The organism is Pseudomaricurvus sp. HS19 (genome assembly GCF_009857815.1).
In the GTDB taxonomy this organism is placed as follows: domain Bacteria; phylum Pseudomonadota; class Gammaproteobacteria; order Pseudomonadales; family Cellvibrionaceae; genus Pseudomaricurvus.
The window spans coordinates 514,080-571,397 of record NZ_WVVW01000002.1 but is presented as its reverse complement, the minus strand read 5'-3'; the positions used below and the strand labels follow the sequence as shown (position 1 = coordinate 571,397).

General features: G+C 59.6%; 53 protein-coding genes (2 of these 53 running past the window's edge). 30 read left to right on the top strand and 23 right to left on the bottom strand.

Features of this window, described 5'->3' with window-relative positions; genetic code table 11:
- Nucleotides 1–95, top strand: partial view of an MBL fold metallo-hydrolase RNA specificity domain-containing protein gene (locus GSF27_RS10380; RefSeq protein ID WP_160968623.1) — the end only. The gene continues 1,303 nt to the left of window position 1, outside the view; the window shows 95 of its 1,398 coding nt (coding positions 1,304–1,398); its start codon lies beyond the left edge, outside the window; its stop codon occupies nt 93–95.
- 159 nt (nt 96–254) lie between these two features.
- The gene (locus GSF27_RS10375) at nt 255–1,115 is read left to right on the top strand and encodes an SDR family NAD(P)-dependent oxidoreductase (protein WP_160968621.1); all 861 of its coding nucleotides are present in this window, start codon (nt 255–257) and stop codon (nt 1,113–1,115) included.
- Nucleotides 1,116–1,178: 63 nt separating this feature from the next.
- On the opposite strand, the gene GSF27_RS10370 is transcribed toward GSF27_RS10375, so the two are convergent.
- Nucleotides 1,179–2,084 carry a response regulator transcription factor gene (locus GSF27_RS10370; protein WP_160968619.1) on the bottom strand — a complete coding sequence of 302 codons (906 nt, stop codon included), beginning with the start codon at nt 2,082–2,084 and terminating at the stop codon, nt 1,179–1,181.
- Nucleotides 2,081–5,440, bottom strand: a complete 3,360-nt coding sequence (locus GSF27_RS10365) for an ATP-binding protein (RefSeq protein WP_160968617.1) — start codon at nt 5,438–5,440, stop codon at nt 2,081–2,083. The genes GSF27_RS10370 and GSF27_RS10365 overlap by 4 nt, the downstream gene beginning before the upstream one ends.
- Before the next feature lie 563 nt (nt 5,441–6,003).
- On the opposite strand from GSF27_RS10365, the gene urtA reads away from it, so the two are divergent.
- From urtA to GSF27_RS10310, 11 genes are all read left to right on the top strand, one after another.
- Nucleotides 6,004–7,167 (top strand): urea ABC transporter substrate-binding protein, encoded by a 1,164-nt coding sequence (gene urtA / locus GSF27_RS10360; RefSeq protein WP_160968787.1) that lies wholly within the window; start codon nt 6,004–6,006, stop codon nt 7,165–7,167.
- Between the two features lie 132 nt (nt 7,168–7,299).
- The gene (urtB, locus tag GSF27_RS10355; RefSeq protein ID WP_160968615.1) at nt 7,300–8,223 is read left to right on the top strand and encodes an urea ABC transporter permease subunit UrtB; all 924 of its coding nucleotides are present in this window, start codon (nt 7,300–7,302) and stop codon (nt 8,221–8,223) included.
- A gap of 40 nt (nt 8,224–8,263) precedes the next feature.
- On the top strand, nt 8,264–9,415 hold the full coding sequence (gene urtC / locus GSF27_RS10350) for an urea ABC transporter permease subunit UrtC (protein ID WP_160968613.1): 1,152 nt from the start codon (nt 8,264–8,266) through the stop codon (nt 9,413–9,415).
- Between the two features lie 50 nt (nt 9,416–9,465).
- Nucleotides 9,466–10,212 (top strand): urea ABC transporter ATP-binding protein UrtD, encoded by a 747-nt coding sequence (urtD, locus tag GSF27_RS10345; protein ID WP_370462594.1) that lies wholly within the window; start codon nt 9,466–9,468, stop codon nt 10,210–10,212.
- 21 nt (nt 10,213–10,233) lie between these two features.
- The gene (urtE, locus tag GSF27_RS10340) at nt 10,234–10,923 is read left to right on the top strand and encodes an urea ABC transporter ATP-binding subunit UrtE (RefSeq protein WP_160968609.1); all 690 of its coding nucleotides are present in this window, start codon (nt 10,234–10,236) and stop codon (nt 10,921–10,923) included.
- Nucleotides 10,924–11,010: 87 nt separating this feature from the next.
- Nucleotides 11,011–12,051 carry an aliphatic amidase gene (locus GSF27_RS10335; protein ID WP_160968607.1) on the top strand — a complete coding sequence of 347 codons (1,041 nt, stop codon included), beginning with the start codon at nt 11,011–11,013 and terminating at the stop codon, nt 12,049–12,051.
- A 196-nt stretch (nt 12,052–12,247) separates the two neighbouring features.
- Entirely contained in the window at nt 12,248–13,198 is a 951-nt protein-coding gene (locus GSF27_RS10330) for an AAA family ATPase (protein WP_202410378.1), read from the top strand.
- 497 nt (nt 13,199–13,695) lie between these two features.
- Nucleotides 13,696–14,925 (top strand): formamidase, encoded by a 1,230-nt coding sequence (fmdA, locus tag GSF27_RS10325; protein ID WP_160968603.1) that lies wholly within the window; start codon nt 13,696–13,698, stop codon nt 14,923–14,925.
- A 95-nt stretch (nt 14,926–15,020) separates the two neighbouring features.
- Nucleotides 15,021–15,428 (top strand): FmdB family zinc ribbon protein, encoded by a 408-nt coding sequence (locus GSF27_RS10320; protein ID WP_160968601.1) that lies wholly within the window; start codon nt 15,021–15,023, stop codon nt 15,426–15,428.
- Between the two features lie 311 nt (nt 15,429–15,739).
- The gene (locus tag GSF27_RS10315; RefSeq protein ID WP_160968599.1) at nt 15,740–17,071 is read left to right on the top strand and encodes an HD-GYP domain-containing protein; all 1,332 of its coding nucleotides are present in this window, start codon (nt 15,740–15,742) and stop codon (nt 17,069–17,071) included.
- Between the two features lie 13 nt (nt 17,072–17,084).
- A complete protein-coding gene (locus GSF27_RS10310) occupies nt 17,085–17,471 on the top strand; it encodes a hypothetical protein (protein ID WP_160968597.1) in 387 nt (128 codons plus the stop codon).
- Between the two features lie 188 nt (nt 17,472–17,659).
- Here the strand turns inward: GSF27_RS10310 and GSF27_RS10305 are convergent, their stop codons facing one another.
- The 4 genes from GSF27_RS10305 to glyQ form a co-directional block, all read right to left on the bottom strand.
- A complete protein-coding gene (locus tag GSF27_RS10305; RefSeq protein ID WP_202410377.1) occupies nt 17,660–18,295 on the bottom strand; it encodes a MarC family protein in 636 nt (211 codons plus the stop codon).
- Between the two features lie 113 nt (nt 18,296–18,408).
- The gene (locus GSF27_RS10300; RefSeq protein WP_160968595.1) at nt 18,409–19,122 is read right to left on the bottom strand and encodes a 1-acyl-sn-glycerol-3-phosphate acyltransferase; all 714 of its coding nucleotides are present in this window, start codon (nt 19,120–19,122) and stop codon (nt 18,409–18,411) included.
- Between the two features lie 120 nt (nt 19,123–19,242).
- A complete protein-coding gene (glyS, locus tag GSF27_RS10295; RefSeq protein ID WP_160968593.1) occupies nt 19,243–21,324 on the bottom strand; it encodes a glycine--tRNA ligase subunit beta in 2,082 nt (693 codons plus the stop codon).
- Nucleotides 21,324–22,307, bottom strand: a complete 984-nt coding sequence (glyQ, locus tag GSF27_RS10290; protein ID WP_160968591.1) for a glycine--tRNA ligase subunit alpha — start codon at nt 22,305–22,307, stop codon at nt 21,324–21,326. Before glyQ ends, glyS begins: the two co-directional genes overlap by 1 nt.
- Before the next feature lie 218 nt (nt 22,308–22,525).
- On the opposite strand from glyQ, the gene GSF27_RS10285 reads away from it, so the two are divergent.
- Nucleotides 22,526–23,434, top strand: coding sequence for a lysophospholipid acyltransferase family protein (locus tag GSF27_RS10285; RefSeq protein WP_160968589.1), 909 nt, complete (start codon nt 22,526–22,528; stop codon nt 23,432–23,434).
- A 5-nt stretch (nt 23,435–23,439) separates the two neighbouring features.
- On the opposite strand, the gene GSF27_RS10280 is transcribed toward GSF27_RS10285, so the two are convergent.
- The 5 genes from GSF27_RS10280 to def form a co-directional block, all read right to left on the bottom strand.
- Nucleotides 23,440–24,885: a TrkH family potassium uptake protein gene (locus GSF27_RS10280; protein ID WP_160968587.1), complete on the bottom strand. Its 1,446-nt coding sequence runs from the start codon at nt 24,883–24,885 to the stop codon at nt 23,440–23,442.
- A gap of 48 nt (nt 24,886–24,933) precedes the next feature.
- Entirely contained in the window at nt 24,934–26,319 is a 1,386-nt protein-coding gene (gene trkA, locus GSF27_RS10275; protein WP_160968585.1) for a Trk system potassium transporter TrkA, read from the bottom strand.
- A gap of 52 nt (nt 26,320–26,371) precedes the next feature.
- Nucleotides 26,372–27,676, bottom strand: a complete 1,305-nt coding sequence (gene rsmB, locus GSF27_RS10270; protein WP_160968783.1) for a 16S rRNA (cytosine(967)-C(5))-methyltransferase RsmB — start codon at nt 27,674–27,676, stop codon at nt 26,372–26,374.
- A gap of 10 nt (nt 27,677–27,686) precedes the next feature.
- Nucleotides 27,687–28,631, bottom strand: a complete 945-nt coding sequence (fmt, locus tag GSF27_RS10265; RefSeq protein WP_160968583.1) for a methionyl-tRNA formyltransferase — start codon at nt 28,629–28,631, stop codon at nt 27,687–27,689.
- A gap of 70 nt (nt 28,632–28,701) precedes the next feature.
- Entirely contained in the window at nt 28,702–29,208 is a 507-nt protein-coding gene (gene def / locus GSF27_RS10260; RefSeq protein ID WP_237457475.1) for a peptide deformylase, read from the bottom strand.
- A 299-nt stretch (nt 29,209–29,507) separates the two neighbouring features.
- On the opposite strand from def, the gene GSF27_RS10255 reads away from it, so the two are divergent.
- The 7 genes from GSF27_RS10255 (at nt 29,508) to GSF27_RS10225 (ending at nt 35,347) form a co-directional block, all read left to right on the top strand.
- Nucleotides 29,508–30,533 carry a LysM peptidoglycan-binding domain-containing protein gene (locus GSF27_RS10255; RefSeq protein ID WP_160968579.1) on the top strand — a complete coding sequence of 342 codons (1,026 nt, stop codon included), beginning with the start codon at nt 29,508–29,510 and terminating at the stop codon, nt 30,531–30,533.
- A 71-nt stretch (nt 30,534–30,604) separates the two neighbouring features.
- The gene (dprA, locus tag GSF27_RS10250; protein ID WP_160968577.1) at nt 30,605–31,771 is read left to right on the top strand and encodes a DNA-processing protein DprA; all 1,167 of its coding nucleotides are present in this window, start codon (nt 30,605–30,607) and stop codon (nt 31,769–31,771) included.
- A 106-nt stretch (nt 31,772–31,877) separates the two neighbouring features.
- A complete protein-coding gene (locus GSF27_RS10245) occupies nt 31,878–32,447 on the top strand; it encodes an L-threonylcarbamoyladenylate synthase (RefSeq protein WP_160968781.1) in 570 nt (189 codons plus the stop codon).
- A 74-nt stretch (nt 32,448–32,521) separates the two neighbouring features.
- A complete protein-coding gene (hemF, locus tag GSF27_RS10240; protein WP_160968575.1) occupies nt 32,522–33,430 on the top strand; it encodes an oxygen-dependent coproporphyrinogen oxidase in 909 nt (302 codons plus the stop codon).
- Between the two features lie 3 nt (nt 33,431–33,433).
- Nucleotides 33,434–34,261 (top strand): shikimate dehydrogenase, encoded by an 828-nt coding sequence (gene aroE / locus GSF27_RS10235; protein ID WP_160968573.1) that lies wholly within the window; start codon nt 33,434–33,436, stop codon nt 34,259–34,261.
- 123 nt (nt 34,262–34,384) lie between these two features.
- The gene (locus GSF27_RS10230) at nt 34,385–34,837 is read left to right on the top strand and encodes a bacteriohemerythrin (RefSeq protein WP_160968572.1); all 453 of its coding nucleotides are present in this window, start codon (nt 34,385–34,387) and stop codon (nt 34,835–34,837) included.
- 48 nt (nt 34,838–34,885) lie between these two features.
- Nucleotides 34,886–35,347: a bacteriohemerythrin gene (locus GSF27_RS10225; protein ID WP_160968570.1), complete on the top strand. Its 462-nt coding sequence runs from the start codon at nt 34,886–34,888 to the stop codon at nt 35,345–35,347.
- A 225-nt stretch (nt 35,348–35,572) separates the two neighbouring features.
- Here the strand turns inward: GSF27_RS10225 and GSF27_RS10220 are convergent, their stop codons facing one another.
- Complete coding sequence (locus tag GSF27_RS10220) at nt 35,573–36,115, bottom strand: gamma carbonic anhydrase family protein (RefSeq protein ID WP_160968568.1); 543 nt, start codon at nt 36,113–36,115, stop codon at nt 35,573–35,575.
- 157 nt (nt 36,116–36,272) lie between these two features.
- Between GSF27_RS10220 and prlC the strand changes: the two genes are divergently transcribed.
- Together prlC and GSF27_RS10210 are read left to right on the top strand one after the other, a co-directional pair.
- A complete protein-coding gene (prlC, locus tag GSF27_RS10215; RefSeq protein ID WP_160968566.1) occupies nt 36,273–38,312 on the top strand; it encodes an oligopeptidase A in 2,040 nt (679 codons plus the stop codon).
- A gap of 17 nt (nt 38,313–38,329) precedes the next feature.
- Nucleotides 38,330–38,575 carry a YheV family putative zinc ribbon protein gene (locus GSF27_RS10210; RefSeq protein WP_202410376.1) on the top strand — a complete coding sequence of 82 codons (246 nt, stop codon included), beginning with the start codon at nt 38,330–38,332 and terminating at the stop codon, nt 38,573–38,575.
- A gap of 65 nt (nt 38,576–38,640) precedes the next feature.
- Here GSF27_RS10210 and GSF27_RS10205 read toward each other — a convergent pair whose 3' ends face one another.
- From GSF27_RS10205 to GSF27_RS10185, 5 genes are all read right to left on the bottom strand, one after another.
- On the bottom strand, nt 38,641–39,327 hold the full coding sequence (locus tag GSF27_RS10205) for a hypothetical protein (RefSeq protein WP_160968564.1): 687 nt from the start codon (nt 39,325–39,327) through the stop codon (nt 38,641–38,643).
- Nucleotides 39,328–39,535: 208 nt separating this feature from the next.
- Nucleotides 39,536–40,810: an MATE family efflux transporter gene (locus tag GSF27_RS10200; protein ID WP_160968562.1), complete on the bottom strand. Its 1,275-nt coding sequence runs from the start codon at nt 40,808–40,810 to the stop codon at nt 39,536–39,538.
- 73 nt (nt 40,811–40,883) lie between these two features.
- Complete coding sequence (znuB, locus tag GSF27_RS10195) at nt 40,884–41,669, bottom strand: zinc ABC transporter permease subunit ZnuB (protein WP_160968560.1); 786 nt, start codon at nt 41,667–41,669, stop codon at nt 40,884–40,886.
- Nucleotides 41,662–42,444: a zinc ABC transporter ATP-binding protein ZnuC gene (znuC, locus tag GSF27_RS10190; protein WP_160968558.1), complete on the bottom strand. Its 783-nt coding sequence runs from the start codon at nt 42,442–42,444 to the stop codon at nt 41,662–41,664. The genes znuB and znuC overlap by 8 nt, the downstream gene beginning before the upstream one ends.
- Nucleotides 42,434–42,877, bottom strand: a complete 444-nt coding sequence (locus GSF27_RS10185) for a Fur family transcriptional regulator (protein ID WP_160968777.1) — start codon at nt 42,875–42,877, stop codon at nt 42,434–42,436. Before GSF27_RS10185 ends, znuC begins: the two co-directional genes overlap by 11 nt.
- A gap of 147 nt (nt 42,878–43,024) precedes the next feature.
- Between GSF27_RS10185 and GSF27_RS10180 the strand changes: the two genes are divergently transcribed.
- Nucleotides 43,025–43,924: a metal ABC transporter solute-binding protein, Zn/Mn family gene (locus tag GSF27_RS10180; RefSeq protein ID WP_160968556.1), complete on the top strand. Its 900-nt coding sequence runs from the start codon at nt 43,025–43,027 to the stop codon at nt 43,922–43,924.
- A gap of 99 nt (nt 43,925–44,023) precedes the next feature.
- Here GSF27_RS10180 and GSF27_RS10175 read toward each other — a convergent pair whose 3' ends face one another.
- A complete protein-coding gene (locus GSF27_RS10175) occupies nt 44,024–44,284 on the bottom strand; it encodes a hypothetical protein (RefSeq protein ID WP_160968554.1) in 261 nt (86 codons plus the stop codon).
- Nucleotides 44,285–44,713: 429 nt separating this feature from the next.
- Here GSF27_RS10175 and polA point away from each other — a divergent pair, with 429 nt between their 5' ends.
- Nucleotides 44,714–47,458, top strand: coding sequence for a DNA polymerase I (gene polA, locus GSF27_RS10170; protein ID WP_160968552.1), 2,745 nt, complete (start codon nt 44,714–44,716; stop codon nt 47,456–47,458).
- A 422-nt stretch (nt 47,459–47,880) separates the two neighbouring features.
- Here polA and yihA read toward each other — a convergent pair whose 3' ends face one another.
- On the bottom strand, nt 47,881–48,528 hold the full coding sequence (gene yihA / locus GSF27_RS10165) for a ribosome biogenesis GTP-binding protein YihA/YsxC (RefSeq protein WP_160968550.1): 648 nt from the start codon (nt 48,526–48,528) through the stop codon (nt 47,881–47,883).
- Between the two features lie 172 nt (nt 48,529–48,700).
- Between yihA and GSF27_RS10160 the strand changes: the two genes are divergently transcribed.
- Both GSF27_RS10160 and GSF27_RS10155 read left to right on the top strand, forming a co-directional pair.
- A complete protein-coding gene (locus GSF27_RS10160) occupies nt 48,701–49,348 on the top strand; it encodes a cytochrome c (RefSeq protein WP_160968548.1) in 648 nt (215 codons plus the stop codon).
- A 226-nt stretch (nt 49,349–49,574) separates the two neighbouring features.
- Nucleotides 49,575–50,213, top strand: a complete 639-nt coding sequence (locus GSF27_RS10155; RefSeq protein WP_160968546.1) for a thiol:disulfide interchange protein DsbA/DsbL — start codon at nt 49,575–49,577, stop codon at nt 50,211–50,213.
- A 127-nt stretch (nt 50,214–50,340) separates the two neighbouring features.
- On the opposite strand, the gene slmA is transcribed toward GSF27_RS10155, so the two are convergent.
- From slmA to coaBC, 4 genes are all read right to left on the bottom strand, one after another.
- The gene (gene slmA, locus GSF27_RS10150) at nt 50,341–50,955 is read right to left on the bottom strand and encodes a nucleoid occlusion factor SlmA (RefSeq protein ID WP_160968544.1); all 615 of its coding nucleotides are present in this window, start codon (nt 50,953–50,955) and stop codon (nt 50,341–50,343) included.
- 331 nt (nt 50,956–51,286) lie between these two features.
- Nucleotides 51,287–52,186 (bottom strand): acetylglutamate kinase, encoded by a 900-nt coding sequence (gene argB / locus GSF27_RS10145; protein ID WP_160968542.1) that lies wholly within the window; start codon nt 52,184–52,186, stop codon nt 51,287–51,289.
- Between the two features lie 21 nt (nt 52,187–52,207).
- Nucleotides 52,208–54,625, bottom strand: coding sequence for a phosphomannomutase/phosphoglucomutase (locus GSF27_RS10140; RefSeq protein ID WP_160968540.1), 2,418 nt, complete (start codon nt 54,623–54,625; stop codon nt 52,208–52,210).
- Nucleotides 54,626–54,696: 71 nt separating this feature from the next.
- Entirely contained in the window at nt 54,697–55,893 is a 1,197-nt protein-coding gene (gene coaBC, locus GSF27_RS10135; protein WP_160968538.1) for a bifunctional phosphopantothenoylcysteine decarboxylase/phosphopantothenate--cysteine ligase CoaBC, read from the bottom strand.
- A gap of 138 nt (nt 55,894–56,031) precedes the next feature.
- Here coaBC and radC point away from each other — a divergent pair, with 138 nt between their 5' ends.
- The 3 genes from radC to rpmG form a co-directional block, all read left to right on the top strand.
- Entirely contained in the window at nt 56,032–56,706 is a 675-nt protein-coding gene (gene radC, locus GSF27_RS10130; protein WP_160968536.1) for a DNA repair protein RadC, read from the top strand.
- A gap of 272 nt (nt 56,707–56,978) precedes the next feature.
- Nucleotides 56,979–57,215, top strand: coding sequence for a 50S ribosomal protein L28 (gene rpmB, locus GSF27_RS10125; RefSeq protein WP_160968534.1), 237 nt, complete (start codon nt 56,979–56,981; stop codon nt 57,213–57,215).
- Nucleotides 57,216–57,226: 11 nt separating this feature from the next.
- On the top strand, nt 57,227–57,318 hold the 5' portion of the coding sequence (gene rpmG / locus GSF27_RS10120; RefSeq protein ID WP_160968532.1) for a 50S ribosomal protein L33. 76 nt of this gene lie beyond the right edge of the window; only the first 92 of its 168 coding nucleotides appear in the window; it begins with the start codon at nt 57,227–57,229; its stop codon lies off the right edge, out of view.

Sequence of the window (57,318 nt, the reverse complement as noted above, 5' to 3'; positions counted from 1 at the left end):
GCGAAGAGGAAGCCAAGCAGGCATTGCAGGAGAAGCTGCAGGAAGAGGGCTGGAAGCCACACATTGCCCGCCTGGGAGAATCCATGAGCTTCTGATTGTCATTAAGGATGTGCCGGCACCTTGTTTCGCCCCCCACCACACCTTTTCGCCCGACCCTGGGATTGCGTTACACTCCCCTGAGTGGCAGCGCCAGTGTTTGTCGGCGTAGTGATTTTCGCTGACTAAAAGAATAAGAAGTCACAGGAGAACTCCCCATGTCCCAGCCCCCGGTTGTGGTGGTCACCGGCGCCAGTCGCGGTGCCGGCCGCGGTATCGCCATCGCCCTTGGCAGTTACGGCTGCACCGTCTATGTCACCGGCCGTTCGCAGCAGCCGGGTGATTCGCCCTTGCCCGGCACTATCTTTGAGACTGCCGATGCCGTAACGGCAGCGGGAGGGACCGGCATTGCCGTGCGCGTAGACCACGGCAACGATGACGAAGTGAAAGCACTGTTTGAACAGGTTCAGAGTGAGCAGGGGCGACTGGATATTCTGGTGAATAACGCCTGTGCCATTCACGATGACCTCACCAAGCCCGGCAATTTCTGGGAAAAGGATCCGGGCATTGCGGACATGCTGGACGTGGGATTACGCAGCAGCTACATCGCCAGCTATTACGCTGCGCCGATTATGGTGAAGCAGCAACACGGCCTGATTATGTTCACCTCTGCGTCCGGTTCCGTGCACTACGTCTATGGTCCGGTGTACGGCGCTCATAAGGCGGGTATGGATAAGTTCGCCGCCGATATGGCTGAAGACCTGCGGCCGTTTAATGTGGCCGCTCTCTCGGTATGGATGGGGGCACTGAAGGCCGAGCGTTTGATGCTGTTGATGGAATCCAATCGGGAAAAGTACGGTTACCTGGAAGAGATCACCGAGACGCCGGAGTTTACCGGTCATGTTATCTGGCATCTCTACAACGACCCGGCGTTAATGTCCCTCAGTGGTAAAACGGTGATTGGTGCGGAGATGGCGATCCATTACGGTTTTACCGATGCCGGCGGACGTCAGCCACCTTCCTATCGTGACACCCACCAGATTGAACCCCGCGAACAGTATCCCTGTGTTATCCGTTAAGCACCGGCATGTGGCCAATTGATCACCACTACGGTGGTGATCAAACCTGAGCACTGACCGATCTCATTCGTTCAACAGTTTTACCGCCACAACAGCAGCCGCAGTGCGGTTATCAACATCCATCTTATTGAAAATCTGCTCCAGGTGTTTGTTCACTGTGCGCGGGCTCATGTTAAGGATAAAACCGATTTCGCGATTGGTTTTGCCGTGCGCAATCCACAGGGTGACGTGGGCTTCTTTCTCGGTTAACTCCAGGCCTGCCCGCAACAGCTCAACGTCTGTTGGCCGGTCTGTATCAATCAATTGCAGCAGAAACTCATTGCCACTGGTCTGGCTGATAAACTTTACATCGAGGGGTTTCACGTTGCCTTCCAGCAGCAGGCCGCTCTCCTTGTTGGAGGATTGCAGAAACTCCTGCAGAGCGCCGGGCAGTTCTGTGGCCAGCCACTCTTTGCTGAGCCCGGCGTCCTCAAACAGTTGATGGGCCTGGGGCGTTGCCCAGGCCAGGTGACCGTTGCGGGTGGCGGCAAACAGGTATTGGCCGGTGCTGTCGAGGGCGTGCTTGGTACTCTGGGTGACACGGGCGTTGGCCAGGTGCACCCGCATACGCGCTATCAGCTCGTCACCGTTGACCGGTTTGGTAATGTAGTCGACGCCGCCGGCCTCAAACCCTTTCACAATGCTGGCGGTGTCTGTCAGTCCGGTCATGAAAATAACCGGAATGTGTTCCAGTGACTTGATGCCTTTCAGTCGCTTGCAGGTTTCGAAGCCGTCGAGGTTGGGCATGATGGCGTCCATGAGAATCACATCGGGCGTGATGCTGGCGGCAATGGTCAGAGCCTGCTGGCCCTCCAGTGCTACCAATACCGTCACTCCCGCCCGGTCCAGGGTATCGTTGAGCATACCCAGGGTTTCCGGTGAATCGTCGACCACCAACACCACATCTTTTTTGGGCGTGGAAGCATTCATAGGGATTCCTCTAGTAATTTAATCAGGGCACTGAAGTTAAAGTGCCGTGCGTGTTCCTGTAAGCGGTCCAGCAACTGGGATGACTCCGGATGCTCTTCGCGCAAGCCGGCCAGGTAATCGCGGATACCGTTGGCGTAACCGATCTTTGCCAGCCGGATCAGGTCCTGTTTGTTGGACTCGGACAGCGGCAGGGGCTGGGTGCTGGCTGGCGCGGCGCTGGGCTCTTCCGGTTGGGCGTAACGCCAGACGATGGGCAGGTGCTGGCTGATGATCGGCAACAACTGGGAGATTTTCAGCGGCTTCACCAGGTAGGCGTCGTTGGGAGCAACCTGATCGGTCAGTTCCTCTTCCTGCGGTCGCTGGTAGGCGTCGGCCGAGATCATGAAGATCTTGCATCTGGGCCACTGGCGCCGAAGTATGCGCGCCAGCTCCCAACCACTCATGCCGGGCATGGTGATGTCCAGCAGGAACAGGTCCGGTGGTTGCTCGCTCAGGCGCAGCATCTCCAGGCATACGCCCGCATCCGGTGCCTGTACGATGTTAAAGCCCAGCGGCTCCAGCAGGTCCTGCAACAGGCTGCGATGGGTGGGTTCGTCGTCCACCACAAAAATGGTCTTGGTGTCGCCGTGGTAGCCCAGTACCTGACGATCCTGTGTGGCACTGACCGCAAGTTTGGTGGTACTGGACAGCATCAGTTTGACGTTGAAGCAGCTGCCTTTGCCCGGGGTGCTGGTTACGGACAGGTCGCCGCCCATAATATCGGTCAGCAGGCGGGTGATGGTCAGTCCCAGGCCGGTGCCGGTGACGTGTGGCTCGCCGGCTTTGCGTACCCGCTCGAACGGGCGGAAGATGCGCTCCATGTTCTCTTCGTCGATACCGACACCGGAATCCTCGATGGTGAACTCCGCCACCAGGCTGCGATAGCTGACCGAGAAGCGTACCTTGCCGGAGTGGGTATATTTCACGGCGTTGGAGAGCAGGTTGATCAGAATCTGGCGCAGGCGTTTTTCATCGGCGCGTACCGTTTGTGGCAGCGGCGTTAAGCGGTCAAATTCAAACTCGATGCCCTTGGCCTGGGCCTGCAGACGGAACATGCTCACCAGCTGTTCCAGCAGCGCGCCCAGATCCACTTCCGTCATGTTCAATTCCAGTCGTCCGGCCTCAATGCGGGAGATGTCCAACAGGCCTTCGATCAGGTCCGACAGGTACTCACTGCTGCGGCGGATAATGGCCAGTGCCTCGCGCCTTTTGGGCGCGATGTCAGTGTCTTTATCCAGCAGCTGCGCGTAGCCCATGATGGCGTTCAGGGGGGAGCGCAGTTCATGGCTGATGCCGGTGAGGTAACGGCTCTTGGCGGCGTTGGCGGCGTCGGCAATCTTCATCGACTTCTGCAGTTGCAGGTCAGTCTGTTTGTGCGCCTCAATCTCGTTCATCAGCAATTTGGTCTGGTGGCGGGTCTCCTCCTGCGAGAAGCGCCGGCTCTCGTGGCCGAGGGTGTACATCCAGGCCGCGACACCACAGACAATCAGCAAAATGTAATAGACATTGATCAGCGCCGTCATGATCGGCCCTGGTGCCATTTCTGAGTCGAGGGTGAGCTGGAAAAAAACCAGCGACAGCAGCGCTGCCATCACCACACTGATAAAGAAGAACAGGCCAAGGAAGTGTCCCACCCGGCTGTTCAGTCGTGCTACCCAGTTGGCGGGCATGATCTTGCCCAGTGCGCCGACAATCTGTTCGGAGAAGCGCGCGTCGGTCTTGCACATGTCGTGGCAGCGGCCATCCAGCGAACAGCACAGGGAGCAGATGGGGCCGGCGTAGGCGGGGCAGTGCGCCATATCCTCGTGTTCAAAATGGTGTTCGCAAATGCAGCAGCGGTGGGAGGGAGCATCGCTGATGATGACCGGCTCGCGGGCGATGTAGTACTGGCCGCGGGTCAGCCAGGCGATCAGTGGTGCTGCGATGAAACAGCACAGCAGGGTGGCGAAAGAGTAGAGTGCCTGCGCCGCCTCACCCAGCACCCCACTGAGCGACACAAAGCCCACCACCGAGGCGATCAGCATGGAGCCTACGCCCACCGGGTTGATGTCGTAGAGGTGCGCGCGCTTGAACTCCATCGCTGCCGGCCGCAGCTTCAGCGGCCGATTGATCACCAGGTCAGCAACCAGAGTACCCACCCAGGCCACTGCGACAATGGAGTAGACCGACAGGATCTCTTCCAGCACCCGGTAGATACCCAGCTCCATCAACATCAGCGCGATGGCGACATTGAACACCAGCCATACCACCCGCCCCGGGTGGTTGTGGGTAAGGCGGGAGAAGAAATTGGACCAGGCAATGGAACCGGCGTAGGCGTTGGTGACGTTAATCTTTAACTGCGACAACACCACAAAGGTACCGGTGAGGATCAGCATCAGCTCCGGCGAGGAGGTGACGTAGCCAAACGCCGTCAGGTACATGTAGTTGGGATCGGTGGCCTGGGTCATACCGACGCCGTGGCTCAGTGCCAGCACCGCCAGGAAAGAGCCAATCAGGATCTTGATGGTGCCACTGATGATCCAGCCAGGGCCTGCCATCAGCAGCGCGCCCCACCAGCGTGGTCCCGGCTTTTTATCCGCTGGCATAAAGCGCAGAAAATCCACCTGCTCACCCACCTGGGCGATCAGCGAAAACAGCACTGCCGCCGCCGCACCAAAGGCCATTAGGTTAAAGCCCGGCGCCTCCCCCGGCGGGGTGTAGTTGGCCCACAATGCCAGCGCGTCCTCCGACTGCAGGGCGATACAGATCAGCGGCAGCAGTTGCAGCACCAGCCACAGCGGCTGGGTCCACACCTGGAAGCGGCTGATCAGGGTAATACCGTGGGTCACCAGCGGAATTACAATCACGGCGCTGATGAAGTACCCGAGGTAGAGGGGGCAATCCAGCGTTAACTGCAGCGCCAGCGCCAGGATGGCGGCCTCAAGGGCAAAAAAGATAAAGGTAAAACTGGCGTAGATCAGCGAGGTGATGGTAGAGCCAATGTAGCCGAAGCCGGCGCCGCGGGTGAGCAGGTCGATATCCACGCCCTGTCTGGCGGCGTGGTAGCAGATGGGGATGGCAGTGAGGAAAATGATCAGGCCTACCGCCAGTGTGGCGGCGACCGCGTTGGTAAAACCGTGGGTAACGGTAATGGCGCCGCCTATGGCTTCCAGCGCGAGAAAAGAGATCGCCCCCAGGGCGGTATTGGAGATACGGGCCGCGGTCCAGCGGCGCGCCTTCTTGGCGGTGAAGCGCAGGGCGTAATCTTCGAGGGTCTCATTGGCGACCCAGCGGTTGTAGTTGCGGCGTACGCGGAAGACCTGTTGCCGGGCATTCAATGCAGGGTACCCCCGCCTTGCGCAATTGACGCTTTATTGAGCGGACGGCGATTGCCATGCCTCATGTTGGGGCCTCTGTAAGGTCGGATGCAGTGCACGGCCTGCTCCGGATCGACGAATTTTCCCTCCTCTGCTCTGGTAACTGTTCCCTGGTACATCACCGCCGCTACTGAATGCAGTAATGGGGCCAAGCCGGGGCATTATAGCGAGTTTTTTAATGGCAGTCGGGGCGCTGTTGCGGCGGGCAGGGAGAAAGAAGCCGGTTGTATGGGTCGTGACCGGTATTACCGGCTTGCGCTTACCCTGCACCAAGCCCGCACACATGGCCCACACAATACCGCCACCTGACTAACCCGGGTATACGTCATTTACCCCCACCTAAATGAACACATGCCGAATGGTCTGTTGTGATGCAAGTCGTGAAACTGTGCTGGCATTACTAACCTCCAGGAGAGAAGACCATGCAAGACCGTTCTCATAACCGAGGTGCAGCCGACAGCCCGAAGGGCTCCTGGGTGCGCCGATCCTTACGTGCCGCCATTGCCGCGCCGCTGGCCGGGCTGATGCTGGCCTCCCAGGCCACCTATGCGGGTGTCAACACCACCGGCCTGGCTGTCACTGACGACACAGTGACCGTCGGTATCCTGCACTCCCTCACCGGCACCATGGCCATCAGTGAGACAGGCGCCCAGGAAGCTGAAAAGCTGGCTATCAAACAGATTAACGAGAGTGGCGGTGTACTTGGTCGCCAGATCAAGATTATCCAGGAAGACGGTGCCAGTGACTGGCCAACCTTCGCCGAGAAGAGCCGCAAGCTGCTGGTGAACGACAAGGTGGCTGCCGTATTCGGTTGCTGGACCTCCGCCTCCCGTAAAGCCGCACTGCCGGTTTTCGAAAAAGAGAACGGCCTGCTCTACTACCCGACTTTCTATGAAGGTCTGGAACAATCCAAAAACGTGATCTACACCGGCCAGGAAGCTACCCAGCAGATTCTCGACGGTCTCAACTGGGTTGCCAAAGAGAAGGGTGCCAAGACCTTCTACCTGATCGGCTCCGACTACATCTGGCCACGTACCTCCATGAAGATCGCCCGCAAGCACATTGAAAACGTGCTCGGCGGTAAAGTGGTTGGTGAAGAGTACAAGCCACTGGGTGATACCCAGTTCGGTTCCGTTATTAACAAAATCCGTCTGAAAAAACCTGACGTTATCTACGCCGCTGTTGTGGGTGGTTCCAACGTTGCCTGGTTCAAGCAGCTGAAAGCCGCCGGTATCACCGGTGACAAGCAAACCCTGCTGACCATCTCCGTTACCGAAGACGAAGTTCTGGGTATTGGCGGTGAAAACCTGGAAGGCTTCTACTCCATCATGAAGTACTTCCAGAGCCAGGATAACCCCAACAACGAAGCCTTCGTTAAAGCCTTTAAAGAGATGTGGGGCGACGACAGCGTGATCGGTGACGTGACCCAGGCAGCTTACCTCGGCCCATGGCTGTGGAAAGCAGCGGTTGAACGCGCTGGTTCCTTCGACATCGACAAAGTGGTTGCCGAGTCCGAGAAGGGCGACATCGAGCTGACCACTGCGCCTGAAGGCTACGTGAAACTGCACAAGAACCACCACCTCTGGTCCAAGGCCCGCGTTGGCAAGTGGAAGAAGGATGGTCAGGTTGAAGTGGTATACGAGTCTGAGCTGATCGAGCCCGATCCGTTCCCAGCCGGTTACCAGTAAGTTTCCCGATCGACCTCAGCATCTACTACCCGCAAGGATCGCAGTACACCAGGCCGACACGGAGGTCGGCCTATCAAGATTTCGGACATTGAGTGCTTCACTCACTGTTGACAGCTTTTTGGAGACTTCATCATGGGCGGATATACCAGCAGCGAACTGATGGCCATCTTTGCCATGCAGGGTTTTGCCGGCATCAGTTTATTCAGCGTGCTGCTGCTGATGGCACTGGGCCTTGCCATTATTTTTGGCCAGATGGGGGTCATCAACATGGCCCACGGTGAATTCATGGCAGCGGGTGCCTACACCACCTATCTGCTCTCCACCGTCACAGAGACTTATTTCCCCGGCTTTATGCCGTACTACTTTTTAGTCGCCATTGTGGCTGCGTTCTTTGTCGCAGCGGCTTTGGGGTATCTCGCCGAATGGGCGTTGATACGACATTTGTACAAGCGTCCGCTGGATACCCTGCTGGCCACCTGGGGCCTGAGCCTGATCATGCAACAGGCCTATCGCTCCATCTTCGGTGCCCGCGAAGTGAGCCCGGCGCTGCCCGACTGGCTGATGGGTTCCTACCAGCCGACTGACATGATCGACATTCCCCTCAACGGTATGTTCGTGCTGGCCCTGACCCTGCTGATCACCGGTGGCGTCTTCTACCTGATGTTCAAATCCAGCTGGGGCCTCAAGGTGCGTGCCACCACCCAGAACCGGGTTATGAGTGGCGCGGTGGGTATCAACACCAAAAAAGTGGATCGTCTTACCTTCGCCCTCGGTTGCGGTATCGCCGGTGTTGCCGGTGCGGCCTTCACCACCATCGCCTCCACCGGTCCAACCACCGGCACCCTCTACATCGTGGATACCTTCATGGTGGTTGTGTTTGGTGGCGCTGCCAGCCTGCTCGGTACCATCGCCTCGGCCTTCTCCATTGCCCAGGCACAGTCGATCCTCGAGTTCTTCATCAGCGGTTCGATGGCCAAGGTGTTCACCCTGCTGACGCTGGTTGTGATTCTGATGTTCAAGCCAGAAGGTCTGTTTGCCAGCAAGGTCCGCCGTTGAGGCGGGCCTTCACCAACGGAATGTAATTTGGGAGATCCCTATGAGCTTTATGTATGAAAAACTGTTGGGTGGCAAAAACGGGACGGTCGGGTTTGTCCTGTTGGCGACGCTGATACTGGTGGTGTTCCCACTGGCACTGGATGGCTTCCGCCTCAACCTGGTGGCCAAGTACCTGACCTACGCCTTCCCCGCCATCAGCCTGGTGCTGCTGTGGGGCTACGGCGGCACCCTGAGCCTGGGCCAGGGCATCTTCTTCGGCCTCGGTGGTTACGGCATGGCCATGTTCCTGAAACTGGAAGCCTCCAGCCCGGAGAACACTGCGATTCAGTCTACCCCCGGTATTCCCGACTTTATGGACTGGAACCAGCTCACTGCGCTGCCGTGGTTCTGGGAACCCTTCAACAGCTTCACCTTTACCCTGTTGGCGATCCTGATTATCCCGTCGGTATTTGCCTACCTGATCGGTGTGGCCATGTTTAAGCGCCGCGTGGGTGGTGTGTACTTCGCCATCATTACCCAGGTGGTGTCACTGATCCTCACTGTCCTGATTGTGGGTCAGCAGGGTTACACCGGTGGCATTAACGGTATTACCGACCTGCGCACCCTGCATGGCTGGGATATCACCTCCGACTTCGCCAAGAACCTGTTCTACTTTATTACCTGTTTCCTGTTGCTGGCGGTGATCCTGATGTCCCGTTTCATCCTCACCAGCAAATTCGGTCGCCTGTTGCTGGCGATGCGTGACAAGGAAGACCGCGTGCGCTTCTCAGGTTACGACGTTGCCAACTTCAAGATCTTTATCTTCTGTTTCTCGGCCATGATCTCCGCCATTGGCGGCGCCATGTTCACCCTCTCCGTAGGTTTTATGTCGCCATCCTTTGTGGGCATTGTACCTTCCATCGAGATGGTGATCTTCGCCGCGGTGGGTGGACGCCTGTCGCTGATTGGTGCGGTATACGGTTGTCTGCTGATTAACTTTGGCAAGACGGCGTTCTCCGAGTCGTTCCCCGAGCTGTGGCTGTTCCTGATGGGTGGCCTGTTTATCGCAGTAGTGATGTTCTTCCCCAATGGCCTGGCTGGCCTGTGGGAAGACCATAGCCACCACATCAAAAAGCGCCTGGGCTTTATAACCTCCCTGTTTTCCAAAAATGACACGGCAGCGGTTGCTCCCAAGCTGGAGGGGTCGAACTGATCGACCCCAACCGGCAGAACAAGACTTAACGACAAACAGAGGTTGTTATGATGAGCGCAAACACAGATTTCACCCTGGCCGTAGAAGAGCTGACCGTATCCTTCGACGGTTTCAAGGCGGTGGACAATCTGAACTTCTATCTCGACAAGAACGAACTGCACGTGGTGATCGGTCCCAACGGCGCGGGTAAAACTACCGTGCTGGACCTGATCTGCGGCAAGACCAAGTCCACCTCCGGCAGTATCAAGTTCATGAACAAGGAGCTCACCAAACTCTCCGAGCATGAAATTGTGCGTGCCGGGGTAGGGCGCAAGTTCCAGACTCCCTCCATCTACGAAAACCTCACCGTGTTCGAAAACCTGGAAGTCTCCTACCCGCGCGGCCGTGGGGTGTTCGGTTCGCTGATGTTCAAGCGTGACGCGGAGGTGGAAAACAAGATTCTCGAAATCGCCAAAGAGATCATGCTTGACCATATGCTGGAGACCGAAGCCGCGCTGTTGAGCCACGGCCAGAAGCAGTGGCTGGAGATCGGCATGCTGCTGATCCAGGATCCGCAACTGCTGATGCTGGATGAGCCGGTAGCAGGTATGAGTGTGAAAGAGCGTGAGCAGACCGCCGAGCTGCTCAACAAAATCAGTGCAGGGCGTTCCGTGCTGGTGATCGAACACGATATGGAGTTCGTCGCCCAGATTGCCCACAAGGTAACGGTGTTACACCAGGGGAAAATTCTCGCCTCCGGCGACATGGACACGGTGCAGAAAGATCCCAAGGTTATCGAAGTTTATCTTGGTCACTAAAACCGGATTAGGAAAAGAATCATGCTGAATGTATCCAACCTGAAGGTTTGTTATGGCCAGAGTGAAGTAATTCACGGCCTCGACTTCGAAGTCCCGAAAAACGAAACACTGGCGATCATGGGTCGCAACGGGATGGGCAAGACCACACTGTTTAAATCCCTGATCGGTATCCTGCCCACCTCTGAAGGCAGCATCAGCGTCGATGGCGTGGATGTGACCGGCAAGGAGAGTTGCGACCGGGTAGAGAACGGCATCGCCTATGTTCCCCAGGGCCGTATGATTTTCCCGTCACTGACCGTGCAGGAAAATATTGAAACCGGTATGCAGGTCTCCGGACTGAAAAAAATTCCCGACGATATCTACAGCCTGTTCCCGGTTCTGTTTGATATGCGCAAGCGCAAGGGCGGCAACCTCTCTGGCGGCCAACAGCAGCAGCTCGCCATTGCCCGCGCCCTGGTGACCAATCCCAAGGTATTGCTGTTGGACGAGCCGACCGAAGGTATCCAGCCGTCGATCATCAAGGATATCGCCAACGTCCTCAACGAAATTAAAAAGATGCGTGACATCACCATCATTGTTTCCGAGCAGGTACTGAGTTTTACCATGGCCATTGCCGATCGCATCATCGTTATCGACAAGGGCAACTTTATTCACGAAAACAAGCGTGAAGAAGTGGATACCGACAAGATCAAGGCGTATCTGTCTGTTTAAGAGACCGGAACCTACCGGTCCGCCAAAACCCAAAGTGCAGAGACAACTTACTTTCAACGAAAGTAAATACAACGACGGGAGTCAACAATGAGACATGGTGATATTTCCAGCAGCCCGGATACCGTGGGTGTAGCGGTGGTGAACTACAAGATGCCACGGCTGCACACCAAAGCCGAAGTGCTGGAGAATGCTCACAAGATCGCAGAGATGATCAAGGGAATGAAAATCGGATTGCCGGGTATGGATCTGGTGGTGTTCCCCGAGTACAGCACCATGGGCATTATGTACGACCCGCAGGAGATGATGGATACCGCCGCCACCATCCCCGGTGAGGAGACCGCTATCTTCAGTGCTGCCTGTAAAGAGGCCAACACCTGGGGCATTTTTTCACTCACTGGCGAGCGTCACGAAGAGCACCCCAACAAGGCACCCTACAACACGCTGATCCTGATCAACAACGAAGGTGAGATCGTACAGAAATACCGCAAATGTATTCCCTGGTGTCCCATTGAAGGTTGGTACCCGGGCGATCGAACCTACGTCAGCGAAGGTCCGAAAGGCCTGAAGATCAGTCTGATTATCTGCGACGACGGCAACTACCCGGAAATCTGGCGCGACTGTGCCATGAAGGGCGCCGAGTTGATCGTACGCTGTCAGGGCTACATGTATCCCGCCAAAGAGCAGCAGATCATGATGGCCAAGACCATGGCCTGGGCCAACAACTGTTACGTGGCAGTGGCCAACGCCACCGGCTTTGACGGTGTCTACTCCTACTTCGGCCACTCCGCCATTGTCGGCTTTGACGGTCGTACCCTGGGTGAGTGTGGCGAAGAGGATATGGGTGTGCAGTACGCCCAGCTCTCCGTCAGCCAGATCCGTGATGCCCGCGCCAACGACCAGTCCCAGAACCACCTCTTCAAACTGCTCCACCGGGGCTACACCGGTATCCACAACTCCGGCGATGGCGACAAGGGCATCGCCGATTGCCCGTTTGATTTCTATCGCACCTGGGTGATGGATGCGCAGAAGGCACAGGAAGATGTGGAGAAGATGACACGCACCACCGTCGGTGTGGCCGACTGTCCGGTGGGCAACTTGCCGGTACCGGAGAAAGAAAAAACCGTGTGATCTTACCTGCGTTTCTGTTGTGAGTAAGCCATGGGTATGAGCGTCTACAATGCCATTTATTAACGATATGCTCGCCGCCCAACAAAAAGCGCCAGGGCAGGGGGATACGGTTCCTGAGTTGGTTGCCGGAAGTGCAGGGGCGGACACAAAATCCGCTCCTCTGCCCGGACACCGACAATCCCGATTCCGTTTTGACGTGGAAGCGATTACGGCCAGGTTGCAGGCACGCATCATCGGGCAGCCGCAAGCGTTACAGGCCATCCGCGACATCCTCTATCTGGTCAGTGCCGATATGGGCTTGCCACACCGGCCATTGGTGACGGTGATGATGGTGGGCTCCACCGGAGTGGGCAAAACCGAAACCGTGCGTCTGCTGGCAGAAGCCATTCACGGTGATATCAACCACTTCTGTCGTATCGACATGAACACCCTGGCCCAGTCCCATTACTCCGCCGCCCTCAGCGGGGCACCGCCCGGTTATGTCGGCAGCAAGGAGGGACACACCCTGTTGGACAGTGAACTGATCGCCGGCAGTTTCAGCCGGCCGGGGATTGTACTGTTCGACGAGATTGAAAAGGCCAGTGATGAAGTGCTGCGCAGCCTGCTCAACGTGATGGACAACGGCATGTTACAGCTCACGGCCGGCCAGAAGAAAATCGATTTCCGTAATACCATCATCTTTATGACCAGCAATGTGGGTGTGCAGGCTCTGCACCGCCACCAGCAGGCCTGTGGCAACGGCTTCAGGCGTTGGTTCATGCCCGCGTCGGTTAAACACAGAAGAGGGGAAGAGATTATTAACGAAGCACTGGAAGACCGTTTTGATCCCGAATTTCTCAACCGCCTCGACCGCGCAATCCACTACCAGTCGATCGAACACGATGCGGTCGGCCAGCTGCTGGAGCTGGAGCTGCAGCGTCTCAATGAGCGCCTGGCCAAAAAGCAGGCCAGCCTGAAGCTGGACAGCGCTGCCCGAAACCATCTTACCGGTCACTACGACAACCGCTACGGCGCCAGGGATGTGGCCCGCCATGTGCGCCGCGAACTGGAGCCACAGTTGGCACGGGCTTTGGTGCAACATCCGGAATGTGGTCGTTTTGTGGCGTTGATGTTTGATGAAAATCTGCGCGTGATACCTGAGCCCTGATTTAAATCTATCCAAAAGCTCGCGCGGGGGACCGCGCTCCTACAGGGAGTTCGACCCCATACCGTAGGAGCGCGGTGGCCCAGACCATCTTCTCTTCCTGCTGCGCAGGAATTCACCTTATCCCCCGCGGACCTCTGCCTCCCACTCTCTACGTATACGGCGCCTTTTATACCCAACAGTTGTAGTTTGCTTTGAGGCTTTCATCACAGTACTCATCCGCCTTCCTTTACTTCGAGATTGCCGCCCCTGGGCCATCAGCCAACAACTACGTCATTCGACGTAATCGATGCGCGCCGTTGACGAATAGGCGCTGTGGCAAAAATTCGCAATAGTTAGCCCACGCTGTATCCGTTGCTTCGGACACGGCTTTCAGGTGGGTCAGCGGTTTCACTTCACCCCCGGGAGCTTTCCGTAACAACTTCTATTTGCGTGCTTGTGGTGGCTGCTGTTCGTCCGCTGTAAGCACGATTTTTTTTCCGCGAACAGGAGAACTGAGCATGGCCGAAACCATCATCAAAGTGGATCTGAGTAAGTCCGCTTACGACAACGACATGATTCACAACCGCTGGCACCCGGACATCCCCATGGTCGCCACGGTAAAGCCCGGTGATGACTTTATTATTGAGTGTGTGGACTGGACCGGTGGCCAAATCAAGAACGACGACTGCGCGGACGACGTGCGCGATGTTGACCTGACCCAGGTACACTTCCTGTCCGGCCCCGTGGGTATCGAAGGTGCTGAGCCAGGCGACCTGCTGGTGGTGGATATTCTCGATATCGGTGCCTTCCCTGACAGCCAGTGGGGCTTTAACGGCTTCTTCTCCAAGCAGAACGGTGGCGGTTTCCTCACCGAGCACTTCCCCGAAGCACAGAAGTCCATCTGGGACTTCAACGGTATGTTCACCAGCTCCCGCCATGTACCGGGGGTTGAGTTCGCCGGTCTGATCCACCCCGGCCTGATCGGCTGCCTGCCTTCCAAAGAGATGCTGGAAGAGTGGAACACCCGTGAGAAAGCCCTCTACGACACCGAGCCTGATCGCATCCCGGCGCTGGCGACCCTGCCGTATGCTGATACTGCCCACATGGGCCGTATGCCTGCCGACGAGGCCAAGGTAGCGGCTGCTGAAGCGGCCCGCACCGTACCGCCCCGCGAGCACGGTGGTAACTGTGACATTAAAGACCTGTCGCGCGGTTCCAAGGTGTACTTCCCGGTTTATGTGAAAGGCGGCGGTTTGAGCGTGGGTGACCTGCACTTCAGCCAGGGCGACGGTGAGATTACCTTCTGTGGCGCCATCGAAATGGCGGGCTGGATTCACATGCGCGTCAACCTGATCAAGGGCGGCATGGAGAAGTACGCCATCAAGAACCCGATCTTCAAGCCCAGCCCCATCACGCCGAAGTACGACGACTACCTGATTTTCGAAGGTATCTCCGTGGACGAGGGTGGCAAGCAGCACTACCTGGATGTACACGTGGCCTACCGCCAGGCGTGTCTCAACGCCATCGAGTACCTGACCAAGTTTGGCTACAGCAAGGCGCAGGCCTACGCCATCCTCGGCTGTGCGCCGGTGCAGGGGCATATCAGCGGGGTGGTGGATATCCCCAACGCCTGTGCCACCCTGTGGCTGCCAACGAAGATCTTCGACTTCGACATCAACCCGGGAGCCGACGGCCCCAATAAGGAGTTGGATGGCAGTATCGACATTCCACTGTCAAAAGATAAATAAGCCACACGCAACAAAGGCCCGGTCGCCCGCAGGGGCGACCGCTGCCTGACACCAACCCTGCGTCCCTTGAAACTGCAATTTCCGGAATAGAGCAAATGCCAGTCTACGACTACAAATGCCCCGAGCACGGTGTGTTCAACGAGTTGGCCTCCATGGACCAGGCCTCTGCGCCGTCGCTATGTCCACAGTGCAAGTCCCTGAGCCCGCGTATCCTGATGATCCCGCCGGAAGTGCTGGCCATGTCGCCTGCGAAGCAGGAACAGCGCAAGGCCATGGACCACAACGAGCAGGCCAAACATGCGCCCATTATTTCCACCATTGATTCCCGCGCTGAAGCGGCGGATCGACTGGCGTTTCAGAAGAAGCAGCACAAGCACAACTCCCGCTGTGGCTGCTCCCATGAGACAGCGGGTGATCGCAGCAAGCTGAAACAGCAAGTGGTCCTGATGCCCGATGGCAGCAAAATCTTCCCCTCCCAGCGCCCGTGGATGATCAGCCACTAAAGATTTCTCTGGTTCTGCTGCGGTGGCGCGCACTGCGCGTTCATTTGCAGCAGCTTTTATTCATGGCTTCCCCTGATACTGCAGCCCCTGGCAACCAGCTATTCTGACAGGGTGCCAGGCTGTGGCATATGCTGTACCTGCGCCGCCGGCTCTCTGCCGTCAACAAGGTCCCGATGAGCTTCCGGGCTTGCTCATGCAGGTTTATATCCCCCGCGCCGTTGTGTTTTGTTACCAAAGCCCATTACACTTATTGGCACAGAAATTAAAGGCCAACGGTTCTACAGTTGCGGCATATGAGGGACCAGCTTGCTATGCCAACCGAATTAACCGAGATAAAAATACCGGTAGAAAAGCTGGAATTGGGGATGCACGTCATCCGTCTCGACAAGCCCTGGGAGGAAACTGACTTCCTGATTCAGGGTTTTGTAATCCAGGATCGGAAGACTCTTCAGGAGCTGACTGAGCAGTGCAGCCACGTCTACATTGAAGGTCGGGTCACTCACAACCTGGCGCCAGCACAACTGCGTACCCAAGAACCTCCGAAAGAGAAAAAAGGGCTCTTTTCCCGTTTTTCCCGTTCCAGGCCGACTCCTCCCGCCGACGCTAAATCGGGGAAAAGTCTCCAGGGGCCTCCCCCCGCCGAAAAACGCGTCCGCTACATCAACAAGATCCCCACAGAGCGCGAGCTGCCGGAAGCCAAGGGCACCTACGACTTCGCCAAAACCACGGTCGTCAATATCATGGATGGCATCCGCCTGGGCCGCACCATCGATATGAATCAGGCGCGGGCCACCGTTACCAGAATCGTCGACAGCGTGCTGCGCAACAAGGATGCCCTGGCCTGGCTCACCAGGATCAAAAACAAGGATGAATACACGGCCGAGCACTCACTCAATGTCAGTATTCTTGCGGCTACTTTTGCCCGTCACCTGGGCCATACGGAAGAAGAGATCGCAATCATCGCCTTGGGTGGGTTGCTGCACGATGTTGGCAAGGCCAAGATCCCCACCGAGATCCTCAATAAGGAGGGCAGGCTTACCAATGAGGAGTTTGCGCTCATGCGCCAGCATGCGGTGTTCGGCAGGAACCTGCTGATGTCAGCGGCCAGCAAGGATAAGATCACCATCGATATCGCCCACTCCCACCACGAGCGCGTCGATGGCAAGGGTTACCCGCGCAAGCTCCAGGCCCACCAGATTCCCTACTACGCCAAGGTCATTGCCATCGCCGATACCTACGATGCCATCACCAGCAATCGCTGCTACGACAGTGGCCGCTCTTCTATGGAAGCGTTGGATATTATTTATCATGTAAAGGGTGAGCAGTTTGATGAAGCGCTTGCGCTTGAGTTCATCCGCTGTATTGGTGTCTATCCTCCCGGGGCTATCGTGGAGATGAACACCGGGGAAGTAGGGTTGGTGGTGAACACCCATGAGCAAAGCAAACTGAAACCGCGGATATTGATGGTACTCGACAAAAACAAAGAGAGAGTCGCGGCACAGTTCGTAGATCTGGCAAAAATATCACAGGGTGTTGCGTTCAGTATCAAGCGAGAACTGATTAATGGCAGTCATGGGGTCTTCCTTGAGGATTTCCTCAAGCGAGGGAGTCTGTTCAAGCCCTCTGGTGATTCACCCGCCTGACAGGAGCTATACCATGGACAAATCCGGTGGCAAACGACACCTGCCGCGCTGGCTATGCGACCCTGATTTCAAAGTCTCGGTATTGATTGATGGCCACCATTACGACACGGTTGCCCTTAATTACAATCACGTAGGTATGGGGCTGTTCCGCTATGAGCGTTTACCGGAGGCAAGCCAATGTACCGTATCCCTGAGCTACAACAGTGACCCCATACAGCTTAAGGACGAATTGATTCCGGCAACGATTGTCTACGCTAACGAAACAGAAGTTGGGAGCCACTACGGCCTCAAATTCAATTTGGAAACTGTCGGGACGCGCTTGCTGCTTGCCTTGCAGGAAGTGGATCGGTTGCTCGGCGAAAGGGAAAATCACAGTGATCGATATGGTGTTAACAGCTGAGAATTTTTATAGCACAAACCTGAGAATGCACCTTATCGCTGCGCTAGCGAAGAGCCGGCGATAGCCCCGTCCCTACCACCGAATGACACAGGAAAATCACACGGCGACATAGCTGTTCCTGGCAAATTTCATGTCTCTCGCTCGTTACTGTAAAACTAAGCATCACAAGTAATGAAACGAGGGGGCACCTATAGCAACCCGCTCTGCGCAATCCCGTCAAACACAAACTGCACCGCCAGTGCCGCCAGCAGCACGCCCATCACCCGGGTAATCACGTGCATACCCGTAACCCCCAGCCACTGATTGATGCGCCCGGCCAGCAGCAGGGATACCAGTGTGGCCAGGAGTATGGCCAGCAGCGAGGCAATCACCACCGCCTGGCCGCGGATATCGCCCGCCTGGTCCGCCATCAGCAGAATGGCGGCACCCATGGCGCCGGGACCGGCAATAAGAGGAGTCGCCAGCGGGAAGACGGAGATATCCGGTTTGCCGATGGCTTCCTCTTCTTCGTCATGGGTGGTGGAGAGGACACCGGAGCTGCGGGCGAACACCATCTCGATACCGATCAGCAACAGCAGGATACCGCCGGCGGTGCGCAGGGCCGCCAGTGAAATCCCCAGCGTCGACAGCAGGGCTTTGCCGGAGAGGGCGAAGATCAGCAGGATGACGGTGGCGATCAGCACGCCGCGCAGGGCAATAACCCTTTTCTCGCGCGGGGTCTGGTGGGTGGTGAGGGCCGCAAACATGGCGGCAATATCCAGCGGCCCGATGGTGGCGAAAAAGGTGGTGAGCGAGACACCGGCAATTTCAGTCAGCGAGGACATGGCAATCCGCCACCAGCCGCAAAAGGAGTAGTATCAGTGTGGCCCCAAACGGGGCGGTTTGCCAACAGGGTCGTTACTGACGGCTGGCTGGGGCACGTTGTCGGGCGAACCGATCAACGTACCGGCATATTGGCGATCTCGCCCTCGATCCAGTTCTTCACCTCTTCGGTCAGCTGTTTGCTGTTACGGCCTTCCGGGTTGATGGGGGCGCCGATGACCATCTCGATGGTGCCAGGATATTTGCGGATGTCATGCATGGGCCAGTGGACGCCACCGTTGTGGGCGATGGGCAGGATGGGGACGCCGGCACTGATGGCGATGTCGGCGGCGCTGCGGGCGTAGTTACCTGCTTGTCCCACCGGTGTGCGGGTACCTTCGGGAAAGATCAGCAGGTTATTGCCCTGGGCGAGGCGCTTTTCGCCCATCTCCTTCACCATCTTCAGTGCGGCCTTGGGGTTGCTGCGGTCAATGGCAATGGGGCGCAGTGCCGCCAGGCCCCAACCAAAAAATGGCACGCGCAGCAGCTCTTTCTTGAGGATGGTGGAGACGGGGTGACAGGCCAGCTGCAGGAACATGGTCTCCCAGGTGGACTGGTGTTTGGCCATGATCACCACGGGCGAATCCTGCTTCAGGTGTTCAATGCCGCGGATATGGATCTTTACGCCACAGATCCAGCGCAGTGACCAGATCACCACGCGATTAAAGGTAATAAACCACTGGCCGCGGATGCGGTAGGGCAGCAGGCTGAGAGGCAGTCCCACCAGACCAACAATAACAGCGGTGATATTGAAGACCGTGTAGAACAGCAGGGCGCGGAACAGCAGCATAGGGACTATCCGTAGTGGTTTATTGGTTGTAGTGATCTATAGCCCGTAGAGTCAGCGCCAGGGAGCAACCGCGTACAGCCGGCTGCTCCCTGGCAAGGTGATTACCAGTTGGTGCTCACCTCAGTTTTTGCTGGCAGCCAGCAGCGAGATGTCCGCCACCTGCAGGAACAGGTTGCGCAGCTGGCTGAGCAGGGCCAGGCGGTTGTTGCGCAGGGCGCTGTCGTCCGCCATCACCATCACCTGATCAAAGAAGGCATCCACCGGCTCGCGCAGGCTGGCCAACGCCGCCAGGGTGGCGGTGTAGTCGTTGCCCGCAAACAGCGGGGCAACTTCTGCCGCTTTCTCCTTCAGCTTCTGCGCCAGTTGTTGCTCGGCACTCTCCTGCAGCAGGTCGTTGTTGATGGTATCAGTGATGGCTTCATCGGCCTTGGCCAGGATGTTGGAGACACGCTTGTTGGCGGCCGCCAACGCTTCGGCTTCCGGCAGCTGGCGGAAGGCGTTTACCGCCTGCACGCGACTGTGGATATCCAGCGGCTGGGACAACTGTTTGGCCTGCACTGCCTGGAACACCTCGGCGGGAATTTTGTCCTCTTCGTACCAGGCGCGGAAACGCTCCACCATGTAGGCAAAGGCGGTGTTGACGGTGTCCGCATCGGCACTGAGGTTGTCGCCGTGCAGTTCAACCGCCTTGGCCAGCAGTGCTTTCAGGTCCAGTGGCAACTGTTTCTCCACCAGCAGGCGCAGTACACCCACGCTGGCGCGACGCAGTGCGAAGGGATCCTTGGAGCCGGTGGGTTTCTGGCCGATACCGAAAATACCGGACAGGGTATCGACGCGATCCGCCAGCGCCACGATGGTACCGGTGGTGGTGGCTGGCAGCTCATCGCCGGCAAACTTCGGCTGGTAGTGCTCTTTCAGCGCCGCCGCCACTTCGGCGTCGATGCCTTCGTTAAGGGCGTAGTAGTAACCCGCCAGACCCTGCATGTCATCGAACTCGCCCACCATGTCGGAGACCAGGTCGGACTTGCACAGCTGTGCGGCCTGCTGCGCCTTGCCGCTGTCGGCGCCAATCTGGTCGGCAATGTAGGCCGCCAGCGCGGCAACGCGTTCGGTCTTGTCGAAGATGGAACCCAGCTGCGCCTGGAAGACGATGGGTTTCAGGCGCTCGCGGAAATCCGCCAGCGAGGTTTTCTTGTCGGTCTCGAAGAAGAAGGCGGCATCGGACAGGCGCGGGCGGATCACCCGCTCGTTACCGTCGATCACCTGCGCCGGGTCCTGGCTGACAATGTTGGAGACGGTGATGAAGTAGGGCATCAGCTTGCCGCTGGCGTCCACCACGTGGAAATACTTCTGGTGCTCCTTCATGGAGGAGATCAGGGCTTCCTGCGGCACGGCCAGGAAACGCTCTTCGAAGCGGCCGGTGAGCGCCACAGGCCACTCCACCAGCGCGGTCACTTCGTCCAGCAGGTCGTCATCGATCACGGCAACGCCGCCCACTTTCTGGGCTTCGGCGGTCACTTGCTCGCGGATCTGTGCCTGGCGGGTATCGAAGTCCACCACCACTTTGGCGATTTCCGGCAGCTTCTGCAGGTAGTCGTCGGCGTTCTGGATCTCCAGCACCTGGTCGTAGTGGAAACGGTGGCCGCGGGTGGCGCAGGAGGCGTGCAGGCCGAGGATTTCGCCGTCGACAATCTCGTCACCCAGCAGCATCACCAGCCAGTGTACAGGGCGCACGAACTCGGTGCGGCTGGCACCCCAGCGCATGCGCTTGGGAATGGGCAGCTTGTCGAGGGAGCCGCTGACAATACCTGGCAACAGGGTGCTGGTGGCTGCGCCACCGACGGTGGAACGGAACACCAGCTTGTCGGCCTTGCCATCGTTTTCGGTTTTCAGCTCAGCGACGCTGATACCGTTCTTGCTGGCGAAGGCTTCGGCCGCTTTGGAGGGTTTGCCTTCGGCATCAAAGGCGATCTTGGCGGGTGGGCCCCACACCACCGCTTCCTGCAGCGGGGTCTGTTCATCCAGTGCGCGCACAACTACAGCCAGGCGACGGGGGCTGGCGTAGCCTTTAATGCTGTCAAAATTGAGAGACTCACCCTTGAGGCCAGCCTCGACACCGGCGGTAAACGCCTGCATCAGATTCTTGAGCGCTTTTGGTGGCAGCTCTTCAGTGCCCAGCTCGACCAGAAAATCCTTAGCCATTACTGTGCATCTCCTTCGTTGTTGCTCTCTTTACCGGCTTCAGCAACCTGCTGCAGAACCTGTTGTTTAGCGCTCTCTTCCGCCAGCGGGAAGCCCAGCTTCAGGCGCGCGTCGAAGTAGGCCTGGGCCACGGCGCGGGCCAGGGTGCGCACGCGCAGGATGTAGCGCTGGCGCTCGGTGACGGAAATGGCGTGGCGGGCGTCCAGCAGGTTAAAGGCGTGGGAGGCCTTCATCACCATTTCGTAGGCGGGCAGTGGCAGGTTCTTTTCGATCAGGCGCTGGCTTTCGCGCTCGCAGACGTCGAAGGTCTGGAACAGGAACTCCACATTGGCCTCTTCGAAGTTGTAGTGGGACATCTCCACTTCGTTTTGGTGGAACACATCGCCATAGGTGACCTTGCTGCCATCCGGGCCAATGGTCCACACCAGGTCGTAGATGGAATCCACGCCCTGCAGGTACATGGCGATACGCTCGATACCGTAGGTGATCTCACCGGTGACCGGGAAGCACTCAATACCGCCCACTTGCTGGAAGTAGGTGAACTGGGTGACTTCCATACCGTTGAGCCATACTTCCCAGCCCAGGCCCCAGGCCCCCAGGGTGGGGGATTCCCAGTTGTCTTCCACAAAGCGGATGTCGTGGATCAGGGGATCCACGCCCAGCTCGCGCAGGGAATCCAGGTAGAGCTCCTGGATGTTGGAAGGCGACGGCTTCATCACCACCTGGAACTGGTAGTAGTGCTGCAGGCGGTTGGGGTTTTCACCGTAGCGGCCATCGGTGGGGCGGCGGGAAGGCTGCACATAGGCGGCGTTCCAGGTCTCCGGGCCCACGGCACGCAGGAAGGTGGCGGGGTGGAAGGTGCCGGCGCCCACTTCCATATCCAGTGGTTGCAGTACGACACAGCCCTGACGAGCCCAGTATTGTTGCAGAGCGAGGATCAGCCCCTGAAAGGTGCTGACATCGGGTTTGTTGGTCTCAGACACGGCTGTCTGTCCCTCCGGCCTTGGTATGGCGTCTTCAATGGGTGAAAAAACAAGGGCGGGATTATAGCCTCTGGGGCCCTTGCCGACCAAGGAATGGGTCGAAAAACCCCGCCAATGGGGCGTTTGGGACCATAATTCTGTTTAGCGCCGGCGTCAGGAGTTGTTGCTCCACAGACCATTGGTTAAGCTTCGCTGCCATTCGGAGAAAGCCCACATCCATGACCGATACCCAAGTTCCCGTCCCGTTTAAGGAAAAGTTTGCCCTGGCCATGCTGCGGCTCAGCGCCATGCTGCCGCTGCCGGTCAGCCGTGGCCTTGGTGCCCTGTTCGGGTTGACGGCCTTCCTGCTGCGCACCGAGCAGTACCGGGTCACCCTGCAAAACCTGCAGATCAGCTTCCCGGAACTGGGTAATGCGGAGCGCCGGCGCCTGGCGCGGGTCAGCATGATGGAGACCGGCAAACTGGCGCTGGAGACCGGTGCCGTGTGGCTGCGGGATCTCTCCTGGACGGAGTCGCGTATCAAGGGGGTCTATAACGAGCACCTGCTGGATGAGGCACTGGCGTCAGGCCAGGGCCTGATCATCCTCGCTCCCCACCTGGGCAACTGGGAGGTGCTTGGTCTCTATGTGGAAACGCGGGTTCACGTGACCAGCCTGTACCAGCCTCCCAACATGCCTTCGTTTGAAGCCGTTATCCGTGATGCCCGGGAGAAGAATGGTGCCACACTGGTGCCCACCAATAACCGTGGCGTGGCGGCATTGATCAAGGCCCTGCGCAGTGGCGGTGTGAGCGGCATCCTGCCGGATCAGGTTCCGGCCCCCAGCGGCGGTGACTTTGCCCCTTTCTTTGGCCGTCCGGCCCTGACCATGACACTGGTGCACAACCTGCAGCAGCGGTCCGGTTGCAGGATAATGGCAGGCTTCGCCCAGCGCGTGCCGGGTGGGTTTGAAATCCACTTCCAGCCGGCAGACGATGAGATCTACAGCGGTGACAGCGCACAGGCGCTCGCGGCGCTCAACCGTACCGTGGAGAATTGTGTGCGGCTGGTGCCGGAGCAGTACCAGTGGGAGTACAAGCGCTACCGCAAGTTTCCCAAGGGCATGTCCAATCCCTACAAGAAGCAGTAACCCACTCAGCGACGCCAGAACATGGGGCTGAAGAGCACCAGCAGGGTAAACACCTCCAGTCGTCCCAGCAGCATGGCAAAGCAGAGCACCCATTTGGCGGTGCCACTGAGCTCGGCGTAGTGTGACGCCACGTCGCCCATGCCCGGGCCGAGGTTGGTGATGGCAGCACCCACGGCTGAAAAGGAGGTTTTCAGGTCGAGGCCGGTGCTGATCAACACCAGGAACATGATGGTGAAAGCCACCACGTACATCACGAAGAACCCCCACACGGATTCAATCACCCGGTCGGAAACCGACACCTTGCCCACCTTGATGGACATGATGGCGCTGGGGTGAATCAGCCGGTGAATCTCCCGCACCCCCTGTTTGTAGAGCAGCAGGACGCGGATCTGCTTCATGCCGCCGCCGGTAGAGCTGGCGCAGCCACCGATAAACGCCGTCAGAAACAGCATGTAGGGCAGGAATACCGGCCACTCATTGAAGTCGGAGGCAAAACCGGCGGTACCCATGGTGGAGGCCAGGTTGTAGAAGGCCATGATGGCACTGGTGCCGGCGCTGTAGGTTCCGGTGAGCGTCAGTGTGACTGTGGTGATCAGGGTGATGGCAATGACCCAGCCAAAATAGAACAGGAATTCGGCATCGGCAAAGTAGTGGCGCAGGCTCTTCTCCCGCCACACCAGGAAGTGCAGGGCAAAGTTGGCGCCGGCAATAATCATAAACACCGCGCAGATGAACAGGATCAGCGGGCTGTCGAAGTAGTGCATGCTGTCATCGTGGGTGGAGAAGCCGCCGTTGGCCACGGTGGAGTAGGAGTGGCCGATCGCATCAAACCAGTCCATGCCGGCCAGGCGATAGGCCACGGCACAGATGATGGTGAAGCTCACGTAGATAAAGAACAGCGCTTTCGCGGTTTCGGTAATGCGCGGCGTGAGTTTGTTGTCCTTCACCGGCCCCGGTGCTTCGGCGCGATAGAGCTGCATACCACCGATGCCGAGCATGGGCAGAATCGCCACGGCGATTACCACGATCCCGATACCACCCAGCCACTGCAGCTGCTGACGGTAGTAGAGCAGTGACCTGGGCAGCGCATCGAGCCCGGTGATTACTGTGGCGCCGGTGGTGGTGAGGCCGGAGATGGATTCAAAGGCAGCGTTGGTAAACGACAGTTCCAGCCCGGGACTGAACATAAACGGCAGTGAACCGAACAGCCCCAGCACCGACCAGAAGAGGGCGGTGATGAGGAAGCCGTCGCGGGTACGCAGGTCCTGTTTGCTGCGATGGACCGGAAACCAGATCACCAGGCCGGTGATAAAGGTGATGATAAACGCCCACCAGAAGGCCAGCTGGTTGTGATCCTGGAACCACATCGATACCAGTATCGGTGGAAAAAGGGTCAGGCTGAACAGCATCAGCAATATGCCCAATACGCGAAAAATAACGGAAAAATGCATAGTCGTATTCGGGTCTCGGCGTCGTTATCGGTTCGCAGTCGATGCAGATCAGAAAAAGGTAAAGCCCACCTGGAACAGCTTCTCGATGTCCTTGATGTGCTTTTTGTTCACCAGAAACAGAATCACGTGGTCGCCGTTTTCAATCACAACGTTGTCGTGGGCAATCAGTACCTGACTGCCTTTTTCGGTCTCCCGCAGTATGGCACCGATGGTGGCCCCGGCCGGCAGGTCGATATCCTCAATGGCCTTGCCCACTACCTTGGAGGTGCGCTGATCGCCGTGGGCGATCACCTCGATGGCCTCGGCGGCGCCGCGGCGCAGGGAGTGAACGTTGACGATGTCACCGCGCCGCACGTGGGTGAGCAGGCTGCCAATGGTGGTCTGTTGCGGTGAGATGGCGATATCAATTTCGCCACCCTGAATCAGGTCGACGTAGGCGGGGTTGTTGATCAGTGTCATCACCTTGCGGGCGCCCAGTCGCTTGGCCAGCAGGGATGACATGATGTTGGCCTCGTCATCGTTGGTGAGGGCGAGGAACACATCGGTATCTTCGATGTTCTCCTCCAGCAACAGCTCACCGTCGGAGGCGCTGCCCTGCAGTACGATGGCCCGGCGCAGGTGCTCGGACAGGTAGCGTGCGCGGCCTTCACGGGACTCGATCAACTTGACGCTGTAGCGTGACTCCAGCGAGCGTGCCAGGCGGTAACCAATATTACCGCCGCCAGCGATGGTGATGCGCTTGTACTGGGTTTCCAGCCGCCGCAGCTCACTCATCACGGCGCGGATATCGGATTTGGCGGCGATGAAAAACACTTCGTCATCGGCCTCGATAACGGTGGTGCCTTCCGGGGTGATGGCGCGGTCGCGACGATAAATGGCCGCCACGCGGGTATCCACCGACGGCATGTGCTGGCGCAGGAAACTCAGCTCCTGGCCTACCAGTGGCCCACCGTAATAGGCCCTCACCGCCACCAGCTGAATCTTGCCTTCGGCAAAGTCCAGTACCTGCAGGGCACCGGGGTGTTCGATAAGGCGGAAGATGTAATCGCTCACCAGTCGCTCGGGGCTGATGATCACGTCGATGGGAATGGCGTCGTTGCCGAACAGTTCCGGTCGCGCCAGGTAGGGGTTGGCGCGCACGCGGGCAATCTTGGTGGGGGTGCGGAACAGGCGATAGGCCACCTGACAGGCCATCATGTTGAGTTCGTCGTTGTTGGTCACGGCGATCAGCATGTCGGCGTCTTCAATGCCGGCCTGTACCAGCACGCTGGGGTAGGAGGCTTCACCCACCACCACACCGATGTCCATGCGGTCGCGCAGTTCGCGCAGGCGCACTTCATCGGTATCGACGATGGTGATGTCGTTGGCTTCACTGGCGAGGTTGGCTGCCAGCGTGCCGCCGACCTGACCTGCCCCCAAAATAATAATCTTCATGGTCCTGGTATGACCTTCTGCTTATTCATGCGCTGCAATCCGGCAACTCCCGTCAGCTGACAAGCTTCTCCAGACAAGCGTAGTAAAAGCCGTCGTGACCGCCCACCTGTGGCAGCAGTTGGCGGCCAAAGGGCTGGTCGATGCCCCAGCCTGCCTCAATGGGCAGGTGCTTCGCGTCATCGGTTGCTGCGACAAACGCGGCGATGACATCGTTATTCTCAGTGGGCAGCACGGAACAGGTGGCGTAAACCAAGCGGCCACCGGGTCGCAGTGTGGGCCACAGTGCCTGCAGCAATTGCAGCTGCAGCGCCGCTAGCTTAGCAATATCTGTGGCGTTGCGCAGTAACTTGATATCCGGGTGCCGGCGGATAACGCCGGTGGCAGAGCAGGGCGCGTCCAGCAGGATACGATCAAACAACTGTCCGTCCCACCACTGATCCGTCGCCAGCGCGTCGCAGCAGATGAGGGTGGCTTGTTTGCGCAGACGCTGCAGGTTGTCGCGCACCCGTTGCAGCCGGCGCTCCTCCAGATCCAGGGCCACCACTTCGCTCAGGGGTTGCGGTAAACGCTCGCTGGTCTCAAGGATGTGACCGGTCTTGCCGCCCGGAGCACAGCAGGCGTCCAGTACCCGCTCGCCACCCTGCAGGTCCAGCAGGCCGGCAGACAGCTGTGCGGCCTCGTCCTGTACGCTCACCTGACCATCATCAAAACCGGCGATGGTGTGTACGTCGCAGGCACTGTCGAGGGTAATGCCGAAGGGGCTGAAAGGTGTAAGCCGGTGAGGCAGTTGCAGTGCCGCACTGTAGTCGTCACGGCTTTGGTGGCTGGTGTTCAGCCGCAGGGTCATGGGTGGATGGGCGTTGTTGGCGGCAAAGATCAGATCGGCCTGCTGTGGCCAGAAGTTCTGCAGCTGTTTGCGCAGCCAGTTGGGGTGAGCGGTAAGATTGGCCGGGCTGTTGGCCACCGACTCTTCAAGAGATTGCTGGTCACGCTGGTAGCTGCGCAGCACCCCATTCACCAGTTTTTCGGCCCAGGGTTTCTTCAGCGAGCGGCAGGCCTCCACCGCGGTACTGATGGCGGCGTGATCCGGAGTGCGCATGTGCTTGAGGGCATAGAGGCCGATCAGCAGCAGGGCCTGCACATCACTGTCTTTCGGCTTCAGCGGTTTTTGCAGCAGCCGGTTGAGCAGCAGTTGCAGCTGTGGTGCCCAGCGGCAGACGCCGAAGCAGAGTTCCTGCAGCAGCGGGCGCTGCTCCGGCGCTACCTTATCGCTTACCGCTGGCAGCAGGCTGGCCAGCGATGCCTGCTGTTGCAGTACCGCCGCCAGTACCGTGGCGGCTTGTGCGCGGACCGGCACCGTGGCCACGTCAGTGACTCGTCAGGCTGGTGCCCGGTGTGAACAGCGCACCATGACCATTGAGGATATCCCGCACCGGCAGTGCCTTTTTGCCCGGCAGTTGCAGCGCCTGCAGGCTCAGCAGGGAGCCTGTGCCACAGGCCACTACGATGCCGTCGGCATCGGCACGGACAATTGTGCCGGCTGGCTGGTTGCTGGTGTCCGGCAGTCGTTGCGCCTTCCAGACCCGTACCCGCTCGCCACCCAGGGGGAAGTGAGCCACGGGGAAGGGGTTGAAGGCGCGGATGCGGTTGTGGAGTTCCGCTGCGGGCAGCTGCCAGTCCAGTTCTGCTTCTTCCTTGGTGAGCTTGGCGGCGTAGCAGGCCAGGGCGTCGTCCTGCTGCTGCGGTTGCAGGGTTCCTTCTTCTATATATTGCAGTGCCTGCAGCAGCGGCGGGCCGCCCTGGGCCATCAGCTTGTCGTGCAGGCTGCCACCGGTGTCGTCCTCACTGATGGCGCAGTGGGTGGTTACCAGCATGTCGCCGGTATCGAGACCGATGTCCATCTGCATAATGGTGATGCCGGTCTCCCGATCACCGGCGGCGATGGCGCGCTGGATCGGAGCGGCACCGCGCCAGCGGGGCAGCAGGGAGGCGTGCACATTGATACAGCCAAAGCGGGGCGCATCCAGCACCGGCTGGGGCAGCAGCAGGCCGTAGGCCACTACCACCATGACATCAGCCTGCAGCTCCCGCAGTTGCTGTTGTTCCGCCTCGGCCTTGAGACTGACCGGCTGTAACACAGGGATGTTGTGTTGTTCCGCCAGCTGCTTCACCGGGCTGGCCAGCAGCTTCTTGCCGCGACCAGCGGGACGATCCGGCTGGGTATAGACGGCAACAATCTCGTGGTCGCTGTCGATCAGGACCTGCAGGTGATGAGCGGCGAATTCGGGGGTGCCGGCAAAGATAAGACGCATGGAACTGTCCGTAGGTTTGGTGTGGGCCGGGAGGGCTGGCGGCGACTGTGTGTCGTGGCCGCCATCACGATCAGGCGCGCTGGCGCTGGCTCTTTTCCAGCTTCTTGCGGATGCGCTCGCGCTTTACCGGGGAAATATAGTCGACAAACAACTTGCCGTTGAGGTGGTCGAGCTCGTGCTGGATACAGACGGCCAGCAGGCCGTCCGGTTCCAGGGTAAAGGCCTCACCGTTACGATCAAGGGCTTCGACGCGAATGCTGGCCGGGCGGTCGACGGTTTCGTAGAAACCGGGCACCGACAGGCAACCCTCGTCGTAGGGCAGGGTATCGTCAGCCAGAACGGTGATCTGCGGGTTGATAAACACCAGCGGATCGCTGCTGTCCTCGCTGATGTCCATCACCACAATCTGCTTGTGCACATTCACCTGCGTGGCGGCCAGGCCAATACCCGGGGCGTCGTACATGGTTTCAAACATGTCGTCGATGAGGGTGCGGATGCTGTCGTCCACTTCTGTGACCGGCTCGGCCAGTGTGCGCAGACGGGGATCCGGGAATTCGAGAATCTTGAGTATCGCCATAGAGCCTTTGTGACAAACTTCTAGTAAAGAGCTAACTGTCGCTGCTAACATTATGAATCATACAGCATTTGTGCCTGTCAATCGGACATTTGTAACATCAGAGGACAGGCGGTAAAGTGGTTTGAGCCGACAACAGCTGCTCCCGCAGCCTTCGACTCCGGCCTGACGCAGAGCTGCAGTTTGCCATTCCGGCAGATTACTTCCCTGCCTATTCTTCAGCAAACGGAACCAGCAAACGGAACCACTTGGCTAGTATAACGTTTAACAGCACAGTGGCCGAACAAACAGGATCGGTTTCTATGAAAAAAACAGTAGTTGGCCTTTTGGCCCTGTGCCTGAGCCTCTTCGCTGTCGCCGACGAGGTCCAGCTCCGGGACGGTCACCCCAACAGTCACACCGTCGTCAAGGGTGATACCCTTTGGGACATCTCGGAAACCTTCCTGCAGAATCCCTGGCTGTGGCCGGAAATCTGGTATGTGAATCCCCAGGTTGAAAACCCTCACCTGATCTACCCCGGTGACATTATCAAGCTGATCTACCTGGAGGGTGAGCCACGCCTGACCCTGGAGCGGGGCCAGCGCGCTTATAAAATGAAGCTGGAACCCACCATTCGTATCCAGCCCATGGCGGAGGCGATTCCCGGTATTCCGCTGGACAAGATCAACCAGTTCCTCTCCCGCAGCCGGGTAGTCGAGCCGGGTGAGCTGGAAGCGGCCCCCTATGTGCTGACCGGTACCGAAAACCACCTGGTGGTGGGCGCCGGTGACCAGCTCTATGCCCGCGGCGATTTTGAGAAGACAGACAAGGTCTTCGGTGTCTACCGCGCCGGACAGAAGTTTGTCGACCCGGAAACCAACGAGCTGCTGGGCCTGCAGGCGCTGGATATCGGCACCGTCAAGCGCGTGGCGCTGGAAGACCAGGTGGGCACCTTCGACGTGACCCGCACCACCGAAGAGATCCGCATTACCGACCGCCTGCTGCCCCTTGAGGAGCGCGCAGTGGACTCTACCTTCTTCCCATCGGTCACTGAGGACGATGTCAGCGGCATGATTATGGCGGTAGAGGGTGGCCTGACCCAGGTGGGCATGATGGATGTGGTTGCCATCAACCGCGGCGAGCGTGAAAACCTCAAGGTGGGCAATGTGTTTGCCATCTACAAGGCCGGCGGAACCATTCGCGACCGTGTTACCGGTGACCTGGTGAAACTGCCGGACGAGCGCGCCGGCCTGCTGATGGTGTTCCGCACCTTCGACAAGATGAGTTTTGCCCTGGTGCTGGAAGCGTCCCGCCCGCTGGCGGTCAAGGACCTGCTGCGCAAGCCCTGATTACTCTCACTCTCTAGATGGCTCCCGCCGGTTGGCGGGAGCCGGCATCACGGATGATGCCGGAGCACTCCATGGATACGGATTCCTGTGCTGGCCTGTCGCCAGCCCATTACACCATTCCCCTGTTGCTATCCCTGCCCGGGTTCGGGCCGGCCAGTTACTGGCGCCTGTATGACGCCGGTGTGGATATGGCCAGCTTCTGGCAGCAGCCCCCCTCCTGTTGGTTACCCCTGCTGCCTGCGGCGGCCCGCGAGCCGCTGCGGCGTCTGTACGCCGAGGGCGAGGGCGGTCCGCTCTGGCAGGCGTGCCGCAACACTCACCTTGGCTTGCAGCAGCAGGGGTATGGGTGGCTGTTGCACACCGACCCCGGTTACCCGGAGCTGCTGCGACAGATCAGCCAGCCACCGCCACTGCTCTACCTGCTGGGCAATGCGGCCCTGCTGGAATCACCCCAGGTGGCGTTTGTCGGCAGTCGCCGCGCCACCCGCGGCGGCTTGCACAACAGCCAGGAGTTCGCCCGCTATCTGGCCGCGGCTGGTATTACCATCACCAGTGGCCTGGCGTTGGGTATCGATGCCGCCGCCCACCGCGGTGCGCTGGCGGCCAGCGGTGCCACCGTGGCGGTGCTGGGCACCGGGATCGATTGCATATACCCGCGCAGTAACCGTCAATTGGCAGAAGAGATTGTTGCTGCGGGTGGGCTGCTGGTAAGCGAATTTGCTCCCGGCACTGGGCCACATGCCGCTAACTTCCCCCGCCGCAACCGGGTGGTGAGCGGTCTCAGCCTGGGAGTGCTGGTGGTTGAAGCCGCGTTGCAGAGCGGTTCCCTGATCACGGCACGGCTGGCGCTGGAGCAGAACCGGGAGGTGTTTGCCATACCCGGCTCCATTCACAATCCACTGAGCCGTGGCTGCCACGCGCTACTCCGCGATGGCGCTACACTGGTGGAGACTGCCATGGATATTGCGGCCGGGCTGCAGGGCTGGGTGCCGTTAGCGACCCGGGAAAAGGCGCCTGCCGCAGAGGCGGCGAGTGACCACGGCCTCAGCGGCAATGAATTGCAAGTCTGGCAATTGCTGGATGAGGAGCCGCTGAGCCTGGACGAGCTGGCGCCGGCGCTGGGGTTACCGGTGGCGGAGCTGCTGGGCATATTGATGGCGCTGGAGATTCGCGGCCTGGTGCTGCAGGAAGCGGGCAGCGCCTGCCGTGCACCTGGTGTCTCCCCGGTGGATGGCTGAGGGCCGCGGGGGCTGCGACTTGTGCTGCCGGAAGGCTTGGGGTAATTTGCCTCGCTTTACTGCCCTGCGCAGTCCACACCCATCTTGATACTGCATGAGTTACCGCATGGACTGGTCCCGCCATCCCCGTATTCAACGCGCCGCCGATCTGCTCTGGAGCGGCGCTGTTATCGCCTATCCCACCGAAGCCGTGTGGGGCCTGGGCTGCGCCCCTTTCGATGAGCAGGCGGTCTACCGGCTGCTGGCGCTGAAGAAGCGCGACTACGAAAAAGGCCTCATCCTGGTGGCGGCGGATATCAGCCAGTTTGCCGATATTCTCGAGCCGCTGACCGACGAGCAGCGGCAGACCCTGAGTGCCAGCTGGCCCGGCCCCAACACCTGGCTGGTGCCGGATCCGGAAAACCTGGTGCCGGAGTGGATCAAGGGGCAGTACCAGAGCGTCGCCCTGCGGGTATCCGCCCATCCGCTGGTGGCAGGTTTGTGCCGGGCCTTTGGTGGTCCCATCGTCTCCACCTCTGCCAACCCCCAGGGCCGCCAGCCCGCCTTGCAGCAGTGGCAGGTGCACCGCTACTTTAAAGACAGCCTCGATGCCGTTACCCCGGGCGCGGTTGGCCGTCAGGCCAAGCCCACCCAGATCCGCGACCTGGTCACCGGCCAGATCGTTCGCGCCAGCTGATCGCCGCTACAGGATTATCCTGCCGGGCTGTGATCCCGCCCGGTATTGAGTACCCAGACACAGGAAATACCGCTATGAGCCAACCCGACAAGCACGCCGTTAAAGCGTACCTGCTGCAGCTGCAGGATCGCATCTGTGCCGACCTGGAGGCTGCCGATGGCAGTGGCCGCTTTCAGGAGGAGAGCTGGGAGCGGGAAGCCGGTGGCGGCGGTCGCTCGCGGGTGCTCACCGACGGCGCCGTGATCGAAAAGGGCGGGGTGAACTTCTCCCATGTGTTCGGCACTCAGATGCCCGCTTCCGCCACCGCGCACCGTCCGGAACTGGCAGGGCGCTCGTTTGAGGCCATGGGCGTGTCGCTGGTGATTCACCCAAAGAATCCCTATGTGCCCACCAGCCACGCCAACGTGCGTTTCTTCATCGCCGAAAAAGAGGGTGAGGAACCGGTATGGTGGTTTGGCGGTGGTTACGACCTGACACCTTACTACGGCAACATGGAGGATTGCCGGCAGTGGCATCGCACCGCCCAGGCCGCCTGTGAACCGTTTGGCGAGGATATCTACCCGCGCTTTAAAAAGTGGTGTGATGACTATTTCTATCTCAAGCACCGGGATGAACCCCGCGGTGTGGGCGGTCTCTTTTTTGATGACTTCAATGAGCTGGGTTTCGAGCAGAGCTTCGCCTTTATACGCGCCGTGGGCGACAGCTACACCAAGGCTTACTGCCCGATTGTCGAGCGTCGCAAGGGCATGGAATGGGGTGAGCGGGAGCGCGATTTCCAGCTCTATCGTCGCGGTCGCTACGTGGAATTCAATCTGGTGTTTGATCGGGGCACGTTGTTTGGCCTGCAGACCGGTGGTCGTACCGAATCGATCCTGATGTCGCTGCCGCCGCTGGTGCGCTGGGAGTACAACTGGCATCCCGAGGCGGGCACGCCTGAGGCGGAGCTCTATGACGTTTATCTGCAACCACAGGAGTGGGTGTAAGCGATGGACCAGTACCGCGTATTTGGCAATCCCATCGCCCAATCGAAATCGCCGGAGATTCACCGTCGCTTCGCCGGGCAGACCGGCGAAGCCCTCAACTACGATAAGCAGCTGGTGGAACAGGATGGTTTTACCGCGGCGGTGCAGCAATTTTTTGCTGACGGTGGCAAGGGGCTGAACATCACCGTACCGTTCAAGCTGGAAGCCTTTGAACTGGCAGACCAGCTGACGGAGCGGGCCCGCAATGCTGGCGCAGTGAATACCCTGATGCAACTGCCGGGCGGTGAGTTGCTGGGGGACAACACCGATGGCCAGGGTATGGTCAGCGATATTGTGGAACGTCTCGGCTGGACCCTGCACAACAAACGCGTGTTGTTGCTGGGTGCCGGCGGCGCTGTGCGCGGTGTGCTGCAACCACTGCTGGAGCAGCGGCCGTTACAACTGGTGGTGGCCAACCGTACCCTCAGTCGCGCCGAAACCCTGGCTCGGGAGTTTGCCGCCTACGGTGACATCAGCGCCTGCAGTTTTGCCGATCTCGACGGTCAACAATTTGATGTGGTGATCAACGGCACCTCCGCCAGCCTCAGTGGCGACCTGCCGCCTCTGCCGGACACCTTGCTCGCCAGTAACGCCTGTTGTTACGACATGATGTACGGCGCGGAACCCACGGTGTTTTTACGCTGGGCACAGGAGCGGGGAGCCACCGGTGTTGCCGATGGCCTTGGCATGCTGGTGGGCCAGGCTGCAGAATCCTTCGCGCTCTGGCGCGGAATCAAGCCGGAAATTACACCGGTCATCAATGCGCTGCGCGCCGCACTGGCCTCCGCCTGAGGCATGCGGCAGCGCTCATTTGTCACATGATTAATCCTTTCCTATTTGATCTATATCCAATGTAGGTTGTGATCTCGCTCGTATACTGGCCACAAAAAGGCAGGTATTAAAGAGGCACACACCATGACATTACGTTGGGGACCGGAACTGGAAATCGGCATCTCAGTAATTGACAGCCAGCACGAGCGCATTGTTGAGTACATCAACAAGGCTGAACACTCCCATCAGCATCACAGTCAGAATGAGTTGCTGGAAGTATTGGACGAGCTGGTGGATTACACCCTGTCTCACTTCGCATTCGAAGAGACGCTCATGGAAGAAGCCGGGTATCCTTTCTGCAAGGCACATAAAAAAGTTCACGCACTCTTTACGCGTCGGGTCAGCGGTTACCATGACCGTGCCAAGGCCGGCGAAGATGTGACCGAGGAGCTCATGCACACCCTGAAATCGTGGCTGGTAAACCACATCAAACACGATGACCGCGATTACAGTGGTGCGGTACGCGCCAATATGAATGAGGCTACCAAGCGTGCCAAGGCTCGCAAAGGTGGCTGGATGACGCGACTGTTTGGCTGAGTTCCCGTGTACAACAAGATAATGAACAACAACGGGTAGGAGCGGAACATGGCTAAATTGATTTGGTCTCCGGGCTATGCAATCGGCATCGATGTTATCGATCGCCAGCATCAGAGGATCCTCGACTATATCAACCAGGTCTACGACGCACGGGCCGAGGGCAACAGTCACGAGATCCTCCAGGATGTGCTCAACAATCTGATCGACTACACCTACTCCCACTTCGAATTTGAAGAAGCGTTAATGGAAGAGGCCGAGTACGACGAGTTGACGGAGCACAAGTTGACCCACAAGGACTTCTGCCACCTGATCAACAAACTCAAGCAGCGCTTTGATCATGGCGAAGCAGTGGCAGAAGAGCTGGCGGATATGCTGCAGCAGTGGTTGCTGAAGCACATCATGACCGATGATCGCAGTTACTCTGCGGTGGTAAAGGAGCGCATCCTGCACGGCGAGGGTGAGCGCCACCGCAATTGGGTACAGAGCGCCATTACGCGTTATTTCCAGTAACGTCGTCTTCCTGTTCTGACGCCAGCTTGAGGGCGTGGCACAGGGTTGTGATGCTGCTCACTCGCCGGGTCGGGATCAGTGCGGCGGGCGCAAGACCGCAACTCTAGCAATCCCTGGTTGCCTGGCAGCCGCCGGAGAATCCGCCCTGTCAGAAGCAGGGAGAATTCTCGCTGCTACTGCTGTCCAGCCGCCTCCCGGTCGAAAAGTATCCCGGGTTCGGCGAGCCTACGACTGCTCCGCCATATACTGGTTTTTCAGCTTGACGTAATTGTTGGAGGAGTAGGTGAAGTAGTCCTTCTCCGCCTGGGTCAGTGGACGCGCCTGTTTGCAGGGCGAGCCCATATAAAGAAAACCACTCTCCAGCCGTTTGCCCGGTGGTACCAGACTGCCGGCACCGATCACCACGTCGTCCTCCACCACAGCGCCATCCAGCACAATCGCACCCATGCCCACCAGTACCCGGTCGCCGATGGTACAGCCGTGCAGCGTCGCGCTGTGACCGATGGTGACATCATCGCCGATAACCAGTGGCCAACCGGCCGGGTTGCGCTCGCTCTTGTGGGTGACGTGCAGCACGGTGCCGTCCTGGATACTGGTGCGCTCACCAATACGCATGCTGTTAACGTCGCCGCGAGCGGCGACAAAAGGCCATACCGAGCTGTCGGCGCCGATGTGAATGTCGCCGATCAGGCGGGCGCAGGGATCCACCCAGGTGGTAGCGTCGATGGTGGGGCTGATGCCGTTGAACGGGGCCAGGGCGGTGCTCATGACTCTCTCCTCATAAATCATGCTCGCGGTTGCCGCGCAACTCTATCACAGCCGGTGTGGGCCGGCAGCGCTGATGCCGCTACAGGTGTCATACACAGTGCAGCCATCAGGTGTATCATAGGACGCTAGTGTCGCTAACCAGAGGTTGATTTGCACCATGTCCAATCCGCTGTTGGAAAATCCCGTATTGCCTGTCTTCTCAGACATCGAGGCCGCCCATGTGGAGCCCGCCATTGATGAGCTGCTGCAGCGCTGCCGCAGCAACCTGCGCCAGGTGCTGGACGGGGTCAAGCAGGGGCCGGTGAGCTGGGAGACGCTGGTGGCACCACTGGAAGAGCAGGACGATATCCTCAATAAGGCCTGGTCGCCGGTATCGCACCTGAATTCGGTGAAAAACAGCGAGTCCCTGCGCGCCGCCTACACCAGCACACTTTCCAGGCTCACCGCCTATGGTACCGAGGTGGGGCAGAACAGTGAGCTGTGCGAAGCCTACAAAGCGCTGGTGGCGAGCCCCGCGTACGAACAGCTGAGCCAACCGCGCAAAGCCATGCTGCAACACGCCCTGCGGGATTTCCACCTGGCGGGTGTAGACCTGCCGGCGGACAAAAAGAAGCAGGCGGCGGATCTGCAGCAGCGCCTGTCCGAGCTCAACACCCGCTTTGCCAATAACGTACTCGATGCGACCCAGGGGTGGTTCAGGCAGATCACCGACGAGACGCAGCTGCAGGGGTTGCCGGACACCGCCCGCGGCCTGGCGCGTCAGGCGGCTGAGCAGCGGGAGCTGGACGGCTGGGTTTTCACCCTGGATATCCCCTCCTACCTGGCGGTGGTGACCCACGCTGACGATCGCAGCCTCAGGGAAGAGCTCTACACTGCCTATGCCACCCGCGCCTCGGAACTGGGCCCCAATGCCGGCCAGTGGGACAATGGCCCGCTGATGGCCGAGATCCTGCAGCTGCGTCACCAGCTGGCCAACCTGCTGGGCTTTGATGACTACGCGGCACTGTCACTGGCCACCAAAATGGCGGAGAATCGCGCACAGGTGGAGGAGTTCCTGCTGGACCTGGCTCAGAAAAGCCGTGCCATGGCAGAGCAGGATCTGCAGGAGCTGCGCGACTTTGCCAGCCAGCGGGATGGTGTGGATGAGCTGCAGGCGTGGGACCAGGCCTACTACAGCGAGAAGCTGAAGCTGCAAAAGTTCTCCATCTCCCAGGAGCAGTTGCGCCCTTATTTCCCGGCGCCGAAAGTGGTGGCGGGGATGTTTGCCATTGTGGAGCGGCTGTTTGATGTGCAGCTGCGGGAAGCCAGTGCGGATGTGTGGCACCCGGATGTGAAGTACTACGAGCTGCAGCAGGGTGGTGAAGTGATTGCCGGCTTCTATCTCGACCTCTACGCGCGCGCCAACAAGCGCGGTGGAGCGTGGATGGATGTGTGTCGTACACGCCGCGTCGCCGCCGATGGTCTGCAGTTACCCATCGCCTACCTGACTTGCAATTTCACGCCGGCAGTGGGCGCTACCCCGGCGCTGTTGACCCACGACGAAGTGACCACCCTGTTTCATGAGTTTGGTCACGGCCTGCACCATATGCTCACCAGCATTGATGTTGCAGCGGTCAGTGGTATTAGCGGCGTGGCCTGGGATGCGGTGGAGTTGCCCAGCCAGTTTCTGGAGAACTGGTGCTGGCAGGAGGAGGCCATTGCGCTGATCTCCGGCCACTACCAGAGTGGTGAGCCACTGCCGCAGGAGTTGCTCGACAATTTGCTGGCGGCGAAGAATTGCCAGTCGGCGTTGCAGATGCTGCGCCAGATTGAATTTGCCGTGTTCGATCTGCGCCTGCATGGCACCTACAACCCGCAGCAACCGCAGCCGGTGCTGGAGGTGTTGCAGCAGGTGCGCGATGCGGTAGCGGTGATTCATCCACCGGCATTCAACCGCTTCCCCAACAGCTTTACCCATATTTTTGCCGGCGGCTATGCGGCGGGCTACTACAGTTACAAGTGGGCGGAAGTGCTGTCCGCCGATGCGTTTTCCCGCTTTGAGGAAGAGGGCATCTTTAATTCGCAGGTGGGCGCTGATTTCCGCCAGCAAATTCTGGAGCGCGGCGGTTCCGCCGAAGCCATGGAGTTGTTCAAGGCATTCCGCGGTCGTGAGCCAAGCGTTGATGCGTTACTGCGTCACAGTGGCATTGCGGCCTGAGTTATTGGGTGAGAGTGATGAGTCAAGATATCAAGAAACGTTTTATTGCCGGTGCGGTGTGCCCGAAATGTTCGGCCATGGATACCGTGCGCGTCTACAATCTGGAAGGTAAGGATTACCGTGAGTGTGTGTCCTGTGGCTACAGCGACGAGATGCATTTCCAGCCCCAGGTGCGGGAACTGGAGACGCGGGTGAATACCAGCGAGGAAGAGAAAAAGTCGGAAGTGCAGGTGCTGGTGTTTCCGCCGCCGGAGAAAAAATAGACCTGTGGGCTGACACGGCCGACATAAAAAAAACCGCGCTACAGCGCGGTTTTTTTTATGTCTTTTTAATGGTGACGTGGTGTGGTATCACGAGAGGTGGGCTTGCCGAAATCGAGGCCGATGTCCAGCTGTTCAGTGAGGCATGGCCACTCACTCAATTGCATGGCCCACTCCGCCGACTGGCACTGTTGCAGGAAGGCGTGGAAGGCGTCACTTTGGAACAGCCGCTCTTTCTGCAGGGCGGTGTCCACGGAAAACTGCACCACCTGGTCCAGCTTGTTGGCGAAGCGGTCGCCAAGCAGGTGGTGCACGATCAGGTTGGCACGGGTCATGTCCATGGGCAGCAGCGGCGCCCCCGCGTGGGCGATAAACCGATCGTTGATCTCCTCCATCAGCCGGTGCGCCAGGTAGGCTTCGTCCAGCAGGGCCTGCAACCCATGGTGGCCATCAATCACCTCTGGCGGGCTGAGGAAGTAGTCGCTGGCAATGGTGAGGAAGTGTTCGGCGTAGGCGAATACCCGGGCGCGTTCGGTGAGCAGGGAGATGGCCTCAATAAAATCCGGAATGTGTTCGATGTAGCGCAGTACAAACTGCAGCAGTGCCGCGTTGGCTTCGGTTTCCGGCAGGCGAATGGCGGTGTGCAGGTGGGGCAGGCGCTGACCCAACAGCGCCTGCAGGTGCCCACTGTGGGCTTCCTGATGGCGAGCGTTGGCAATGGTCGCGCGAATCGCGCGTACATCCCTCAGATCCATGTTGGCCGGTACCTGTGTCGTTACCCTGTTTGTACCACGCAGGCGCAGGTGTCCGGTGTCGTGGAGCAGGGATCGGGTGGTCACTCTGATGTTGTGCGGAAGGCCCGGGCTCCACGACAGTACGCTGCTGTCGCACGGGCTGCGCCCGGGTATTCACCGTATGCATTTGAGCATGGACGCTAAATGGCAAATGCGCCAGTGACGGGGATCAATCGAGCGACGCAGTTTGTGGCTGCCAGAGCCGGGGCAGTCCGATGCCGAGGCTGACGCCGCGGGCCAGGCTGAAGAGCGAGAACGCCAGCCACAGGCCGTGGTTACCCCATCCCTGTGTCAGCCACCAGAGCGGGAAGAAGATCCCCAGGGCGCACACCAGCATGGCGTTTTGCATATAGCGCAGCTCGCCGGCACCGATAAAGACTCCATCCAGCCAGAAACCCCACAGTGCCGCCAGTGGCAACAGCACCACCCACAACGCGTAGTGCTCCAGCGCCGCCAGCACCTGCGGCAGGTCGGTGAAGAGGCGAAACAGCGGGTTGCCGCTGAGCAGAAAAGCCAGTGCCATGGCACCGGCGATAGCCGCGCTCCACAGGCCACTGGTAATCACCACATCCCGCAGCCGGGCCGGGTTGCGCCGACCGCGGGCCTCGCCCACCAGCGCTTCGGAAGCGTGGGCAATGCCATCCAGGCCGTAGGAGGTCAGTAACAACAGCTGGAAAATAATGGCGTTAGCGGCCAGGGTGATGTCACCCATACGGGCGCCCTGGGCATTGAAGAAAGTCAGTACCGACAGCAGGCAGAGGGTGCGCACAAACAGGTAGCGGTTGGCCTGCAGCAGCTCGGTGTACTCCCGCAGCGGTGAACGCAGCCACTGCCACAGCTGGCTGGCCGGGGCCTGCAGGTGACGACGGGCAATAGCGATCGCCAGCAGGAAGGCGCAGATGTCGGCGCTGACGGTGGCCAGTGCCGCACCGTCGCTGTTGAGCTGCAGCTCCATCACCAGCACCCAGTCCAGCAGCAGGTTCAGGAGATTGGTAAACACCAGGATCAGCAGTGGTATAAGGGTATTCTGGCGGCCGATAAACCAGCCCATGAGGGCGATATTGGCCAGCGCAAAGGGGGCGCTCAGCAGGCGCAGCTGACAGTAGCTGGCGGTGAAGGGGGCTATCTCCGCAGAGGGCGCCATCCATGCCAACGCCACGTCAATCAGCAGCGGCGATAGCAGCAGTAACAGCAGGCCGAGGGCAAAGGCCAGTACCAGGCTGCGCAGCAGCAGGGCTTCCACCAACTCCCGTTCACCGGCACCAAAGGCACGTGCCACCAGGCTGGTAGTGCCCATGCGCAGGAAGCCCAGTGACCACAACACCATGGCGATCAGGCTGGAACCCAACGCCACCGCACTCAGGTAGGTGGGTGTCGGCAGGTGGCCGAGGATGGCGGTGTCCACCAGCCCCAGCAGCGGCACGCTGAGGTTGCTTAGAATCATGGGCCACGCCAGGTGCAGCACTGTGCGGTGGGGCAGCCGGATAACAGTCTGCAGGTTTACCACGGTGTTCGTATCAGGCCGGCATGGGGCGCAGCAGGCTGAGGCCGAAGGCCAGCGCGGCGCAGAGCACCGCAGACGGGCCAGCCGGGGTATCCCAGACGAAGGAGCTGGCCACGCCACCGAGCACCGCAGTCACACCAATCAGGCTGGCGCCGATGGCCATCTGCTCCGGTGAGCGGGCCAGGCGACGGCTGGCGGCAGCGGGGATGATCAGCAGCGCGGTGACCAGCATCACGCCCACCACCTTCATGGCCACAGCCACCAGCAGGGCCATCATCAGCATCAGCAGCAACTTGGTGCGCACCACGGCCACACCTTCCACCTGCGCCAGCTCTTCGTGCACGGTGAGGGAGAGCAGCGGGCGCCAGAGGGCAATCAGGCCGGGAATAATTACCGCCGCCACCGCAGCAATGGTGTAGAGGTCGGTGGGTGTTACCGCCAGCAGGTCGCCAAACAGGTAGGCGTAGAGATCCACCCGCCCGCGGCCGAACAGGGCCACCAGCACCAGGCCGGCGGCGAGCATGGCGTGGGAGAGAATCCCCAGCAGGGTATCGGAGGCCAGGGAGGAGTTGTGCTGCAGCGCCACCAGCGCCAGTGCCAGCAACAGGCTGAAGAGCACAATGGCAAGACTGACGTTGACCGACAGGATCAGGCCCAGTGCCACCCCGGTGAGGGCCGAGTGGGCGAGGGTATCACCGAAATAGGCCATGCGCCGCCACACAGCGAAGCAGCCCAGCGGACCGGCGAGCATGGCCACACTGCAGCCGGCCAGCAGCGCGTAGATCAGGAAATCAGCCATGGTGGTGGTCCTTGTGCTGGCAGTGGTTGGCATCGCAGTCAGTAACGTCGCCGTGCATATCGTGGTCGTGATCGTGATGGTGGGTGTAGACCGCGATACCGGCAGTGGCACTGTGGCCAAACAGTTCCAGATAGGCGGGGTGCTCACTGACGTTATCCGGGTGGCCGTGGCAGCAGACGTGCTGGTTGAGGCAGATGACGGTATCGGTGGCCGCCATCACCAGGTGCAGGTCGTGGGAGACCATCAACACCCCGCACTGGCGCTGGTCACGGATATCGGCGATCAGCTGGTAGAGACGTGCCTGACCGGCCACATCCACCCCTTGTACCGGCTCGTCCAACACCAGCAGCGATGGGTCCCGCAGCAGTGCCCGGGCCAGCAGCACCCGCTGCAGTTCGCCGCCGGAGAGGTGGTGCATGGAGCTGTCGGCCAGGTGATCGACACCGGTGAGCGCCAGGTTGGCGGCGATGGCGGCGCGGTCGTTGTGGGCCAGTCGCAGGAAGCGGGAGACAGTCAGGGGCAGGCTCGGGTCGAGGTGCAGTTTCTGCGGCATATAGCCGATCCGCAAACCGGGCCGGCGACGCAGGCTGCCGCCGGTGGGCTGCTCCAGCCCCAGCACCAGCCGCACCAGCGAGGTCTTGCCGGCGCCGTTGGGGCCAATCAGGGTCACAATCTGGCCCGCCATCAGGGTGATATCCACATCCTGCAGGATCTGGCGGTTGCCAAAGGCGAGGCTCAGCTGGCGTCCGGCCACCAGTGCAGTATCAGTGCTCATGGCTTGCGACTCCCTGGTCTGTGCAGCGTTTGCAGCTGCCCACTACTTCGATGGAGTGGGCCTCGATAACAAAACCCAGCTCATCGGCGCTGGCTTGCAGGGAAGATTCCAGCGGCACCGAGGCAAACTCGATGGCGACGCCACAATGGCGGCAGATGAGGAAATTGGTGGCGTGTTCCTGCCGCGGGTGTGTACAGCCCACGTAGGCGTTGAGGGAGTTGATGCGGTGCACCAGCCCCTGTTCCAGCAGGAACTCCAGCGCCCGGTAGACGGTAGGCGGTGCCACCCGGCGGGTGGTCTCACGGGCCAGTTGTTCCATCAGCTCGTAGGCGCCCAGCGGTTTGTGGCTTTGCCAAATCAGGTTCAGCACCTGCTCCCGCAACTCGGTCAGGCGCACGCCCTTCTGGGCGCAGAGGCTGCGGGCTGTGGTCATGGCGGTGCTGATGCAGCGACTGTGATCGTGGCGGGTACCGGCGATGGCGGTGGGGATGCTGGTGTCGGGCACACTGGGCTCCGGATGACGTTACACAATGGTGAACGTGTTATTATATAACATTTCCAATACTGATGAGGAGCCGCTGTGTTACCGCTGCGAGCCGTGTTGATTGTTTTCCTGTTACTGGGCCTTGCCGGCACCGCGGTGGCAGAGCCCCTGCGATTGGTGGCCAGTGTGCGCCCGCTGGCGCTGCTGGCCCAGTCGGTGGCGGGTGACGGCGTGGAGATCGTTACCCTGATGGAGCCGGGTGTTACCCCCCACGATTTTGCCTTCCGGGTCTCCCATCGACGCGCCCTGGCGCAGGCGGACCTGGTGTTGTGGGTGGGGCCGGAGCTGGAGCCCTATCTGCAGGCGCCACTTGCAAGTAAGCGCCAACTTTCCCTTCAGGCACTGGAATCCCGTCCACAAGCTGAAGATCACGGCACAGGCAGGGCCGGGGGTGAGGCCGGTCATCACGATCACAGTCACGGGGATGAGGATCACGATCCGCACCTCTGGTTGTCCCGCACGCTGGCGGTGGCGATGCTGTCCGGTCTGGCAGAGACACTGGCGGAATTAGACCCACCGCAGGCGTCGAACTACCGGCAGCGGGCACAGCAACAGATCGCCAGCTTGCAGCAATTGGCGCTACAGGCAGGTTCACAGCCGGCGCGTCCCTACGCCATGGCCCATGCCGCGCTGGGGGCGTTAGTGGAGGAGTTCCGGCTGCCCGCGCCGTTGTTACTGTCGGCATCGCCAGAGATTGCCCCGGGAGCCCGCCGGTTATGGCAACTGCAGCAACAGTTGCAGCCGGGGGATTGCCTGCTGGTGGAGTGGCCGGGCCCAAGGGCCTGGCAGCAGCAGCTGGCCGCGGCTCACGGCTACCGGCAACCGGTTATTGACCTGATGGGTTATGATGAGGAAGTAAGTGATTACTACGAGCTGTTGTCACGACTGCTGGGGCAAGTGCAGGACTGCGTATACGGTTTCGCGGAGAAAAATTAAAAGCGGGGAAAAAAGAACCCTGCACTGGAAGAAAGGGAGGAGAGTGAGAGATCCAGTGCAGGGAAGAGCGATGATTTGACTGTTACAACGCAAATTCAGTTAGTTGTCGAGGGAAGTTTCCAACATCTTGTTGAAGCGTGCTTCCATCTCCGAAGCCAGTTTCTGGTTGGCTTCTTCCATAGTCTTTTCCAACTTCTGAGCATTGAGCTCAGCAGTCATAATTTCTTGGGTTGCCCAGCTTGAGCTGGCACCAGTTTCTGCAACGAGCACTGCCACGTTGGAGTAGCTGGAACCAACCTCAGAGCCCGCCGCGCTGTTAGCGAGGAGAGCCAGGGCAAACAAAAAACCGATCTGTTTCATGTTTAGGTCTCCGATCTTGGGTGGTTGATTCCGACTGGTGGAAGGGTTGGTTCCGCCAGTCAGGGGGTTTGTTACCTTGTTGTTACGTAGAGTAACAAAGCGTTTCGGATTTTGCCAACAGTTTTTTGTCAAGAGTTTTAGGTTTTTTGGCTATATGTTTCCTATGTTCTCGGAAAATATGGTTAGTAACACTACATATAGTGTTCGGTAACGCATCGGTAACACTAGAGATGGCGTTTTGAGTTGGAAGCGAAAGATTGTAAAAAAGTGTTACCCATGGGTGTTTGCCCTCAAAATTTCCCGGTTTGGCGGCGTCCGGGTGACTGAGGCCGGTTTGTTCTGCGCCGGCAGCTGTTACAAAATAGGCCCCCACGTCGCGGTCGCCGGCTTCCGGCCGCCGCCAACAGACTCACAACAACGGAACAATTCATGTCAAACACACCACTGGTTCTGGTGGACGGATCCTCGTACCTCTACCGCGCCTACCATGCCCTGCCGCCTCTCACCAACTCCAAAGGCCAGCCCACCGGCGCCGTTAAGGGGGTGATCAATATGCTGCGGCGGCTGGAGAAGGATTACCCGGGTTCCGAGGTGGCAGTAGTGTTTGACGCCAAGGGCAAGACCTTCCGTGACGAGATCTTTGCCGAATACAAGGCCCATCGTCCTCCCATGCCCGACGACCTGCGGGTGCAGATTGAGCCCATCCACAACATCATTCGCGCCATGGGTATGCCGCTGCTGATAATTGAGGGTGTGGAAGCGGACGACGTTATTGGCACCCTTGCCCGTCAGGCCACCGAGCAGGGGGTGGATGTGGTGGTTTCCACCGGCGACAAGGATATGGCGCAGCTGGTGAGTGACCATGTCACCCTGGTGAATACCATGACCGAGACGGTGATGGACCGTCAGGGCGTGGTGGACAAGTTCGGTATCCCGGCGGAGCTGATCATCGATTTCCTGGCTTTGATGGGTGACAAGGTGGATAACATCCCGGGTGTGCCCGGCGTGGGGGAGAAGTCGGCGCTGGCACTACTGCAGGGGCTGGGGGGGTTGGATGCCATTTATGGCGACCTGGAAGCGGTACGTTCGCTGGAGTTCCGCGGTGCCAAAAAGATGCCCGAGAAGCTCCAGGAACATCGCGATTCCGCCTACCTCTCCTACGAGCTGGCCACTATCAAGACCGACGTGCCGCTGGATGTCGGGCCTGCGGAGTTGCACTGCACCCCTGCAGACGAGGCGCAGTTGCTGGAGCTGTTCCGTGACATGGAGTTCAAAACCTGGGTGAAGGAGCTGGAGCTGCCCCAGGGTGCCGCTGCTGCCAGCAACAGCGTGGCGGCGGCAGAGCCGGTTGCAGTGACTGTCACCGAGACCGATTACGAGACGGTACTCACGCAGGAGCGTTTCAACCACTGGCTGCAGCAGTTACAAACGGCAGAGCTGTTTGCCTTCGATACCGAGACCACCAGCCTCGATTATATGGAGGCGCGGGTGGTGGGCGTGTCCGTGGCGGTGGAGCCCGGCAAGGCGGCCTATATTCCCTTTGCCCACGACTATCTGGATGCCCCGCAGCAATTGGATGAAAGCTGGGTCTGGGAGCAGCTCAAGCCGCTACTGGAGAGCGAAGACAAGAAAAAGGTGGGCCAGAACCTGAAATACGACCGCAGCGTGCTGGCCAATCACGGCATTGCTCTGCGGGGAATAGCCTACGACACCATGCTGGAATCCTATGTGCTGGATTCGGTGGCGAGTCGCCACGACATGGACAGCCTGGCGCAGAAATACCTGGATCACACCACCATCCATTTTGAAGACATTGCCGGCAAGGGCGCCAAACAGCTCACCTTCAACCAGATCGCATTGGAGCAGGCAGGCCCTTATGCGGCTGAGGACGCCGACATTACCCTGCGCCTGCACCGCACCCTGTGGCCGCAGTTGCAACAGCACCCGTCGCTGGTCTCTGTCTTTGAAGAGATTGAGCTGCCGTTGGTGAGCGTACTGTCGGACATCGAGCGCACAGGTGCCATGGTGGACAGCAAGTTGCTGGGTGAGCAGAGCCTGGAGATTGCGCGTCGCCTGGAAGAGCTGGAGCGGGAGGCCCACGACCTGGCCGGTGAACCCTTTAATCTCAGCTCCACCAAGCAGCTGGGGCAGATCCTGTTTGAAAAGCTGCAGTTGCCGGTGATCAAGAAGACCCCCAAAGGCGCCCCTTCCACTGCGGAAGAGGTGCTGCAGGAGCTGGCACTGGATTACCCGTTGCCCAAGTTGCTGATCGAGCACCGGGGCCTGAGTAAGCTGAAGTCCACCTACACCGACAAGCTGCCGCAGATGATCAATCCGCGCACCGGTCGCGTCCACACCTCCTACCATCAGGCAGTGACCGCTACCGGCCGACTCTCGTCGTCGGACCCCAACCTGCAGAATATCCCTATCCGCACCGAGGAAGGGCGGCGTATCCGCAAGGCTTTTGTGGCGCCGGCGGGGTACAGGATCGTGGCGGCGGACTATTCGCAGATCGAGTTGCGCATTATGGCCCACCTGTCCGGTGATGAAGGGCTGCAAAAGGCCTTTGCCGGAGGCCTGGACGTGCACAAAGCCACTGCCGCAGAGGTGTTCCAGGTGCCCCTTGAGAATGTTACCGGGGAACAGCGGCGCAGCGCCAAGGCGATTAACTTCGGCCTCATCTATGGCATGTCCGCGTTCGGCCTGGCCAAGCAACTGCATGTGGGGCGCTTTGAGGCACAGCAGTACATCGATCTCTATTTCGAGCGCTACCCGGGTGTGAAGCGCTACATGGATGAGACCCGTTCCCAGGCCTCTGAGTCCGGCTACGTGGAAACCCTTCGCGGCCGCCGCCTCTACCTGCCGGAAATCCGCTCCAGCAATGGCATGCGCCGGCAGGCCGCCGAGCGCACCGCCATCAACGCCCCCATGCAGGGTTCGGCGGCGGACATCATCAAGCTGGCCATGCTGAGTGTGCACCAGTGGTTGCAGGTATCGGCACTGGATGCCCGCGTCATTATGCAGGTGCACGATGAACTGGTGCTGGAAGTGGCCGAGGCCCAGGTAGATGCGGTGTGCGCCGGTCTCAGGGAGCGTATGGAGGCAGCGATGGAGCTGGCGGTGCCGCTGGTGGTGGATGTCGGCGTGGGCGCCAATTGGGACGAAGCCCACTGACACAAATATTTAACAATAGTGTGGGAACTTAGTGACGGACGGTCAGTCTGAGTAAGCAAGATATTTCATGGTGTCTTGCTCTCCTTACATTGCTATTGGAATTGTAAGTTAGCCCCGACTGAGTTCGGGGCTTTTTTTTGCCAATCTGTTTTGCAAGTGCCCCGATGCAGGGGGGTGGGGAGCGGGTCTGACCGCGACGAAAAGATTTGCAGAAATTTACAGAAACGATGGAACTCTTGTCCCTGACGGCAGTCCTAGTATGCGAGAGGGCGGTAGTTGCACCTTGTTACCACTCTCTCCGACGATGACCCCAAGATCGTCGATCCCTTTTGCGCCCGGCAGTCCCCCCCAATGCTGCCGGGCGTTTTTATTTCTGCCTTTCTTCTACGTGCCAGCAGACAATTGACTGAGTCGGCTGTGTTTCAGGGTTCCGGTGTCTCCGCCGCTTCCTCTTCGGGGGTCTCTTCAATCCGCAGCCAGCTCACCAGCTTCTGTTTCAGTTGATCCAGCCCTGTGCCCTTGAGAGAGGAGAACAGCTGGGCACTGACCAGGTCGTCCACCTGGGCTTCCTGCAGGTGCTTGCGTACTGCCAGCAGGGTGGACTGCGCGGGTCCGCGCTTGAGCTTGTCCGCTTTGGTGAGGAGGATATGCACGGGCATACCGGCCTCTACCGCCCAGTTGAGCATCATGGTATCGAATTCCCGCATCGGGTGGCGCACATCCATCAGCAGCACCAGGCCTTTCAGGCAGCGTCGCTCGCGCAGGTACTCGGAGAGGTTGCGCTCCCACTGTTGTTTCATCGCCAGTGGTACCTTGGCGTAACCGTAACCGGGCAGGTCCACCAGCCGCTGCTGCTCACTGAGGGCAAAGAAGTTGATCAGCTGGGTGCGACCGGGGGTTTTACTGGTGCGTGCCAGCTTGTGATTGCCCGTGAGGGTATTGATGGCGCTGGATTTGCCGGCGTTGGAGCGACCGGCAAAGGCCACTTCGGCACCCTCCTCGGGAGGGCATTCACGGATGGAGGGTGCGCTCTGGGTGAATAGAGCTGTACTGAAATTGATCCGACTCAAAGCATAACCCTGCAAAAATAGTGAGATTTCGGGTGGTTCGTATATAATGTCGCGGTTTTTGGCCGCCCCCGGACGGCGGTCATTGTAGCTTGGACAGAACCCGGTAGGTACCCGGATCGCTTCCCGGCCGCAAATACATGCTCACAGACGACGAAATTTGACGGATTAGCCAATGAAAAACATCTTCAAGCAAGCAATTGTGGCTGTTGGATTGATTGCAGCGGCTCAGGGGGTTCTGGCAGCTGGCGACGCAGCCGCTGGTGAGGGTAAGGCGGCCATGTGCGCAGCCTGTCACGGTGCCGATGGCAACAGCCCGGCTCCGAACTTTCCCAAACTGGCTGGCTTGGGTGAAAAATACCTGCTTAAGCAGATGCACGACATCAAGGCCGGTGATCGTCAGGTGATGGAGATGACCGGTCTGCTGGACAGTATGTCCGAGCAGGATATGGCCGACATCGCCGCTTTCTTTGACAGCAAGACAACCCAGCTCGCCGGCGCCAAGCCCCTGACCGTCAGGGTCAACAGCGGTGCGGATGTGGATGGTCTGGCTCTGGGTGAAACCCTCTACCGCGCCGGCAAGGCCGATGTGGGTACTCCGGCCTGTACCGGCTGTCACTCTCCCCGCGGCCAGGGCAACGAGCCCGCCGGCTACCCGCGCCTGAGCGGCCAGCACGCCGATTACATCGAGAAGCAGCTGCGCGACTTCCGCGCCGGCGCGCGCGTCAACGATGGCGACCAGCGCACCATGCGTTCCGTGGCGAAAAATCTGAGCGACGCCGAGATCAAGGCGCTGGCCAACTTCATCTCCGGCCTCAACTGATCGGGGTTCTGACCGAAAAAGCGGCTGCGGCCGCTTTTTTTGTGCCTGCCCATTAAGCACACACTTCCCGAACACCGTCAGCAGTCGTCAAAAATTGCAGTCGCGTTAGGGAACCGGTTTAATAAGCCGGGCTCAAATCAAACTGTTTCCGATTGCCATTCGGTTTCCACAACAAGTCACCCCGGGGCAGCATCGGGTTGCCACCACTCAATCAGGGAGTTTATCCATGCGTTTCGTCGTCGCTCTGTTAACCACCATGCTGGCGCTGGTCGCTTGTGCCGAAGACAAAGGCAGCAAGCCGACCTATGAGGCCGGCACGCACTATGTTGTCCTCAATAAGCCGGTGCACACGCTGGATCCCAACAAGATCGAAGTGACGGAAGTGTTCTGGTACGGCTGTGGCCACTGTTTCCAGTTCGAGCCACTGATCAGCGCCTGGAAGGCCAAACAGAAGAGCGATGTGGTTTTCCGTGGCTCACCGGCCATGTGGCGCCCCAATATGGAAGAGCATGCCCGTGCCTTCTACACAGCACAGGCGTTGGGGGTGTTGGACAAGATGCACCTGCCACTGTTTAACGCGCTCAACCTGCAGGGTATGAAGCTGGATGATGAGAAGTCGCTGGAAGATTTCTTCGCCTCCCAGGGTGTCGACCGTGAAGCCTTTAAGAAGGCCTTTAACTCCTTTGGCGTCACCAGCCAGGTGAAGCAGGCGGAGGCGCGCGCGCGCAGCTACGGTATCACCGGTACCCCGGAAGTGGTGGTGGATGGCAAATACCGTGTCAGCGGTCGCATGGCCGGCAACCACGAGGAGATGCTGAAGGTGGTGGACTATCTGGTGGCGAAGGTTCGCGCCGAGAAAGGTTGATACCGCACCGTCCTCCGGCAGCGGGTCTCCCGGATCCGCTGCCACACACTCCGGATTGATCCGCCACCATCGTCGGGCGCTGCAGCGCTCCCAGTGACCCGGTTGAGGGGTATCAGCTACGCAGGCGTCAGTTAACCGCCTGCAGAGCCTCACGGAAAAAGCCGTCCACCAGAACCGGCCACTGTTCGTCCCAGCACTCGGTCGGGGGGCGTTTGAACTCACTGCGCACAAACTGGGCAATACGTCCTTCGGCCGCGGCCATCAACAGGTTGGCGGCAGAGGTGAGCGGTATGGTGGGGCGGATGCCCTCGCGGATCTCCGCTTCGCGCAGGATCTGCTTGATCTGGGTCTCCAGGCGGTCGTAGAGCTGGGCTACGCGGGTGCGCAGGCGCTCGGTTTCGCCGGTCAGGGCGTCGCCGGTCAGAATGCGGGTGATACCCGGGTTGCGCTCGGTAAAGGTGAGCAGCAGCGAGAGGATTTTGTAGCAGCGGGTCAGTGCCGCCGGCTCTTCGTTGGTGATGAGGTTGATACGGCTGAACAGCGTCTCTTCAATAAACTCGATCAGCCCTTCAAACATTTTGGACTTGCTGGGAAAGTGGCGGTAGAGCGCCGCTTCCGACACACCCACTTCCCGCGCCAGGGCGGCGGTGGTGATACGGGCACCAGGGGCGACCTCCAGCATATGAGCGAGGGACTCAAGTATCTGCTGGCGGCGGGAAATTTTGGTGTTTGATTTGCTCATAGTGCCTTCTGTAAGAATCCCCGGCCAGCCGCTTAAAGAGAGTGCAGCTGTTCGAAGTTATGGTGAGAGTTTGTGATCCGCCTGCGGAAAGCTGCAGACACAGCTTGCCTTTGGCAGAGATGCGCGGCTGGACCCACAGCCTGCACGCCTGTTATTCACAACACCAGGGAAGCTGTAATCCTAGCCGCTTAAAGTGCCATCTTCAACATGGCGCTGGCGCGAAAGACAAAAATCCCGGTACTGGGACCGGGATTGAAAATTCATCCTTTGGGGCTGCGGCCGGAGCCGATATCGTCCGACCCCCGGGCGCTGTTTTCCCGCTTGCAGGCGATCAGTGTTTGTTGGTGATCAGTGTACCGACGCCCTCGTCGGTAAAGATCTCCAGCAGCACCGCGTGATCGACACGGCCGTCGATAATGTGGGCGCTGGTAACTCCACCTTTGACCGCATCCAGGGCACAGCTGATCTTGGGCAGCATACCGCCGTAAATGGTGCCATCCTCGATCAGCGCGTCCACTTGTTTGGTGGTGAGGCCGGTGAGTACCTGGCCGTTTTTGTCCTGCAATCCGGAAACGTTGGTCAGCAACATTAATTTCTCTGCCTGCAGCACCTCGGCGATCTTGCCCGCCACCAGGTCGGCGTTGATGTTGTAGGAGTTGCCTTCGGCATCGACGCCGATAGGGGCAATCACCGGAATGAAATCGCTGTTGATCAGCATGTCGATGACACTGCGGTTAATGGTGGATACCTCACCCACGTGACCGATATCGATAATCTCCGGCTCCGACAGTTCGGGGTTATTGCGGGTGACTTTCAGCTTGCGCGCGCGGATCAGCTGGCCGTCCTTACCGGTGACACCGATGGCCTGGCCACCGTTGCGGTTGATCAGGTTGACGATCTGCTTGTTTACCGAGGCGCCCAGCACCATCTCCACCACGTCCATGGCTTCGCTGTTGGTGACGCGCATACCATCGACAAACTCCGAGTGAATGTTGAGCTTGTCCAGCAGCTGGCCGATCTGCGGGCCGCCGCCGTGGACCACCACCGGGTTCATACCCACCAGCTTCATCAGCACGATATCGCGGGCGAAGCTGTTTTGCAGGGCTTCACCCTCCATGGCGTTGCCGCCGAATTTAACGACCACCGTGCGATTGGTGAAGCGCTGGATATAGGGCAGAGCTTCGGTCAGGACGTTGGCAATATTGGTGGCGGCATCGCGCTTCAGAGACATGGATCAACCTGCAAATCGTGGTTAAAAAGGAAGGTTCAGAGTGGTGTCGACTTTAAGCAGCTCGCGGCGGAACAGCCCCTGCAGCTGTTGCAGGACAGCCTCGCTCTCCGCTTCAAAACGCAGAGTCAGCGCCGCTGAGGTGTTGGAGGCGCGCACCAGCCCCCAGCCCTTGGGAAAATCCACCCGCAGGCCATCAATGGTAATGGCGTTGCCGTTCTGGAAATCCCCCTCCTTGATGAGCCTGTCCACCAGCTGGAATTTCTGCGACTCCGCCACGGGCACGAGGATCTCCGGCGTTGAAGGCGGCAGCGGGAAGCTGGCAAACAACGAGTCGGCATCCTGGTCCCGCAGGGTCATGATCTCCAGCAGGCGGGCCGCGACGTACATGCCGTCATCAAACCCGTACCAGCGATCCTTGATAAAGATGTGGCCGGAGAGCTCACCGCCCAGCAGGGCGCCGGTCTCCAGCATCTTGCTCTTCATCTGCGAGTGGCCGGCTTTCCACATGATGGGGCGGCCACCGTAGCTGCTTACCAGCTGGTTCAGCTCACGGGTGCATTTTACGTCAAACAGTACGTCGGCGCCCGGGTTGCGGCTGACAATATCCTTGGCGAACAGCATCAGCAGGCGATCCGGCCAGATAATCTCCCCGGCGGGCGTCACCAGTACCAGGCGGTCGCCGTCGCCATCCAGGGCGATGCCCAGGTCGGCGTCGCTCTCCTTCACCCGCTGGATCAGGTCGCGCAGGTTGTCGGCAATGGTGGGGTCCGGGTCGTGATTGGGGAAGTTGCCGTCCAGCTCGCAATAGAGGGGTTCCACCACGCAGCCCAGCTCGGTAAACAGCTGCGGGGCCACTGAGCCGGTGACGCCATTGCCGGCGTCGATAACCACCTTGACGTCGCCGGCCAGGGCAACGTCGCCAAGGATGCGATCAATATAGGCGCCGGAGACATCCAGCTGGCGCTTCTCGCCTGCACCGCGACAGAGGTCGTCGCTGAGAATACGCTGACGAACGCGCTGTACATCCGCGTCCACCAGGGTGCGACCGCCAATTACCATTTTGAAGCCGTTATAGGGCGCGGGGTTGTGGCTGGCGGTAATCATAATGCCGCTATTGCTGTCGGGCAGGGCGCAGGTGGCGTAGTAGAGCAGGGGAGTTGGCACCAGCCCCAGATCGATGGCGTTGCAGCCGGTGCTGAGCACGCCGCGGATCACCGCCTCGGTCAAGGCTTCGCTGGTGAGGCGCCCGTCGCGGGCGACAAACAGGTTGTTGTCACCGGCCGCCAGCGCCTCGCTGGCCACCGCCCGGCCCACCAGCTCCGCCAGCGCCGGGGTAATCTGATCGGCGGCGCGGCCGCGGATGTCGTAGGCGCGGAAGACTTCGGCAGGTACATCCGCGCGTTCGGTCGGGGTCTGGAGAGGCCGCTTCACCGCGTCGCGCTTGGCCAGGCCCAGCAGTTCGCGGTCATCCTCGCGCAGTTGCAGCGCGTGCAGGGCGTCACCCTGCAGAGGCACCTCTGCCACTGCTGCCACCGCAGCCCGGCGGCGATTGGGATCCAGGCGTCCGGTGATCCACCAGGTCAGGCCCAGCAGCACCACCGCCGCCAGCAGGTGCACGGCGACCAACAGCCATGGGCTCTCTTCCACCTGTGCTGCCAGCATGGGAGAGGCCTGGAATTGTACCTGCCAGACGCTGTCGGGCACGGGGGTGGTGACCTTGTTGCCGCTACCGCCGGCACCCACCGCGATGACCACGGCCTTGCCACCACTGCGGCGCAGCAGGCTGGTGCGACCCAGCTGCGGGTCAAGGGCGGCCAGCTTCTTTTTGAGGGTGTTGGCAGAGAGAATCACCAGCAGGGTTCCCACCGGTTCGGCCTGATCGTCAGTGGCGACCGGTGTGATAAACAGCAGTTGCCACTCCTTACCCACTTTCCGCGCTTCGGGAGCCACCGGCTTGCGCTGCTCGGCACGGTAGATCATATCCAGTTCGGTGAAGCCCAGGGTTTCACCGTCAACCCGGGCGCTGTCGTCCGCGGTCTCCCCGGTGAGGCGGTCCTGGCGCTGCAGATCCAGCAGGCGAAAGCTTTGGGCCTGGGAGTAGGCCTTTTGCAGGGAGCGCAAGACACCGCTGTGTGTCTGCTTCTCGCCGCTGGCGGCCTGCACCACCACATCGCGATGGGCGTGAGCGTTGAGCTGCTTTTGCTGCTCGCGGATATAGGTGCGGATCGCGTGTGCCCGTCGCTGCGCCTGCTCTTTAACCAGTTCCTGCAGGCGCTGCTGCTCTACAGCCACCACCTGCGTCTGATACGTCCACCAGCCACTGGCTCCCACTGCTATTGCGACCAGCAGCAGGGAGAGGATGGTGATCAGGGGCAGCGCCCCTTTGCGATTGGGTTGGGTACCCGCTTTGTTATTGTTAGAGGTCTTGCTTATCGCCACGCGAAAATCCTTATTGGTTGCCGCTGCTGCCTGAGGCGGCGGTAACTGCTATCCCCGGGGAAATCGGGCCTTCAGGGTGTTTGGGTAAAGTGCTGTATCAGGTCCCGCGCCAATTGCGCCTTGCTGCGTTGCGCCAGTGACTCCTCGCGATCCCGCCACACCAGGGTCACCGCGTTGTCGTCACTGTTGAAGCCGATATCCGCCCTCGATACATCGTTGGCGATCACCAGGTCCAGGTTCTTGCGCTGCAGCTTGTCCCGGGCGTAGCGCACCACGTCCTGGGTCTCGGCGGCGAAACCCACCACCACCGCCGGCCGTTGAGCGTGGCTGGCGACGGTGCTGACGATGTCCGGGTTTTTCACCAGCTCGAGGGTCATGGTGTCACTGCTGCCTTTCTTGATCTTTTGCCCCGCCAGTTGCGCTGGCCGGAAATCCGCCACCGCGGCGGAGGCGATAAACAGGTCACAACCTTCCAGCTCGGCGAGGCTCGCGGCCAGCATCTCCTCTGCCGTTTCGACGTCGATACGGCGGCAATCGTCCGGCGCCGGCAGGCGTGTGGGACCACTGATCAGGGTTACCCGGGCGCCGGCTTCCACGGCGGCTTGGGCGATGGCATAACCCATTTTGCCGGAACTGTGGTTGCTTATATAACGCACCGGATCAATAGGTTCGCGGGTGGGGCCGGCGGTAATGACCACCTTTTTACCGGCCAGCAGCCCACTGCTGAATTGCTGTGCGGTGAGGTCAGCCAGCTCGCCGGGCTCCAGCATGCGACCGGGGCCCACATCACCACAGGCCTGTGCCCCGGCGGCGGGGCCAAACAGCGTTATGCCACGGGATCTCAGCGTTTGCAGATTCTCCTGGGTGGCCGGCGAGTGCCACATTCCCTGATTCATGGCAGGTGCCAGGCAGATGGGAGCGGCGGTGGCCAGGCACAGGGTGGTGAGCAGGTCGTTGCCCAGTCCCTGGGCCAGGCGGGCCATAAAATCCGCGGAGGCCGGGGCTACCAGCAGCAGGTCGGCCCAGCGCGCCAGCTCGATATGGCCCATGCCCATTTCCGCTTCCGGATCCAGCAGGGTGGTGTGCACCGGGTTGCCGGACAGGGCCTGCAAGGTCAGGGGGGTAATAAATTCCTGTGCCGCCGGGGTCATCACCACCCGCACGCTGGCTCCCTGATCCTGCAGGCGACGCACCAGCTCGGCGCTCTTGTAGGCAGCAATGCCGCCGGTCACGCCCAGCAGTATGTGTTTGTTGGTGAGGGAGCTCATACTTTTTTCCAGCTAGCAGCAGGGATAGTCGGCGCCTAAGATACCATCGCCGCGGGTTGCGATGAAGTCGCCGCGGCCCGGACGCCGCCGCAGCCGGCGCTGTTACAGCCCAATGGGTCACGCTCAGGGAGGAGCGCAATGAGTATCAAACACTGGCCGCAGCAGGAGCGGCCGCGGGAGAAACTGCTGGCCCGGGGGCCGCGGGCGCTCTCCGACGCCGAACTGCTGGCTATTTTCCTGCGCACCGGCTGTGCCGGTAAATCGGCGGTGGACCTGGCCCGGGAGCTGCTCACCCGTTTTGGCGGCCTGCGACAGATACTGGAAGCTTCCAGCAGCGAGTTCTGCCAGGCGCCGGGTCTCGGCGAGGCCAAGTTCAGCCAGCTGCAGGCGGTGCTGGAGATGGGGCGCCGGCATCTGGCCAGTGCCATGGAGAGGGGTATGGGGTTTACCAGCCCCGACGCCGTGAAGGCCTACCTGCAGGCGGAACTGCGCCATCGGCCACGGGAAGTGTTTGCCGTACTGCTGCTCAACAACCAGCATCAGCTGTTGGCGTTTGAGGAGTTGTTCCAGGGCACTATAGATGCTGCCAGTGTGTGGCCGCGGGAGGTGGTGAAGCTGGCCCTGGCCCATAACGCCGCAGCGGTGATTCTGGCCCATAACCACCCTTCGGGCGTTGCCGAGCCCAGTCAGGCGGATCGCCACATCACCGAGCGCCTGCAGCAGGCGCTGGCGCTGGTGGATATCCGGGTGCTGGACCACCTGGTGGTGGGGGAGGGGCAGGTGCTCTCGTTTGCCGAGCGCGGCATGCTCTGATGCAGCGGTTGCGGAGCCATCCAGGTTGCACAAAAAAACAGCGAATATTTGCTATTGAATCCCTGTTCTGGTATAAAACGCCGCTCGCTGTGACTGGCCCACATGAATTCCTCGCTGGCAGCTGCTTCGAAGCTCCCGGCAGACGTGATGTAGCGATGGTTTCCGCCCCGTTTGCAGGCCCTGCCTGCCTAGTCAGTCGCGTTAGAAAACCGTTTTGATGATCATAAGTCGCTGTCCGGCAGTGACCACTTGTTTGAGAATGAGGCAACAAGATGTCCAAGGTATGTCAGGTAACTGGTAAGCGTCCAGTAACCGGAAACAATGTATCTCACGCAAAAAACCACACCAAGCGTCGTTTTTTGCCAAACCTGCACACTCACCGCTTCTGGGTTGAGTCCGAAAAGCGTTTCGTGAAGCTGCGTGTATCTTCCAAAGGCATGCGCATCATCGACAAGAAGGGCATTGAGTCCGTTCTGTCTGACATTCGCACTCGTGGCGAAAAGGTTTAAGGAGTTAAGTCATGGCTAAAGGCGCTCGTGAAAAAATCCGTCTGAACTCTACCGCTGGTACTGGTCACTTCTACACCACTGACAAGAACAAGCGTAACACCCC

Excerpts from the sequence above, each read along its gene's own strand:
- GSF27_RS10280 (WP_160968587.1), bottom strand. The coding sequence starts at position 24,885 with ATGCATTTTTCCGTTATTTTTCGCGTATTGGGCATATTGCTGATGCTG.
- GSF27_RS10245 (WP_160968781.1), top strand. The coding sequence starts at position 31,878 with ATGGACTGGTCCCGCCATCCCCGTATTCAACGCGCCGCCGATCTGCTC.
- urtE (WP_160968609.1), top strand. The coding sequence starts at position 10,234 with ATGCTGAATGTATCCAACCTGAAGGTTTGTTATGGCCAGAGTGAAGTA.
- urtD (WP_370462594.1), top strand. The coding sequence starts at position 9,466 with ATGAGCGCAAACACAGATTTCACCCTGGCCGTAGAAGAGCTGACCGTA.
- GSF27_RS10285 (WP_160968589.1), top strand. The coding sequence starts at position 22,526 with ATGACCGATACCCAAGTTCCCGTCCCGTTTAAGGAAAAGTTTGCCCTG.
- fmt (WP_160968583.1), bottom strand. The coding sequence starts at position 28,631 with ATGCGTCTTATCTTTGCCGGCACCCCCGAATTCGCCGCTCATCACCTG.
- aroE (WP_160968573.1), top strand. The coding sequence starts at position 33,434 with ATGGACCAGTACCGCGTATTTGGCAATCCCATCGCCCAATCGAAATCG.
- GSF27_RS10210 (WP_202410376.1), top strand. The coding sequence starts at position 38,330 with ATGAGTCAAGATATCAAGAAACGTTTTATTGCCGGTGCGGTGTGCCCG.
- radC (WP_160968536.1), top strand. The coding sequence starts at position 56,032 with ATGAGTATCAAACACTGGCCGCAGCAGGAGCGGCCGCGGGAGAAACTG.
- GSF27_RS10230 (WP_160968572.1), top strand. The coding sequence starts at position 34,385 with ATGACATTACGTTGGGGACCGGAACTGGAAATCGGCATCTCAGTAATT.
- GSF27_RS10200 (WP_160968562.1), bottom strand. The coding sequence starts at position 40,810 with ATGATTCTAAGCAACCTCAGCGTGCCGCTGCTGGGGCTGGTGGACACC.
- dprA (WP_160968577.1), top strand. The coding sequence starts at position 30,605 with ATGGATACGGATTCCTGTGCTGGCCTGTCGCCAGCCCATTACACCATT.
- GSF27_RS10310 (WP_160968597.1), top strand. The coding sequence starts at position 17,085 with ATGGACAAATCCGGTGGCAAACGACACCTGCCGCGCTGGCTATGCGAC.
- GSF27_RS10255 (WP_160968579.1), top strand. The coding sequence starts at position 29,508 with ATGAAAAAAACAGTAGTTGGCCTTTTGGCCCTGTGCCTGAGCCTCTTC.
- GSF27_RS10320 (WP_160968601.1), top strand. The coding sequence starts at position 15,021 with ATGCCAGTCTACGACTACAAATGCCCCGAGCACGGTGTGTTCAACGAG.
- znuB (WP_160968560.1), bottom strand. The coding sequence starts at position 41,669 with ATGGCTGATTTCCTGATCTACGCGCTGCTGGCCGGCTGCAGTGTGGCC.
- GSF27_RS10335 (WP_160968607.1), top strand. The coding sequence starts at position 11,011 with ATGAGACATGGTGATATTTCCAGCAGCCCGGATACCGTGGGTGTAGCG.
- urtC (WP_160968613.1), top strand. The coding sequence starts at position 8,264 with ATGAGCTTTATGTATGAAAAACTGTTGGGTGGCAAAAACGGGACGGTC.
- trkA (WP_160968585.1), bottom strand. The coding sequence starts at position 26,319 with ATGAAGATTATTATTTTGGGGGCAGGTCAGGTCGGCGGCACGCTGGCA.
- GSF27_RS10315 (WP_160968599.1), top strand. The coding sequence starts at position 15,740 with ATGCCAACCGAATTAACCGAGATAAAAATACCGGTAGAAAAGCTGGAA.
- polA (WP_160968552.1), top strand. The coding sequence starts at position 44,714 with ATGTCAAACACACCACTGGTTCTGGTGGACGGATCCTCGTACCTCTAC.
- coaBC (WP_160968538.1), bottom strand. The coding sequence starts at position 55,893 with ATGAGCTCCCTCACCAACAAACACATACTGCTGGGCGTGACCGGCGGC.
- urtA (WP_160968787.1), top strand. The coding sequence starts at position 6,004 with ATGCTGGCCTCCCAGGCCACCTATGCGGGTGTCAACACCACCGGCCTG.
- def (WP_237457475.1), bottom strand. The coding sequence starts at position 29,208 with ATGGCGATACTCAAGATTCTCGAATTCCCGGATCCCCGTCTGCGCACA.
- GSF27_RS10220 (WP_160968568.1), bottom strand. The coding sequence starts at position 36,115 with ATGAGCACCGCCCTGGCCCCGTTCAACGGCATCAGCCCCACCATCGAC.
- znuC (WP_160968558.1), bottom strand. The coding sequence starts at position 42,444 with ATGAGCACTGATACTGCACTGGTGGCCGGACGCCAGCTGAGCCTCGCC.
- hemF (WP_160968575.1), top strand. The coding sequence starts at position 32,522 with ATGAGCCAACCCGACAAGCACGCCGTTAAAGCGTACCTGCTGCAGCTG.
- fmdA (WP_160968603.1), top strand. The coding sequence starts at position 13,696 with ATGGCCGAAACCATCATCAAAGTGGATCTGAGTAAGTCCGCTTACGAC.
- GSF27_RS10175 (WP_160968554.1), bottom strand. The coding sequence starts at position 44,284 with ATGAAACAGATCGGTTTTTTGTTTGCCCTGGCTCTCCTCGCTAACAGC.
- prlC (WP_160968566.1), top strand. The coding sequence starts at position 36,273 with ATGTCCAATCCGCTGTTGGAAAATCCCGTATTGCCTGTCTTCTCAGAC.
- glyS (WP_160968593.1), bottom strand. The coding sequence starts at position 21,324 with ATGGCTAAGGATTTTCTGGTCGAGCTGGGCACTGAAGAGCTGCCACCA.
- slmA (WP_160968544.1), bottom strand. The coding sequence starts at position 50,955 with ATGAGCAAATCAAACACCAAAATTTCCCGCCGCCAGCAGATACTTGAG.
- GSF27_RS10185 (WP_160968777.1), bottom strand. The coding sequence starts at position 42,877 with ATGACCACAGCCCGCAGCCTCTGCGCCCAGAAGGGCGTGCGCCTGACC.
- GSF27_RS10300 (WP_160968595.1), bottom strand. The coding sequence starts at position 19,122 with ATGCTGCTGTTCCGCGCCCTGCTGTTCTACACGGTCTTCAATATCACC.
- GSF27_RS10305 (WP_202410377.1), bottom strand. The coding sequence starts at position 18,295 with ATGTCCTCGCTGACTGAAATTGCCGGTGTCTCGCTCACCACCTTTTTC.
- GSF27_RS10205 (WP_160968564.1), bottom strand. The coding sequence starts at position 39,327 with ATGGATCTGAGGGATGTACGCGCGATTCGCGCGACCATTGCCAACGCT.
- GSF27_RS10225 (WP_160968570.1), top strand. The coding sequence starts at position 34,886 with ATGGCTAAATTGATTTGGTCTCCGGGCTATGCAATCGGCATCGATGTT.
- GSF27_RS10375 (WP_160968621.1), top strand. The coding sequence starts at position 255 with ATGTCCCAGCCCCCGGTTGTGGTGGTCACCGGCGCCAGTCGCGGTGCC.
- rpmB (WP_160968534.1), top strand. The coding sequence starts at position 56,979 with ATGTCCAAGGTATGTCAGGTAACTGGTAAGCGTCCAGTAACCGGAAAC.
- urtB (WP_160968615.1), top strand. The coding sequence starts at position 7,300 with ATGGGCGGATATACCAGCAGCGAACTGATGGCCATCTTTGCCATGCAG.
- GSF27_RS10155 (WP_160968546.1), top strand. The coding sequence starts at position 49,575 with ATGCGTTTCGTCGTCGCTCTGTTAACCACCATGCTGGCGCTGGTCGCT.
- GSF27_RS10370 (WP_160968619.1), bottom strand. The coding sequence starts at position 2,084 with ATGAATGCTTCCACGCCCAAAAAAGATGTGGTGTTGGTGGTCGACGAT.
- GSF27_RS10160 (WP_160968548.1), top strand. The coding sequence starts at position 48,701 with ATGAAAAACATCTTCAAGCAAGCAATTGTGGCTGTTGGATTGATTGCA.
- argB (WP_160968542.1), bottom strand. The coding sequence starts at position 52,186 with ATGTCTCTGAAGCGCGATGCCGCCACCAATATTGCCAACGTCCTGACC.